This is a genomic window from Aerococcus agrisoli (assembly GCF_003797145.1).
In the GTDB taxonomy this organism is placed as follows: Bacteria; Bacillota; Bacilli; order Lactobacillales; family Aerococcaceae; genus Aerococcus; species Aerococcus agrisoli.
The window spans coordinates 1-57,671 of record NZ_RKMG01000005.1 but is presented as its reverse complement, the minus strand read 5'-3'; the positions used below and the strand labels follow the sequence as shown (position 1 = coordinate 57,671).

The 57,671-nt window shown below is 39.5% G+C and carries 49 protein-coding genes and 1 riboswitch; of the genes, 45 read left to right on the top strand and 4 right to left on the bottom strand.

Features of this window, described 5'->3' with window-relative positions:
* The first annotated feature begins 268 nt into the window (after nucleotides 1-268).
* The 28 genes from mutS (at nucleotide 269) to hbs (ending at nucleotide 33,697) form a co-directional block, all read left to right on the top strand.
* A complete protein-coding gene (gene mutS / locus EF384_RS02610; protein WP_123779436.1) occupies nucleotides 269-2,875 on the top strand; it encodes a DNA mismatch repair protein MutS in 2,607 nt (868 codons plus the stop codon).
* A 12-nt stretch (nucleotides 2,876-2,887) separates the two neighbouring features.
* Nucleotides 2,888-4,921: a DNA mismatch repair endonuclease MutL gene (gene mutL, locus EF384_RS02605; RefSeq protein ID WP_123779435.1), complete on the top strand. Its 2,034-nt coding sequence runs from the start codon at nucleotides 2,888-2,890 to the stop codon at nucleotides 4,919-4,921.
* 116 nt (nucleotides 4,922-5,037) lie between these two features.
* Entirely contained in the window at nucleotides 5,038-5,475 is a 438-nt protein-coding gene (msrB, locus tag EF384_RS02600) for a peptide-methionine (R)-S-oxide reductase MsrB (RefSeq protein ID WP_123779434.1), read from the top strand.
* A gap of 16 nt (nucleotides 5,476-5,491) precedes the next feature.
* A complete protein-coding gene (gene ruvA, locus EF384_RS02595) occupies nucleotides 5,492-6,109 on the top strand; it encodes a Holliday junction branch migration protein RuvA (RefSeq protein WP_233570014.1) in 618 nt (205 codons plus the stop codon).
* Between the two features lie 72 nt (nucleotides 6,110-6,181).
* Complete coding sequence (gene ruvB, locus EF384_RS02590; RefSeq protein ID WP_439647005.1) at nucleotides 6,182-7,198, top strand: Holliday junction branch migration DNA helicase RuvB; 1,017 nt, start codon at nucleotides 6,182-6,184, stop codon at nucleotides 7,196-7,198.
* Entirely contained in the window at nucleotides 7,199-8,320 is a 1,122-nt protein-coding gene (gene queA / locus EF384_RS02585) for a tRNA preQ1(34) S-adenosylmethionine ribosyltransferase-isomerase QueA (RefSeq protein WP_123779432.1), read from the top strand.
* Nucleotides 8,321-8,579: 259 nt separating this feature from the next.
* Complete coding sequence (dnaE, locus tag EF384_RS02580) at nucleotides 8,580-12,041, top strand: DNA polymerase III subunit alpha (protein WP_123779431.1); 3,462 nt, start codon at nucleotides 8,580-8,582, stop codon at nucleotides 12,039-12,041.
* 103 nt (nucleotides 12,042-12,144) lie between these two features.
* Nucleotides 12,145-13,116 carry a 6-phosphofructokinase gene (gene pfkA, locus EF384_RS02575; RefSeq protein WP_123779430.1) on the top strand — a complete coding sequence of 324 codons (972 nt, stop codon included), beginning with the start codon at nucleotides 12,145-12,147 and terminating at the stop codon, nucleotides 13,114-13,116.
* A gap of 35 nt (nucleotides 13,117-13,151) precedes the next feature.
* Nucleotides 13,152-14,915, top strand: coding sequence for a pyruvate kinase (gene pyk, locus EF384_RS02570; RefSeq protein WP_123779429.1), 1,764 nt, complete (start codon nucleotides 13,152-13,154; stop codon nucleotides 14,913-14,915).
* Nucleotides 14,916-15,103: 188 nt separating this feature from the next.
* On the top strand, nucleotides 15,104-16,300 hold the full coding sequence (aroC, locus tag EF384_RS02565; protein ID WP_123779428.1) for a chorismate synthase: 1,197 nt from the start codon (nucleotides 15,104-15,106) through the stop codon (nucleotides 16,298-16,300).
* Nucleotides 16,301-16,306: 6 nt separating this feature from the next.
* Nucleotides 16,307-17,590 (top strand): 3-phosphoshikimate 1-carboxyvinyltransferase, encoded by a 1,284-nt coding sequence (gene aroA / locus EF384_RS02560; RefSeq protein ID WP_123779427.1) that lies wholly within the window; start codon nucleotides 16,307-16,309, stop codon nucleotides 17,588-17,590.
* Nucleotides 17,591-17,620: 30 nt separating this feature from the next.
* Complete coding sequence (locus EF384_RS02555) at nucleotides 17,621-18,136, top strand: shikimate kinase (protein ID WP_123779426.1); 516 nt, start codon at nucleotides 17,621-17,623, stop codon at nucleotides 18,134-18,136.
* 173 nt (nucleotides 18,137-18,309) lie between these two features.
* Nucleotides 18,310-19,170, top strand: coding sequence for a CvfB family protein (locus EF384_RS02550; protein ID WP_123779425.1), 861 nt, complete (start codon nucleotides 18,310-18,312; stop codon nucleotides 19,168-19,170).
* A gap of 31 nt (nucleotides 19,171-19,201) precedes the next feature.
* Nucleotides 19,202-20,101, top strand: coding sequence for a site-specific tyrosine recombinase XerD (xerD, locus tag EF384_RS02545; RefSeq protein ID WP_123779424.1), 900 nt, complete (start codon nucleotides 19,202-19,204; stop codon nucleotides 20,099-20,101).
* Nucleotides 20,102-20,266: 165 nt separating this feature from the next.
* Nucleotides 20,267-21,178 (top strand): ABC transporter ATP-binding protein, encoded by a 912-nt coding sequence (locus EF384_RS02540; RefSeq protein ID WP_123779423.1) that lies wholly within the window; start codon nucleotides 20,267-20,269, stop codon nucleotides 21,176-21,178.
* Nucleotides 21,168-22,475, top strand: coding sequence for an ABC transporter permease (locus EF384_RS02535; protein ID WP_123779422.1), 1,308 nt, complete (start codon nucleotides 21,168-21,170; stop codon nucleotides 22,473-22,475). The genes EF384_RS02540 and EF384_RS02535 overlap by 11 nt, the downstream gene beginning before the upstream one ends.
* Before the next feature lie 196 nt (nucleotides 22,476-22,671).
* Nucleotides 22,672-23,067: a reductase gene (locus tag EF384_RS02530; protein WP_123779421.1), complete on the top strand. Its 396-nt coding sequence runs from the start codon at nucleotides 22,672-22,674 to the stop codon at nucleotides 23,065-23,067.
* Nucleotides 23,068-23,082: 15 nt separating this feature from the next.
* On the top strand, nucleotides 23,083-23,841 hold the full coding sequence (locus tag EF384_RS02525) for a segregation/condensation protein A (protein WP_123779420.1): 759 nt from the start codon (nucleotides 23,083-23,085) through the stop codon (nucleotides 23,839-23,841).
* A complete protein-coding gene (gene scpB, locus EF384_RS02520) occupies nucleotides 23,838-24,491 on the top strand; it encodes an SMC-Scp complex subunit ScpB (RefSeq protein ID WP_123779419.1) in 654 nt (217 codons plus the stop codon). Before EF384_RS02525 ends, scpB begins: the two co-directional genes overlap by 4 nt.
* 30 nt (nucleotides 24,492-24,521) lie before the next feature.
* A complete protein-coding gene (locus tag EF384_RS02515) occupies nucleotides 24,522-25,244 on the top strand; it encodes a pseudouridine synthase (RefSeq protein WP_123779418.1) in 723 nt (240 codons plus the stop codon).
* 83 nt (nucleotides 25,245-25,327) lie between these two features.
* Nucleotides 25,328-25,445, top strand: a riboswitch (FMN riboswitch).
* A 106-nt stretch (nucleotides 25,446-25,551) separates the two neighbouring features.
* On the top strand, nucleotides 25,552-26,172 hold the full coding sequence (locus EF384_RS02510; protein WP_123779417.1) for an ECF transporter S component: 621 nt from the start codon (nucleotides 25,552-25,554) through the stop codon (nucleotides 26,170-26,172).
* Between the two features lie 87 nt (nucleotides 26,173-26,259).
* Entirely contained in the window at nucleotides 26,260-27,333 is a 1,074-nt protein-coding gene (locus EF384_RS02505; protein WP_123779416.1) for a hypothetical protein, read from the top strand.
* Nucleotides 27,312-28,793, top strand: coding sequence for a RecQ family ATP-dependent DNA helicase (locus tag EF384_RS02500; RefSeq protein ID WP_123779415.1), 1,482 nt, complete (start codon nucleotides 27,312-27,314; stop codon nucleotides 28,791-28,793). The genes EF384_RS02505 and EF384_RS02500 overlap by 22 nt, the downstream gene beginning before the upstream one ends.
* Nucleotides 28,794-28,889: 96 nt before the next feature.
* The gene (locus EF384_RS02495) at nucleotides 28,890-29,675 is read left to right on the top strand and encodes a LysM peptidoglycan-binding domain-containing protein (RefSeq protein WP_123779414.1); all 786 of its coding nucleotides are present in this window, start codon (nucleotides 28,890-28,892) and stop codon (nucleotides 29,673-29,675) included.
* A gap of 30 nt (nucleotides 29,676-29,705) precedes the next feature.
* Entirely contained in the window at nucleotides 29,706-30,392 is a 687-nt protein-coding gene (gene cmk, locus EF384_RS02490; protein WP_123779413.1) for a (d)CMP kinase, read from the top strand.
* Between the two features lie 171 nt (nucleotides 30,393-30,563).
* Complete coding sequence (gene rpsA / locus EF384_RS02485) at nucleotides 30,564-31,850, top strand: 30S ribosomal protein S1 (protein WP_123779412.1); 1,287 nt, start codon at nucleotides 30,564-30,566, stop codon at nucleotides 31,848-31,850.
* Between the two features lie 99 nt (nucleotides 31,851-31,949).
* Nucleotides 31,950-33,260 carry a ribosome biogenesis GTPase Der gene (der, locus tag EF384_RS02480; protein WP_123779411.1) on the top strand — a complete coding sequence of 437 codons (1,311 nt, stop codon included), beginning with the start codon at nucleotides 31,950-31,952 and terminating at the stop codon, nucleotides 33,258-33,260.
* A gap of 161 nt (nucleotides 33,261-33,421) precedes the next feature.
* Nucleotides 33,422-33,697: a non-specific DNA-binding protein Hbs gene (gene hbs / locus EF384_RS02475; RefSeq protein ID WP_094518335.1), complete on the top strand. Its 276-nt coding sequence runs from the start codon at nucleotides 33,422-33,424 to the stop codon at nucleotides 33,695-33,697.
* A 655-nt stretch (nucleotides 33,698-34,352) separates the two neighbouring features.
* Here the strand turns inward: hbs and EF384_RS02470 are convergent.
* Complete coding sequence (locus EF384_RS02470; protein ID WP_123779410.1) at nucleotides 34,353-35,342, bottom strand: LacI family DNA-binding transcriptional regulator; 990 nt, start codon at nucleotides 35,340-35,342, stop codon at nucleotides 34,353-34,355.
* 23 nt (nucleotides 35,343-35,365) lie between these two features.
* The gene (locus EF384_RS02465; RefSeq protein ID WP_123779409.1) at nucleotides 35,366-36,829 is read right to left on the bottom strand and encodes a sucrose-6-phosphate hydrolase; all 1,464 of its coding nucleotides are present in this window, start codon (nucleotides 36,827-36,829) and stop codon (nucleotides 35,366-35,368) included.
* A 293-nt stretch (nucleotides 36,830-37,122) separates the two neighbouring features.
* Between EF384_RS02465 and EF384_RS02460 the strand changes: the two genes are divergently transcribed.
* The 14 genes from EF384_RS02460 to EF384_RS02395 all read left to right on the top strand — a co-directional run bounded on the left by EF384_RS02460 (nucleotide 37,123) and on the right by EF384_RS02395 (nucleotide 53,506).
* Nucleotides 37,123-39,120, top strand: coding sequence for a sucrose-specific PTS transporter subunit IIBC (locus EF384_RS02460; RefSeq protein WP_123779408.1), 1,998 nt, complete (start codon nucleotides 37,123-37,125; stop codon nucleotides 39,118-39,120).
* A 166-nt stretch (nucleotides 39,121-39,286) separates the two neighbouring features.
* Nucleotides 39,287-40,582 carry a tetratricopeptide repeat protein gene (locus EF384_RS02455; protein WP_123779407.1) on the top strand — a complete coding sequence of 432 codons (1,296 nt, stop codon included), beginning with the start codon at nucleotides 39,287-39,289 and terminating at the stop codon, nucleotides 40,580-40,582.
* Nucleotides 40,583-40,616: 34 nt separating this feature from the next.
* Entirely contained in the window at nucleotides 40,617-41,405 is a 789-nt protein-coding gene (gene dapB, locus EF384_RS02450; protein WP_123779406.1) for a 4-hydroxy-tetrahydrodipicolinate reductase, read from the top strand.
* On the top strand, nucleotides 41,398-42,669 hold the full coding sequence (locus EF384_RS02445; protein WP_123779405.1) for a CCA tRNA nucleotidyltransferase: 1,272 nt from the start codon (nucleotides 41,398-41,400) through the stop codon (nucleotides 42,667-42,669). The genes dapB and EF384_RS02445 overlap by 8 nt, the downstream gene beginning before the upstream one ends.
* 42 nt (nucleotides 42,670-42,711) lie before the next feature.
* Nucleotides 42,712-45,576 (top strand): exonuclease domain-containing protein, encoded by a 2,865-nt coding sequence (locus EF384_RS02440; RefSeq protein ID WP_123779464.1) that lies wholly within the window; start codon nucleotides 42,712-42,714, stop codon nucleotides 45,574-45,576.
* Nucleotides 45,577-45,620: 44 nt separating this feature from the next.
* Nucleotides 45,621-46,094, top strand: a complete 474-nt coding sequence (locus tag EF384_RS02435; protein ID WP_123779404.1) for a cell wall elongation regulator TseB-like domain-containing protein — start codon at nucleotides 45,621-45,623, stop codon at nucleotides 46,092-46,094.
* Nucleotides 46,095-46,106: 12 nt separating this feature from the next.
* Nucleotides 46,107-47,300 carry a pyridoxal phosphate-dependent aminotransferase gene (locus EF384_RS02430; protein WP_123779403.1) on the top strand — a complete coding sequence of 398 codons (1,194 nt, stop codon included), beginning with the start codon at nucleotides 46,107-46,109 and terminating at the stop codon, nucleotides 47,298-47,300.
* Between the two features lie 402 nt (nucleotides 47,301-47,702).
* Nucleotides 47,703-48,359, top strand: a complete 657-nt coding sequence (locus EF384_RS02425; protein ID WP_123779402.1) for a DnaD domain protein — start codon at nucleotides 47,703-47,705, stop codon at nucleotides 48,357-48,359.
* A gap of 29 nt (nucleotides 48,360-48,388) precedes the next feature.
* Entirely contained in the window at nucleotides 48,389-49,042 is a 654-nt protein-coding gene (nth, locus tag EF384_RS02420; protein WP_255421234.1) for an endonuclease III, read from the top strand.
* A gap of 97 nt (nucleotides 49,043-49,139) precedes the next feature.
* Nucleotides 49,140-49,607: a MarR family winged helix-turn-helix transcriptional regulator gene (locus tag EF384_RS02415; RefSeq protein ID WP_123779401.1), complete on the top strand. Its 468-nt coding sequence runs from the start codon at nucleotides 49,140-49,142 to the stop codon at nucleotides 49,605-49,607.
* A 219-nt stretch (nucleotides 49,608-49,826) separates the two neighbouring features.
* Complete coding sequence (locus tag EF384_RS02410) at nucleotides 49,827-51,278, top strand: bifunctional metallophosphatase/5'-nucleotidase (protein ID WP_123779400.1); 1,452 nt, start codon at nucleotides 49,827-49,829, stop codon at nucleotides 51,276-51,278.
* Nucleotides 51,279-51,294: 16 nt separating this feature from the next.
* Complete coding sequence (locus EF384_RS02405) at nucleotides 51,295-52,011, top strand: YutD family protein (RefSeq protein WP_123779399.1); 717 nt, start codon at nucleotides 51,295-51,297, stop codon at nucleotides 52,009-52,011.
* A gap of 6 nt (nucleotides 52,012-52,017) precedes the next feature.
* A complete protein-coding gene (locus EF384_RS02400) occupies nucleotides 52,018-52,833 on the top strand; it encodes an HAD-IIA family hydrolase (RefSeq protein WP_123779398.1) in 816 nt (271 codons plus the stop codon).
* Nucleotides 52,805-53,506 (top strand): TIGR01906 family membrane protein, encoded by a 702-nt coding sequence (locus EF384_RS02395; protein ID WP_123779397.1) that lies wholly within the window; start codon nucleotides 52,805-52,807, stop codon nucleotides 53,504-53,506. The genes EF384_RS02400 and EF384_RS02395 overlap by 29 nt, the downstream gene beginning before the upstream one ends.
* A 19-nt stretch (nucleotides 53,507-53,525) precedes the next feature.
* Here the strand turns inward: EF384_RS02395 and EF384_RS02390 are convergent, their stop codons facing one another.
* Nucleotides 53,526-54,524, bottom strand: coding sequence for an NAD(P)/FAD-dependent oxidoreductase (locus tag EF384_RS02390; protein ID WP_123779396.1), 999 nt, complete (start codon nucleotides 54,522-54,524; stop codon nucleotides 53,526-53,528).
* A gap of 20 nt (nucleotides 54,525-54,544) precedes the next feature.
* Nucleotides 54,545-55,054, bottom strand: a complete 510-nt coding sequence (locus tag EF384_RS02385) for a divergent PAP2 family protein (RefSeq protein WP_123779395.1) — start codon at nucleotides 55,052-55,054, stop codon at nucleotides 54,545-54,547.
* Nucleotides 55,055-55,236: 182 nt separating this feature from the next.
* Between EF384_RS02385 and EF384_RS02380 the strand changes: the two genes are divergently transcribed.
* Genes EF384_RS02380 through EF384_RS02370 form a run of 3 tightly spaced genes read left to right on the top strand, consistent with a single transcriptional unit; the run spans nucleotide 55,237 to nucleotide 57,607 of the window.
* Nucleotides 55,237-55,830 (top strand): peptidylprolyl isomerase, encoded by a 594-nt coding sequence (locus tag EF384_RS02380; protein WP_123779394.1) that lies wholly within the window; start codon nucleotides 55,237-55,239, stop codon nucleotides 55,828-55,830.
* Nucleotides 55,831-55,851: 21 nt separating this feature from the next.
* Complete coding sequence (locus EF384_RS02375; RefSeq protein WP_123779393.1) at nucleotides 55,852-56,238, top strand: CvfD/Ygs/GSP13 family RNA-binding post-transcriptional regulator; 387 nt, start codon at nucleotides 55,852-55,854, stop codon at nucleotides 56,236-56,238.
* Between the two features lie 25 nt (nucleotides 56,239-56,263).
* Nucleotides 56,264-57,607 (top strand): glucose-6-phosphate isomerase, encoded by a 1,344-nt coding sequence (locus tag EF384_RS02370; protein WP_123779392.1) that lies wholly within the window; start codon nucleotides 56,264-56,266, stop codon nucleotides 57,605-57,607.
* Nucleotides 57,608-57,671: the final 64 nt, after the last annotated feature.

Below are 57,671 nucleotides of genomic sequence, written 5' to 3'. Positions count from 1 at the left end.
TTGTGTTTCAATTGTTTTATTCTTCGTAACCAATCATACGCTTCTAAAAGGTGTGTGTAAACAATAAAATAAGGCTAACCTAAACTTTATAAAAATGAACACCAAAACAGTGCAGTCTTTTTTGCCCGCGAGAAGGGGCATCTAGGACGAGACCATAAGTGGGGGATTCATACTTGTGGGTGGATTTATGGTAAAATAATAAAGATGAACCATATTTACAAGTAGTGTAAAAATATACAGAAATTATAATTAAAGTGAGTTGAAAATCATGCCACAAAAAACCAAAGAGACACCAATGATGGTGCAATACAATGAAATGAAATCCCAACATCCGGATGCCTTTTTATTTTTCCGCTTGGGCGACTTCTACGAGATGTTTAATGAGGATGCTTTAAAGGCGGCACAAATTTTAGAAATTACCTTAACCAGCCGTAATAAAAATGCGGATGATCCCATTCCAATGTGCGGGATTCCTTATCACTCCGCAAGTGAATATATTAAAACACTTGTTAGCCAAGGTTATAAAGTAGCTATCGCAGAGCAATTAGAAGACCCTAAATTGACCAAGGGCATGGTGAAACGTGGCATTGTCAAAGTCATTACGCCAGGTACCTATCTAAATGAAAGTATCGGGATCAATGAAAACAACTATTTAGCCGCTTTGACTATGGCGAATAACCAATATATTTTGGCCTTTTCTGATGTGGGAACTGGTGAGTTAAAAGTAACAACGCTGGACGATTTCAATGCTGTGTTAACAGAATTTGCCCAATTGCAATCAAAAGAATTGGTCGTTTCTGAGGATATTAGCGCTGAAAACCTGGAACAATTACAGCACCTACAAAACTTCACTTTGTCACACTTCAGTTTAACTGCTAGTGACAAGGATGACACCTTAGCACGTTACCAACATGTTGTTGCAGAGGTAACCGATGCTGCTGAGCTACAAGGTTTATTAACGTTACTTGCCTATATTAATTCCATGTCTCACCAAGCTATCGACCATTGGCAAACTGCGACCCACTATGAAGTCGCACATTATTTGCATATGGACTACTATGCCAAGTCAAACTTGGAATTAACGGAATCAGTACGGACCAAAAAACGTCAAGGATCTCTATTAGCCTTTTTAAACAAAACTGAAACGGCTATGGGTTTCCGTCTACTTAAGCAATGGCTTGATCGCCCACTGATTTCTTTAAATGCTATCGAACAACGCCAAAATCAGGTAGAAGACTTAATTGAACACTACTTTGAACGCCTAGAAATCAAAGAATTATTGCATGGGGTTTATGACCTTGAACGTTTGGTTGCCAAAGTTGCTATGGGGAATGTAAATCCTAAGGAACTATTGCAATTAAACCAATCCTTATCCCGGGTTCCGGGCATTATTGCTACCCTAGATCATATCGTAGCGGACAACGAAGATACCGATGTTTGGGCGCAAATTAGGGGTAACATTACCGATTTGCCAGAACTAACCGATATGATTCAATCGGCTATCAAAGAAGATGCACCGGCAACCTTAAAAGATGGGAATGTCATCGCGGATGGATTTGATCCTCAATTAGACGAATACCGCGATGCCATGCGCAATGGCCAACAATGGATTGCACAATTACAAGCGGATGAACGTGCGAAAACAGGTATCAAGTCACTAAAAGTTGGTTACAACAAGGTCTTTGGTTACTATATCGAAGTCACAAAAGCCAATCTTCATCTACTTGAGGAAGGCCGTTATGACCGTAAGCAAACCCTAACCAATGCAGAACGTTTCATTACGCCAGAACTAAAAGAAATGGAAGCTAAGATTTTAGAGGCAGAAGAGCAATCACAAATTCTAGAGCATCGTTTATTCCAAGAAGTGCGTGAAGCAGTCAAACAACATCAAGTGGTCTTACAAAGTATCGCGCAAACAGTGGCAACGATTGATGTATTACAATCACTTGCTGAAATTTCTGAAAGTCACCAATATGTAAAACCAATCTTTACGACCGACAAACGTGACTTATATCTAAAAGATTCACGTCACCCGGTTGTAGAAGGCGTGATTGGCCAAGATAAATTCGTACCAAATGACATTATCATGAATCCAGAAACGAGCATTTTGATGATTACTGGGCCAAACATGTCTGGTAAATCAACCTACATGCGTCAATTGGGTCTGATTGTAATTTTGGCGCAAATGGGTTGTTTCGTGCCAGCAACAGAAGCGCGCTTACCAATTTTCGATAAAATCTTTACCCGCATTGGTGCGGCTGATGACCTATTAGCTGGTCAATCTACCTTTATGGTGGAAATGATGGAGGCTAACCAAGCCTTGCAACATGCAACCGATGCATCGCTATTGTTATTCGATGAATTGGGACGCGGTACATCAACCTATGATGGGATTGCCCTAGCCCAAGCCATCTTGATTTATATACACGATCATTTCGATGCAAAAGTTTTATTCTCGACGCATTACCATGAGTTGACGGCGCTAGAGGAAACCTTACCTCACCTCCGCAACATCCATGTAGGTGCAACTGAGGAAGATGGTGAATTGGTCTTTTTACATAAAGTATTTGATGGTGCAACGGACAAATCATACGGCATCCATGTTGCTGAGTTAGCCGGTATGCCAGATTCACTATTGAAAAATGCCCAGGCTGTCTTGAAGGACTTAGAAGCCAATAATTTGAACGAAGTGAATAAGGACCAACAATTATCCTTGTTTAGCCTAGCTGAGGACGATGCAAGTGCCAATAATCAAGGCCTTGTGGTATCACAAGATGAAGCCGATGTGTTAGACCAATTGAAACAAGAAGATATTTACAATTTAACGCCAATCCAAGCCTTAAATCTATTAGTTGACCTAAAGAACAAGTTATAAAGGATGATGTATATGGCCATTCAAGAATTACCAATTCAAGTAGCCAACCAAATTGCAGCCGGGGAAGTGGTGGAACGACCAGCCTCAGTTGTCAAAGAACTCGTTGAAAATGCCATTGACGCAGAAGCAAGTGAAATTTCAATCATCATTAAAGAGGCGGGCTTGCGGTCGATTCAAGTGATTGATAATGGGAAAGGGATTCCTGCTGACCAAGTCAATTTAGCCTTTAAACGACACGCAACATCGAAAATATTTACCTCAAATGACCTCTTCCGAATTCGGTCATTGGGTTTTCGAGGCGAAGCATTACCGTCGATTGCATCTGTTTCTGAAGTCACCATGAACACGTCAGATGGCGATTCGTCGACTGAAATTTATCTAAAAGATGGGGAAATCGTTGATCAAAAAGCCTCTGCACTAAGACGAGGGACATCGGTTTTAGTGGAAAATCTTTTTTACAACACACCAGCCCGTTTGAAATACTTAAAGGCCTTATCAACCGAATTGTCACACATTACCGATATCATTAACCGCGAAGCCCTGGGCCATCCAGATATCCAATTCCGTTATGTTCATGACGGCAAAACCTTGCTGACAACAAATGGGAAAGGGCGCGTAAACGAAGTCTTAGCAGCAATTTATGGCTTCCGACAAGCCAAAGATATGGTCGCAATTGAAAACGACAATTTAGATTTCCGCGTATCAGGCTACGTATCGATGCCGACCTTAACGCGCGCATCTAAGTCCTATTTGTCGCTGTTTGTAAACGGCCGTTACATCAAAAACTACAAATTAAACCAAGCCATTATCAAGGGCTATGGTTCCAAATTAATGGTCGGTCGTTATCCAATCGCCGTGATTTATATCGAGCTCGATCCGCAACTAATCGATGTGAACGTACACCCAACCAAGCAAGAAGTCCGGATTTCTAAGGAAGACTTGCTGTACGACATGATTCGTGACGCCATCATGGCCGCCTTGCAACCCGTACAACGGATTCCGGATGTCTTCGAAGACGAAAACCGTGGGGATGATGAGACCTATATTTATCCAGACGAGCGAGATGCCGATGATTATAGTGAAAAAAATACTTACCCAACCTTTGATACAGCATCAGATTATATCGGAGAACAGGCTAGTTTAGATTTCACTAGTCCCGCCAATGGCCAAGGAACGCCGGATGCGACCACGACATTTGACCAAGAAGAGGACGATACGGAAGGGCATATCCATCCTGTCCCATCTTATCTACAAGATTTGGTCCAAGTGGCTGAACTAGATGAAACAGATGTTGCCAACACTGGACACGAAGCAATTGAAGCAGTCCCTTATTTGGACACAGAAGCTGAAGTAGCTGCTCCTGCTAATCACGACAAACCAGTATGGCAAACCGTGAATAATGTCATTACGGCCGATAAGGAAATGCAAGACCGCAATTTGTCCTTCCCTGAATTGACCTATATTGGCCAAATGCAAGGGACCTATCTGATTGCGGAAAACGAAACCGGCATGTACCTGATTGACCAACATGCAGCCCAAGAACGGATCAAATATGAATACTACCGTGACATCATTGTCGAATTTGGTACAGCCATGCAGACGCTCTTGTTGCCGATTGTATTTGATTTTTCGTTAGCGCAAGCACAACAAATTCAAGGCGTTTTACCAAAACTCTTGGAAATGGGTGTGGATTTAGAGCCATTTGGCCCAACGTCCTTCCAATTGCAACAGCACCCGCTTTGGATGGGGAAAAAGAATATCCAAAAAATTGTAGAAGATTTAATCGATTTGGTCTTAGAAGACCCTAAAGCTACAGTGGCAGATTACCGTGAAGCAACGGCAATCATGATGTCTTGTAAACGATCCATCAAGGCCAATCATTATCTAAATGAACTACAAGCTAAACAATTGCTACATGACTTGGCTTATACCAAGAATCCGTATAACTGTCCACACGGTCGTCCTGTTTTAGTGCATTTTTCAAATTATGAAATTGAACGCATGTTTAAACGAATTCAAGATCCACACCAATCACCGCAAATTTAAGCTTCAGCAGTCGGAATTGTCGTCTATGACCCATGGGTGTGATAGAATATGAAGTAATCACAGTGGTCCTACTATAAATGATAGTATCGAAACCGCAATTTGAAAGGAAGTTTCACATGACAGAATTTAACAAAGAAGCACGCTTAAAAGAATTAACAGAGTTAGAATACGAAGTAACACAAAATGCTGCCACAGAACGTCCATTCACAGGTCAATACGACGATTTCTATGAACAAGGTATTTACGTTGATATCGTGAGTGGTAAACCATTATTCACATCAAGCGATAAATACGATGCAGGTTGTGGTTGGCCTTCATTCTCTAAACCAATTGCAGACGACGAAATCGAAGAATTAGAAGACAACACATACGGCATGCGTCGTATCGAAGTGCGTTCTAAAGATGCTGACTCACATTTAGGTCACGTATTCAACGATGGTCCTGCTGAATTAGGTGGCTTACGTTACTGCATCAACTCTGCATCATTACGCTTCGTCCCATTAGCAGATATGGACAAAGAAGGCTACGGCGAATTAAAAGGCCTAGTGAAATAAGAATATGTACGAGTTTATGATAGGTCGGGTTGATAGTGTATACCCAGATGCTCTTGTACTCGAAACGAATGGGATTGGCTATTATATTTATATGGCCAATCCTTATCGTTTTACAGACAAAATTGGCCAAGATACGCCAAGTAAAATCTGGTTATATCAATCCGTTTCAGAAAATGATATCCGTTTATATGGTTTTAAAAGTCAGGTAGAAAAAATCATCTTCCTTCAATTAATCTCCGTTTCAGGTATTGGACCCAAATCGGCCTTGTCGATTCTGTCTTTAGACGACAACACTGGACTAGTCCGTGCAATTGAAGCTGAAGATGCGACATTCCTAATGAAATTCCCAGGCGTCGGGAAGAAAACAGCCGGTCAAATCATCTTGGATTTAAAAGGGAAACTTGTCAAAGTACTTGCCCTCACAACTGATAATGGTGCTTTAACCGAAATGGCCACAAAAACCGAGCCTGCAGCGCAAGAAAATCTACCTTTCATGCAAGAATTGGAAGATGCCATGGCTTCATTAGGCTACTCACAAAGAGAAATTGCCCGCGTTGTGAAGAATGCTGATTTTACATCAGTTACCACAACCGCAGATGCAATCCGTATTGCCTTGAAGTTTATCACTCGCTAAAATGAAATCAGAAAGGGGGAACTAGCCGTGACACTTTATGAAGAAGACGAATGGCAAGATGACGAAATCGACATAGAGATTGTTCATAATGGGCAAGTCCACAACGGTCAAGCGCATGCTGACGAAGATAGTGAATTATCCCTTCGTCCGCAATTTTTGCGTGAATATATTGGTCAAACAGAATTAAAAGAAGAACTAGCCATCTATATTCAAGCAGCCGAAAACCGTGAAGAAGCCCTTGATCATGTCCTGTTATATGGCCCACCAGGTTTAGGTAAAACAACCCTGGCCAATATTATTGCCAACGAAATGGGTGTTAAAATCCAAACCACATCCGGACCAGCCATCGAAAAAACAGGGGACTTACTGGTTCTCTTAAATGAACTGGGACCAGGCGACGTACTCTTTATCGATGAAATCCATCGCCTGCCGCGTGTTGTAGAGGAAATGCTTTACTCAGCTATGGAAGACTATCAAGTCGATATTATTATCGGCCAAGATGAAGGTGCCCATCCTGTCCATTTCCCACTACCACCATTTACCCTAATTGGGGCAACAACCCGCCCAGGTTCACTGTCTGCACCTTTGCGCCACCGGTTCGGCATCGTGCAACATTTGCGCTATTACAATGTGGATGAATTAGCAACGATTGTGAAAAGAACGGCCCGCTTATTCGACGTGCCGATTGAAGACCAAGCAGCCATCGAAATCGGTATGCGGTCACGGGGCACACCACGTATTGCGAACCGTTTATTAAAACGTGTCCGCGATTTTGCTCAGGTTTACCATGAAAATGGCCTAATCGATAATGCCATTACAGACCAGGCCTTGCGCATCCTAAAAGTGGATGACGCCGGTTTGGATGAAACCGACCGTAAAATTTTAGATGTGATTATTCGCTACTATGGTGGGGGTCCGGTTGGTTTATCTACCATAGCCGCAAATATATCAGAAGAAACAACAACGATAGAAGATATGTATGAACCTTATTTGATTCAAAATGGTTTCTTGCAACGAACACCACGAGGCCGGATGGCAACACCCAAGGCCTATGATCATCTAGGCATAGCATATACGGAGGAAATTTAAGTGACTTTAACAACAAATGACTTTGATTTCGATTTACCAGAAGAACTCATTGCCCAAGTGCCAATTGAGGATCGTCTGGCAAGTCGCTTACTCAAATTAGATGCCCCAACAGGTGAATTTACAGATGGGCATTTTCCAGATGTTGCCAGTGAATTAAACGCCGGTGACGTCTTAGTATTAAACAATACCCGTGTCCTACCAGCTCGTTTACATGGGGTGAGACCAGATACAGGCGGACATGTTGAGGTACTATTACTTAACAACATTTCTGGTGACAAATGGGAAACCTTAGTTAAACCAGCGCGCCGTATTTATGTAGGTACGGAAATCGTCTTCGGTGATGGCCAATTAAAAGCAGTTGTCACAGAAGTCTTGGAACACGGCGGCCGAATTGTCGAATTCCATTATGATGGTATTTTCTTAGAAGTCTTGGAAGCCTTAGGCGAAATGCCATTGCCACCATACATCAAAGAAAAATTGGACGATCCAGACCGTTATCAAACAGTCTATGCCAAAGAAAATGGTTCAGCAGCTGCTCCTACAGCTGGCTTGCACTTTACCCAAGAATTTATGGCAGAATTAGCGGAAAAAGGGGTAGAAATCGCCTACTTAACGCTGCATGTTGGTTTAGGTACCTTCCGTCCCGTTTCAGTGAATGATATCGATGAACACAAAATGCACTCAGAATTTTATCGCCTTGATGAAGAAAATGCAGCGAAAATCCGCACTGCCAAAGCAAATGGCAACAAAATAGTAGCTGTAGGGACAACATCGATTCGTACCCTTGAAACAATCGGTACAAAATTCAAAGGTGACATCCAATCCGATTCAGGTTGGACAGATATCTTTATCGCACCTGGTTATACATTTACCGTAGTCGATGCATTTATCACCAACTTCCATTTGCCAAAATCAACACTAATCATGTTGGTATCTGCTTTTGCTGGTCGTGACCACGTATTAGCCGCTTACCAACACGCAGTAGAAGAAAAATATCGCTTCTTCTCATTTGGGGATGCCATGTTCTTACGCGGCCCTCAATTTAATGATCCAACCCTAACTGACGAAGACATTGCAGCAGCCAAACATCGCAACCGTCAATTTTTCCCAGAAGAAGGCTAGGATATCTTCCTTTATATAAAAAAGGGGGATACTTTGACGAAAAATATGATAATAATTACGGACTGAAAGTGACGGTCCTTAGCCGTGAAAAAGCATGAAATCGAGACTTTGGCTCGATTTCAAACCGGGAGACCGTGGCTCCTGGTGGTGCCACGGCACTCAAGGAACGTTAGCTGTAAGGACGAAAGTCCACAAGTTTATATTTTTGTTTCAAAGTATATACGGGTTTATACAAAAGATTTGAAAAGGAGGGTGCCTAATGTTTGTACCATTACATGTAAATTCCGCCTATTCCTTATTAACAAGTCCAATGTCTGTAGAGGCCTATGTCACTGCAGGTAAACAAATGGGCTATACCCATCTAGGGCTAGCGGATGTCAACGTAATGTCAGGCGCGCTTGCCTTCATTCGTGCCTGTCAAAAACAGGATATCCAACCCTTAGTTGGGTTAACCGTTCAAATTCAAGTAGACCATATGACGGAAGAAATGGTCATTTTTGCAAAAAACTACCAAGGCTATCAAGATTTGATGGCCCTTTCGTCGTATCTAAAATTAACCGAGGATCCAAGTAAACAGGCAGTCTACGAACAAATCGTAGCCCATGCGAATGATTGGATCCTCGTTTTTGCTGCAGTCAATGGCATGCACATGCGCTATTTGAAAATGGACAATGGTAGTATTGATAACCGCCAACTGCTTTCTGACTTGGCTTGGTGGCGTGCTCAGATTGGACAAGGACAACTATATCTAGGACTATCGGCCATCGAAAATGAGCGATTCCACGAAAAAGCTGTGCTCGATTTGGCAAAAACAGCAGACATACCTGTGTTGGCCATGCCACAGATTCAATATTTACATGCAGATGATTTTTTCACCCAAAAAGTTTTAGGGGCTATTGCTGAAAACCAACAGTTAACAGAAATCGCTAGCCTACAACAAATGCGGGGACAACATTATCTGCGGACCAATGATGCTTGGGCGACTTTATACCAAGAAACTACCTTACAAGCGGCTTGGCAGAATCTGGATAAAGTGGTGACGGACATTGATTTTCATATGCCAGAAGCGACCACTTTGCTACCTAAATTTGTGATTCCTGAAGATTTTCCAGATACGCAATCTTATTTAAAATCACTGGCACAAGCAGGACTTGAAGCAAGGGTAGCCAATTTTGGTCCAAACTATCAAGAACGTTTGGATTACGAATTAGGTGTCATCCATGATATGGGCTTCGATGACTATTTCCTAATTGTTTGGGACGTGATGAATTACGCGCACCAACATGGGATTCAAACTGGTCCAGGTCGTGGGTCAGCGGCAGGGGCTTTAGTAGCCTATGTCCTAAAAATTACGGATGTTGATCCTATTGCTAATGACTTGCTATTTGAACGTTTTTTAAATCCAGAACGTCAGAACATGCCCGATATCGATTTGGATTTTCCGGACGATAAGCGCCAAGATGTATTAAATTATGTCTACCGTAAATATGGGGCGAATCACGTGGCACAAATTGCGACTTTTGGTACGTTTGGTGCCCGACAAGCTTTGAGAAATGTGGGTTCTGTCTTTGGTAAGGCACAGGTCACACTGTCAGAATGGGCCAATACCGTTGGGAATAATCCCAATATTCCATCTGAAAATCTGGCCGAAGTGTATGACAAATCGCCAAAATTAAAAGAATTAATTGCAAATGAAGATAAAGGTCAATTATGGTTTGATACTGCACGCAAGTTAGAGGGGTTACCACGTCATGTGTCAACCCATGCGGCGGGAGTGGTCATTTCAGACCAACCTTTAACCCTACATACGCCCCTGCAAACATCATCAACGCATATTCCAAACACCCAATATACAATGGGGGATGTGGAAGCTGTCGGTTTGTTAAAAGTCGATTTCTTGAGTTTATCCAACTTAACTATTTTGCATGATGCGCTTCAAGCAATTCATAAACTAACTGGCCAAAAACTGGATGCCTTAAATATTCCACTTGATGATGACAAAACCTATGCCTTATTCCGTAAAGCGGATACTAATGGGGTCTTCCAATTTGAATCAGATGGGATTAAAAATGTGTTGAAGCAAGTGGCTCCGACTACAATCGATGATATCGTAGCGGTCAATGCGCTCTTTAGACCAGGTCCCGTCCAACAAATTCCACATTTCGTGGCACGGAAGCACGGGCGCGAACCAATCGTATACCCGCATCCTGATTTAGCCAGTATTTTGGCACCTACATACGGCATCATGGTATACCAGGAACAAGTTATGCAGGTAACCCAAAAAATTGCTGGATTTAGTTTGGGTGAAGCCGATATTTTACGGCGGGCCATTGGGAAAAAGAAACGTGAAACGATTGATACCATGCGTCAAGAGTTCGTCCAAGGGGCTGTGGCGCAAGGGTATCAAGAGGCTGTAGCGATTCAAATTTATGATTATATCGAAGCTTTTGCCAATTATGGTTTCAACAAATCGCATTCATTTGCCTATTCTTACCTGGCTTATCAGTTAGCATGGATTAAGGCCAATTATCCAGTTGCATTTTACTTTGGTAACTTAAAACATACACGGATCTATGATAAGAAAGGGAAGAATTTAATCCTTGAAGCGAAGAGCCATGGCGTAACGGTCATCAATCCAGATATTCAGACTTCCTACTATGGTTTGAGTGTGGTGGATGCTCACCAGTTACGGTTGGGTTTAGGCGATATACGAGGGATTCCAAAACGAGCGATTGAAGAAATTATTGAAAGCCGCGAAATTGATGGTCCGTTTAAAGATTTTAATGATTTTATTCAGCGTTTAGGCAAGTTATCTTTGAAAGAGGATATCTTAATTAAATTAGCCCAAGCTGGCGCCTTAGACTCTTTTGGATACAATCGCCGCACCTTGGAACTTGAAGCAATACCCAAAATGATTACGCATGAACAGCTCTTTCATAAAGACCAACAATTACAAACGTCCTTGTTGGGTGATGATGATTTATCGACGATGTTTGCACCAAAAATTGACAAAATCGATGAATTTGACCAACACACGCTGATTGAAAATGAAATGGCTACCTTAGGCCAAGCATTATCAATCAATCTTTTTGAAGATTTTGAGCAATTTTATCAATCAGGGACGATTGAATATATTGAGAATTTAAAGGCCAATGAGAAAATCTATTTTATTGGCGAGGTGGTGTCGGTTAAACGTATTACGACCAAGAAAAATCAGCCCATGGCCTTTGTCACAATCGAAGACCAAACAGGGCAGGTTTCTGTAACAGCCTTTCCTGAGCCTTATATTGCTTATGCGAAGCATTTGAATCAAGGACATACCTTGTTAGTGTTTGGCCAAACTCAAATGCGTAATGAGGAACTGCAAGTTGTGTTGACCAAGGCATGGCCTTTGGATGAACAAACGCAAGCATATTTAACGAAATTAGCGCAGCAAACGACACCGAAACAAGCAAGTGGGGTTGCAAATCACCCAGATTCGACAGCAGCGGCAAGCAAAACTTGCTATATTCGTGTCAAGGATAAACAAAAAGCAAGTGACTTGAAGGGCGAACTATTGTCTGTGATCAGTCACCATCCTGGCCATGTACGCATGCATTTTACCATCCAAGACAGCCAGGAAAACTACTGGCTAGCGCCAAAGTACGCGATTGATGGTAGCAAGGAGGCGATTGACTACCTTGTGAGGGTCTATGGACCTGAAAATGTGGTGGTCAAATAATGGGTCAGGACATGTACAATATTGCACAAAATAAGAAAACGTAAGACATTAGGCGCGAATAATGGTAGAATAACACTGTAAATAAATTAATTGAGGTGGAAATATGGGAAAACGTATAGGAGTTTTAACTAGTGGTGGAGACGCTCCTGGTATGAACGCTGCTATTAGAGCGGTTGTCCGTAAAGCAATTCATGATGGAGACGAAGTATTTGGTATTCGTTATGGTTACCGTGGCTTAGCCGAAGGTGATATCTTCCAAATGGAAGAACGCGATGTAAGTGATTTAACTGCTCGTGGTGGTACGATGCTGTATACAGCTCGTTATCCTGAATTCAAGGATGCTGAGGGTCGCCAACCTGCAATTGATCAATTGAAAAAACACGGTATCGACTCATTAGTTGTTATCGGTGGAGACGGTTCTTACCGTGGTGCTGCTGCATTAGCTGCAGAAGGTATTCAAACAGTTGGTATTCCAGGTACTATTGATAATGATATCCCTGGTACTGAATATACAATTGGTTTCGACACTGCATGTAATACTGCCCTAGAAGCAATCGATAAAATTCGTGATACAGCGACAAGTCACTTACGTACTTTCATCATTGAAGTAATGGGACGTAATGCTGGTGATATCGCAGTTTGGACTGGTATCGGTTCAGGTGCGGAACAAATCATCATCCCAGAAGCTGATTTCAATATGGACGAAATTGTTGCCAACATTGAAAACGGCCGTAAACGCGGTAAAAAACATTCTATCATCGTTTTAGCTGAAGGTGTAATGGAAGGGCATGAATTTGCTGATAAATTATACGAATATGACGACTATCATGCACGTGTTACTGTTTTAGGTCACGTACAACGTGGTGGTGCGCCAACAGCTCGTGACCGTGTTTTAGCAGCATTATTTGGTTACAAAGCAGTTGAATTAATTCACGAAGGCGCTGCCGGCGTATGCGTTGGTATGATGGGTGAAAAAATCGTTGCTACAGATATCAATGAAGCCCTAGAATCAAAAGGTCATTCTCATGACAACCAAGTTAAGCTATATAACATTAACACTGAAATTTCATTTTAATTTTTTCTAAGACAAGAAAGGATGCATTAATCATTATGGAAAAAAACACCAAGATTGTATGTACCATCGGACCAGCATCAGAATCAGTAGAAACATTGGTAAAACTTATTGAGTCAGGTATGAACGTAGCACGTTTAAACTTCTCTCATGGTGACCATGAAGAACATTTAGCACGAATCAAAAACATTCGTGAAGCTTCAAAAATTACAGGACGTCGCGTAGCTATCTTATTAGATACAAAAGGTCCTGAAATTCGTACAAACAACATGAAAGATCATAAAGCTGTAACTTTAGAAAAAGGTTCTGAAGTTCGCGTAGCTATGCATGAAGTTGAAGGGGATGCATCAAAATTCTCTATCACTTACACTGAATTAATCAATGATGTTGCTGAAGGTTCTCATATCTTGATCGATGATGGTTTGGTTGATTTATTAGTAACTGCTATTGATACTGAAAATAACGAAATCGTTACTGAAGTTCAAAACACAGGGATCATCAAAGACAAAAAAGGTGTTAACGTTCCAGGTGTATCAATCCAATTACCTGGTATCACTGAAAAAGATGCAAACGACATCCGTTTCGGTCTAGAAAATGATATCGACTACATCGCAGCTTCATTTGTTCGTAAAGCTAGCGACGTTTTAGAAATTCGTGAAATTTTAGAAGAAACTGGTAACGAAAGCGTACAAATCATCCCTAAAATCGAAAGCCAAGAAGGTGTAGATAACTTAGCTGAAATTTTATCTGTATCTGACGGTTTAATGGTTGCTCGTGGTGACTTAGGGGTAGAAATCCCAGCTGAACAAGTACCAATCGTTCAAAAAGACATGATTCGTCAATGTAATCTAGCTGGTAAACCAGTTATTACTGCGACTCAAATGTTAGACTCTATGCAACGTAACCCACGTCCAACACGTGCAGAAGCATCTGACGTTGCCAATGCTATCATCGATGGTACTGACGCAATCATGCTTTCTGGTGAAACTGCTGCCGGTGACTACCCAGTAGAAGCAGTTCAAACAATGAACCGTATCGCTTTAGTAACTGAAGCACAAGCTTTATCAAAAACTAAAATTGGCGACCTTAAACGTGACGACACTGATATGGCAGAAGCAATCAGCCAATCTGTAGCTTATACTGCTCGTAGCTTACAAGTTTCTACAATCGTAGCTGCAACTGAATCAGGTCACACTGCTAAAATGATTTCTAAATACCGTCCAGATGCTAAAATTATCGCCTTAACTTTCTCTGAAAGCCAAGCACGTAAATTAGTATTAGCATGGGGTGTTGAACCATTTGTTGTTGAAAAACCAGCTTCAACAGATGAAATGATGTCATTAGCAGGTACTGTTGCCAAAGATTCAGGTTACGCTAAAGATGGTGACTTAATCATTATCTCAGCTGGTGTACCAGTTGGTGAAAAAGGTACTACAAACTTAATGAAGATCCAAGTAATTGGTGAAAAATTAGTTTCTGGTACTGGTATCGGTGAAAAATCTGTTGTTGGACATGCAGTAATCGCTACTGATGCAGCAACTGCTAACGCTAACGTAAAACCTAACTCAGTATTAGTTGTAAACAATACTGATAATGACTACAACGACGCAATTAAAACTGCTGCCGCTGTTATCGTTGAAAAAGGTGGTTTAACTAGCCATGCAGCTGTATTAGGTATCGAAAATGGTGTACCAGTTATCGTTGGTGCAACTGACGCTACTTCAACAATTAAAGATGGTCAATTAGTAACAGTTGATGCTCGTCGTGGTATTGTTTACGCTGGCGCAACAACAACTATCTAATTTGCCTTGCTTCATCGACACAATTTGAATATTCAGACATTTGAGAAAAGGTGGTTGGACCGATGCGTCCAATCACCTTTTTTATGTTTTTTTCATTATTTTCTAATTATTTTGTAAATATAATTGCCCCATTCACAATTTAAGGATAAAATGATACAGAGACTAAAGAAATTAGGGGGAAACAGTACATGTTACGTTTCATTACTGCTGGAGAATCACATGGTCCATTAGAGACTGCAATCATTGAGGGTGTCCCAGCCAACTTACCAATTGATATTGAAAAAATTAACGAGAACCTTGCACGTCGTCAAATGGGTTATGGTGCAGGTAACCGAATGAAAATTGAACGTGACGAGGTGCGCATCACATCGGGTGTCCGTCATGGTAAAACATTAGGTTCACCAATCACTTTAATCGTAGAAAACCGCGACTTTAAAAAGTGGACGGAAATCATGAATGCTGAAGACGTTGAAGATGGTATCAAAAAACGTCGTACGGTTCATCATCCACGTCCAGGTCACGCCGACTTAGTTGGTGGGATTAAATACCATTTCAAAGACTTACGTAACGTGCTTGAACGTTCATCTGCACGTGAAACAACCATGCGTGTAGCTGTAGGTTCAATTGCTGAACAATTATTAGAAGGTCTTGGAATCAAAGTTATTGCTTACGTGAAAGCCTTAGGTGGCGTTGAAGGTAAAGTTGAAGGCTTAGATTTACCATATGATGAATTACGTCAAAAAACGGATGAATCTGAATTGAAAATGATTGATCCTTCAATTGATGAAGAAATCAAAGCTAAAATTGACCAAGCGAAAAAAGATGGTACTACACTTGGTGGGGTTATCGAAGTTATCGCTAAAAATGTGCCGGCTGGTTTAGGCTCATATACACACTGGGATAAAAAATTGGATGCTAAATTAGTAGGTGCTATGGTTTCTATTAATGCCTTCAAAGCAGCTGAAATTGGTGATGGTGTGGAAGTGGCTCGTCGTTTTGGTAACGAATTAATGGATGAGATTGCATACTCTGAAGCTGATGGTTTCTACCGTCTAAGCAACCATATGGGTGGTTTAGAAGGTGGTATGACGACAGGTATGCCAATTATCGTTCGTGGATACAAAAAACCAATTCCAACGCAATACCATCCATTACAATCAGTTGATATTTACAGCAAAGAACCATATAAAGCATCAATTGAACGTTCAGATATCACGGCTGTACCACGTGCAGCAATCATCGGTGAAACAGTTATTGCAATGGAATTAGCGCAAGCAATTCTTGAAAAATTCCCACATGATGACTACAACGAATTAATTAAAGCAGTGGATGCTTACCGTGAATACGCGAAAAACCCTGATATGTGGCAAACAGAAGGAGAGTAATTATCCATGAAAGAACTATTAACGAATGCCAATCGCATTCAAGGCGAAATTGTGATTCCGGGAGATAAATCAATTTCTCACCGTTCAATCATGTTCGCTGCGATTGCACATGGTACAAGTAAGATTACTGGTTTCTTGCATGCAGAAGATTGTATCTCAACCATGAATATTTTCCGTGCTTTAGGTGTACAAATTGATGAACTAGAAGACGGTTCAGTGATTGTGCATGGTAAAGGAATTGAAGGATTACAAGCACCAAGCGAAGCGTTAGATGCAGGTAACTCTGGTACAACGATGCGATTATTAGCAGGTTTGTTCTCAGGCTTTCCATTTAAATTGAAGATGATTGGTGATGCATCATTGTCTAAACGACCAATGAACCGTGTCATGATTCCATTGCGCCAAATGGGTGCGTCTATTTCTGGATCTGAAGGTAGCGAGTTTGCACCTTTATATATTCAACCAGTAGATCACTTAAATGCCATTGAATATGATATGCCTGTTGCTTCAGCTCAAGTAAAATCATCTATCTTATTAGCTGGGTTAACAGCTAAAGGGACCACAATTATTCATGAAAAAGAAAAATCTAGAGACCACACTGAACGTATGTTACGTCAATTTGGCGTAAATATTGAAGTAGATGATAAAGATATTTCACTTGAAGGTGGTCAAACACTAACTGCCAGCGATGTGAAAGTACCAGCTGATATTTCTTCAGCCGCATTCTTTATCGTGGCAGCCTTATTGGTGAAAGACAGTCAATTACGTATGCCGAATGTGGGCTTAAATCCAACACGTGCTGGTATCATTGAAGTCCTAAAAAATATGGGTGCATTCATTGAAACTGAATACAATGAAACTGGTCTAAGTGCAGACTTAACCGTTCAATCAAGTGATTTAAAAGGAACTGAATTTGGTGGGGATATTATCCCAACATTAATCGATGAGATTCCAATTATCGCTTTAGCGGCAACACAAGCCGAAGGCACAACGATTATTCGTGATGCACAAGAATTGAAGGTTAAAGAAACAGACCGTATTCAAGTAACAGCGCAAGAATTAAATAAAATGGGTGCCAATATCATTGAAACAGAAGACGGTATGATTATCACTGGGCCGACACCGCTACACGCTGCGGATGTGGACAGTCACGGTGACCACCGTATTGGTATGATGTTGCAAATTGCAGCCTTGCTAGTTGAAGAAGGTACTGTGAATTTAGCAGATGCAGAAGCTGTAAACATTTCATTCCCAAGCTTCTTTGATGATTTAGCAAGTATTGTAGATTAGTAAGGTGTTTCATAGGGAGGTTTTGAGAAAATGCCAATTATTTTAACAGGCTTTATGGGTGTTGGAAAAACCACCGTTGGACGTACCTTGGCTGAAGATTTAGCTGTACCTTTTGTGGATATGGATACTTATATTGAAGAACAAGAGGGCAAATCTATTTCAGATATATTTGCCGAAGGTGGGGAAAGTCTTTTTCGCCAAATCGAATTAGGTGTTTTGAAGAAATTACTGCAAAATCCAGAATTGGAAAATGCAGTCATTTCTACTGGTGGTGGTGTCGTTGAAACAGCCGAATGCCGTCAATTGTTAAAAGATCAAGATCAAGTATTTTATATGCAAGATGTGTTTGAAACTTCTTGGCGTCGTATTAGTCGTCACAATCCGGCCAAAGCGCAACGTCCTTTAGTAAAAGTGAATACACGCAAGGACATGCTAGCCAAATATAACCGACGCATTCCTTTATATTTAGAATCAGCTACCCACACGTTAGACGTGCAACAATCAAATGCATATCAAACAGCAAAAACGATACAAAGATATCTGTAAAATCAGAAAGTTAATCGCATTAGGACATGTGCCTGGTGGGGTTAACTTTCTTTTTGTTTACCTTTAGCTTGAAATAACGTATAATCAATTGTTTATGACGTATAAGCTGCGGCCAAGTATTCATTAAATATGATACAATAACAAAAGAAACAAAGCCTTAAAGGAGATAGAATATGAGCGTAGAACTAGGAACTGTGACAAGTGCATTGGTGATTGACCAAAATGATAAATATTATTCAGTTCAAAAAGAAGGTATTACATACCAATTAGACAAAACGGAAGGTGAGCATGAAATCGGTGATGCTGTCCTTGGTTTTATTTATGAAAACATGAAACATAATAAAATGATGACGACCAAATTACCGGATGTACGTCAAGGGCGTTATGGTTGGTCAACAGTGACTATGGTTCGTAAAGACCTAGGTGTGTTTGTTGATATCGGTTTGCCGGATAAAGAAATCGTTATTTCATTGGATGATCTACCAAGTGAAAAACACTTGTGGCCTAAGAAAGACGACCGTTTATTGATTCGTCTAGAAGTAGATGCAAAAGATCGTGTTTGGGGTAAATTAGCGGATGACTCAATCTTCCAACAAATTACCAATAAACTATCACCACAATCTAAATCTTGGACCAACCAAGAAGTGAAGGGTACTGTTTACCACGCTAAAATCGTTGGTACCTATGTCATTACAGATGACTACTTCTTAGCTTTCATTCATGAAAGTGAACGTTTGGAAGAACCACGTTTAGGTCAAGAAGTTACAGGTCGTGTCATCGGTATCGGTCAAAATGGTAACTTGAATATTTCATTAAAACCATTAGCATATACAGTGATTTCTGAAGATGCGCAAATGATTTTAGCCTTATTGGAACGTCAAGATAATCATTTCTTGCCATACCATGACAAATCAAATCCGGACGATATTCGTAGCTATTTTGGTATCTCAAAAGCGCAATTCAAACGTGCAGTGGGTAACTTGTTAAAAAACAAACAAATCGAACAAGTTGATGGCGGCATCAAACTGAAATAAAACGAACCTAAAGATTAAAGAAGGGGTAAGTATGAAGCTAGCAGTAGCGATTGAAGATTTCTTAAATACCATGCGCGTGGAAGAGGGTTTGGCCGAAAACTCAATTATTTCCTATAAACAAGAACTGCAACGCATGTCCGTTTATCTGGAACGCCAAAACATTGAGAACATCCAACAAATCAACCAGGATAGTATTTTAGAACATCTCAAATGGATGCATGAAGAGAACCTAGCCACATCGACTAGATCGCATTACGTGTCCACCTTACGCCATTTCTTCCGTTATCTAAAACTCGATGGGGAAATTAAGGATAATCCTATGGAAAAAATATCCTTGCCGAAAAAGACACAGCACTTGCCATCTGTCTTAACCCTTGAAGAAGTCGACCGTCTACTGTCAACGCCTGATATCGCTAAGCCACTTGGCTTGCGTGATCGAACCTTGCTGGAAACCTTATATTCAACCGGCATGCGTGTATCCGAAATCATTCATATCCAATTAACGGATATTCATTTAGATATGGGCTTTATCCAAACCATTGGTAAAGGGAATAAGGAACGCATCGTCCCAATAGGGGAAGTAGCCGAAGAATGGATACAACGATATATCCAAGAAGGTCGACCAAAATTAGTCAAAGATGAAGTAGCAACCCAAAATTTTCTATTCGTGAATAATCACGGCAAACCTTTGTCGAGACAGGGTGTATGGAAGAATTTGAAGAAGCTGGTTATGCTGGCCAATATCAATAAAGATATTAGTCCCCATACCTTGCGCCACTCATTTGCCACCCATTTACTGGAAAATGGCGCAGACTTACGTGTAGTTCAAGAATTACTTGGTCATTCAGACATTTCTACAACCCAAATTTATACGCACATTCATGCACAGCATATGAAAGATATTTATTCTAAGGCACATCCACGTGCATAGCCAAAAAGGCTTCCTGAACAAAAACAGGAAGTCCTTTTTTGTATTGACTATATAACTTTATGTATATAATTTCTATACTTTTAAATGCAGTTATGTTACATTGGTCTTGAAAACGATGTCATCAAGTATTTCACCTAAATACTTAGGTTTATGGGAGGGACGCACATGCTACAAGTAGAACATCTACGCAAGACCTTTGGCAACAAAGTAGCTGTAGACGATGTAAGCTTTGAAATTCAGCCAGGTACCATTTTAGGTATTGTGGGGCAAAATGGTTCAGGTAAGACGACCATTTTTCGAATGATCCTGAATTTTTTAACACCTGAAAATAATGGGCGCGTAATGTGGCAAAATGAGCCAATGCATATGAAAACTGTCTATAACACAGTAGGCTATTTACCTGAAGAGCGTGGTTTATATGAAAAGATGACCATTGAGCAACAAATTATGTATTTTGCTCGTTTACGTGGGATGAAAAAGGCCGATGTAAATGCCAAAATCGATGAATGGATGGACAAATTCAATGTAAAAGGGAATCGAAAAGATAAGATTAAAACCTTATCCAAAGGGAACCAACAAAAGGTGCAATTGATAGCAACCTTAATTCATGAACCAGTCTTAGTGATTTTGGATGAGCCATTCTCTGGGTTGGACCCGGTGAACGCAGAATATTTAATGCAAGGCATTTTGGAGCTTCGAGACAAAGGGTCATGTATTATTTTCTCAAGTCATAATATGTCTAACGTTCAATCTATTTGCGACACGGTCATCATGATTGATAATGGGCAGCAAAAATTATATGGCACCATCGAGGATGTCCGTAATTCCTATGGTAAAACGCGCTTATTTGTGAAGGCCGATGGTTGGGACGCAGATAAACTTGTTGCCCTAGAAGGTGTAGATGCCGTAACAGAAGTGACAGCTGGCGAATATAAATTGATTTTAGCCGATGAGTCATTTGGTAAAAATTTATTCAACACCATTTCCCAAGGTCAATATATTCAAGAATTTAGCCAACAACCGCCAACGTTAGATGAAATCTTTAAAATGGAAGCAGGTGGCAAACATGAACAATAGTCATATTGGGATTATTATAGAAGAAGTTTACAAAAAGAATGTGAAATCATGGTCCTTTATTATTTTGCTATTGAGTCCGATTATTCTAGGTGTTGTCGTCATTGCAATATCCGCGATTATCGGTTCAGCGACAGCGTCTGAAAGTATTGGTAAAGTGGCTATTGTTGGTGCGAACGAACAAACGGTCCAAACAATTGAAAGCTACAATCAGGATGCCAACGAATTAACCTATGTAGCGGATGAAAGTCAGGCAGAAGATGCACTGACGAATGGTGAAATTGATGGCTACTTAGCAATTGATGAGAGTGATCCAAGCAACATTCAAGCAACATTTTTCCGTGATGCCAGTGGGAAAAATGTATCAATCACTCCCTTTCAAGACGCTTTAAAAGCTGTTCAAACAACCAACCGAGCAGCTGATATGGGCTTAACTGAAGAACAAGCACAGTCCTTGGTTACGTCGACAGTAGCCATCGAAACGACCGCACTCAACTTTGAAAAAGGGACGAGTGAAAGTAGCCAAGATATTAATGCCCTTGTTCGTCAAGGCGCAGCTTATATCACGTCCTTTGTTGTCTTTATGTTCGTAGCCAACTATATTTCAATCATTTCCCAAGAAATTGCGGTCGAAAAAGGGTCTCGTATTATGGAGATTATCCTTTCTTCTATATCAGCAACGGAACATTTTATGGGTAAAATGATAGGGATTTTCTTAGTCCTATTTACGCAGGTGGCATTCTACGCACTTTTAGTCTTGGGCGCTTACCTATATCTAGTCAATGTTGACTTGCCGGCTGATATTCAAGTTTTCTTAGGTGACGAAACGGTGAACAGTTTAATCATGACGTCGATGCCTGTAATTCTTTGGTCATTATTATTTGCCTTCTTGGGTATCGTGACCTATTCGGTATTAGCAGCATTCCTAGGATCACTTGTATCGAATGTGCAAGATGTGAATAAGATGGTCACACCAATTATGATGTTGAGTTTAGCAGGTTTCTATATTGGTATGTTCGGGATGGCATTCTCAAACAATGCCTTTGTAAAAATTTCATCGCATATCCCATTCTTCACACCTTTTGTCATGCCATTCAGAATTTCTGCAGAAACAGTGTCAACGGGCGAATTATGGATAGCAGTAGTTATTTCACTGATTTTCTCTATCCTTTGCCTATGGATTTCGGCGAAATTCTACAAAACAAATGTGCTCACATACTCAGATAAAGGCTTGTTTGGTACCTTGAAACAATCATGGCGCTTGCAACAAAGTGAACGAACAAGTGGCGATGCAAAATAGTTTAGATGATTGTTCTCGTTGAAAGGAGTTAGGTTTCATAAACCTAGCTTCTTTTTTTACAAAAAATGATTCAAATTGATAACTTTAATTTATGAATTCTTTGTGAAAACTTTAGAAAAAATTGCCATGCTTGTCGATGTATGCTAATGTACTGTTACGAATACTTTGTTATTGCAGTAATTGAAGGAGGCAAAACATGCTAGTGCCTTACATAGGAAAATACGAGAAAGTCGTAATGGGCCTGCTATCCTATATTCCTGAATTTAAGGAATTTTCTGAATTAAAAGCAGAAATGGATAGAATACATAAACAAGAACGAAAAATTTATTTATGGAAAGACGCAGAAAGCGACAATGTAATTGGTTTAGTGGGTTTTGACCAACATGACGATACAGATACAATTGTAGTCCGTTATTTATCCATTAATCCCTCATTCCGTGAAGAAGGACGCACCTACGATATATTGACGGCTCTGAAAAAAGAGTATCCTGTATATACGTTGACAGGCGTTATTAGCTTATCTGGATTGCTTTCTAAATGGGCCAAACATCGCCAAGAGCAAACAGTGAAAGATTCAATTTCCGGTGAATAGGGAGATAGGCCAATCATGATAGAGAAAACAAGTGAATTAACGTTAGATCTAGCGGCCTTTGAAGGGCCGCTAGATTTACTATTACACCTAATTAAAGACTTGAAAGTGGATATTTTTGATATTCCAATTAATATAGTCACTGACCAATATCTGGCATATATTCATACTTATGAAAACTTATCTTTAGATATTGCGTCAGAATATTTGGTGATGGCAGCAACACTCTTGGAAATCAAAACCCAAATGATGTTGCCAAAAACACCCAAAATGAGTGATGAAGAAGAGGATGAAGATCCCCGTGATGCTTTGGTTGAACAGCTATTGGCTTTTCAACAGTATCAAGAAATTTCACATATTTTGGCGGACAAACAAGCTGAACGTTCATTGGAGTATACCAAACAACCATCAGACTTATCAGCCTATCAAGATAAAATTCCAATGACAGGTCGTCAATTAACACCTGATGATTTATATCGTGCTTTGCAAAAAATGGCTTTCCGCTTGAAAAACCAACAACCCATTCAAACGACCATTGCGAATGATGGTTATTCGGTGAATATGGCTATGTCGGATATTCGCCAAGCATTTGTGGATGCGGACAAGCAAATCTTGATGTTTCAAGAAACGGTCTTTGCCGGTAAAGTACCTTCAAGGGGCTATTTCGTAACCTTATTTTTGGCTATTTTGGAATTAGTGAAGGCAAATGAGTTATACTTGTATCAGGAAACAATTTCAGATGATATTCAATTAATTAGACGGGAGGAAAGTGAATGAGTGCTGTAGGCGCGATTGAGAGTTTACTTTTCGTAGCAGGTGAAGATGGCATTGCCATCGATGAACTAGCAAACTTGCTAGAGATGCGACAAGAGTGGGCTTTTTACTACGTCATGGTTTTGGGGCAAAAGTTAAAAAATGATGATCAAGCAGGTTTACGGTTAACGGTCATCAATGAACGGGTGCAATTAGTCACAAAAAGTGAATACGGTCAAATTGTTAAAAATTATGCTGTGTCACCTTTTGCAACGAAACTTTCCCAAGCTGCCCTTGAAACTTTAGCAATCATTGCTTACCAACAACCAATTACGCGAATGGCCATCGATGATATTCGAGGTGTGCAATCGTCGAATATGATTCATAAATTGTTGGAGCGTGATTTAATTATGGAACAGGGTCGTCAGAATTCACCAGGGCGTCCCATAATTTATGGCGTGACAAACTATTTTTACCAATATTTTGGTCTAGAATCATTGGAAGACTTGCCAGATATCAACAACTTGGTATTAGATGGATCAGTTAACGAAGAGACCCTATTTAAGATTGATGAAAATGGGGAGCCGGAACAGAAAGATTTTTCAACTAAAGTAGCAACAAGTAAAGAGGAAACAATTAGCGAAGATGCAGACGATGCATCAGCAGACGCTTAAGTTCTTCTAAAAATAGGAGTTAAGAAAAAAATGGAACGATTACAAAAAGTAATGGCGCACGCGGGTGTGGCATCGAGACGTGAATCAGAAAAATTAATTGAAGCTGGTCGCGTGAAAGTGAATGGTCAAGTAGTGCGAGAACTTGGTTTCAAAGTATCTCACCAAGACCGTATTGAAGTGGATGAAGTCCCAATCTATAAAGAAGAACCAGTATACTACTTGTTCTATAAACCACTAGGGGTTATTTCAGCTGTTAAAGATGACAAAGGACGTAAAGTCGTTACGGATTATTTCCCAGATGTGCAACAACGTATTTATCCTGTTGGTCGTTTGGACTACAATACATCGGGCTTGTTATTACTAACCAATGATGGTGAATTTGCCAATACTTTAATGCATCCACGTTATGAAATTGATAAAGTGTATGTAGCCAAAGTAGAGGGTGTCATCAAAGGGGAAGAACGAAAAGCACTTGAACGTGGTGTAGAAATTGATGGTGTGATGACTGCACCTGCGAAAGCACAAATTCTATCTGTGGACCGCGATAAAGATAGTACGATTATTGAAGTAACCATTCATGAAGGTCGTAATCGCCAAGTACGTAAGATGTTAGAAGCAATTGGTCATCCTGTGACCAAATTGAAACGGGAACAATACGGCTTCTTGAATTTATACGGTTTGCGTCCAGGTGATGCACGCACTTTATTGAAACATGAAGTGCAAGAATTAATGGATAATGCTAAAAAGAAATAATTTAAAAAAATGAAGCAACTTACTTGAAATAAGTAAAAATGATGCTATAATAATCTTGTAATTAAATTTAAATTTAAATTTTAAGCAATCTTCAGGGCAGGGTGTAATTCCCGATCGGCGGTAAAGTCCGCGACTCCCATTTGGGACTGATCTAGTGAAATTCTAGAACCGACTGTAAAGTCAGGATGGAAGAAGATGGGCGAACTATGCTTGTTTGCTCGTACTCTTTTTACCTTGAAGGTGGAAAGAGTTTTTTTATTTCCACCTTTAAGTGCCAACCCCATGAAGTAGAAAAGGAGAAAGTAACATGGGAAAAAGTAACACGCAACAAATCGTTTTGGTCGCAATCGTAGGAGCTATATCATTTATACTAATGTTTGTTGGTTTTCCAGTAATTCCAGCATTACCATTTTTAAAGGTTGATTTTTCAATCGTTCCATTATTACTGATTGCATTTGTATATGGTCCTAAAGGTGCAATTGGTGCAAGTTTTATTGCCAACTTCCTCCACTACATGTATACAGGTGGGGAAATGGGTATTCCAATTGGTGATACAACAGCATTTATCGCAACAATTGCTTATATCTTACCAATCTACTACATTCTAAAAGACCAAATGCTTGCAGCATATACCAATGTTGGTAGCGATGTTAATATTAGTCACGGCAAAACAATTACAGCATATGTGATTTCAATCTTGTCTTTAACAATTGTGATGACTATCTTGAACTACTTCGTAATCACACCATTCTACATGCAAGTAATGAACTTTGATGTTGGCAACATGCAAACATATCTTTTAGCTGGTATCGTACCGTTCAACTTAGTAAAAGGTGTATTGGTATCATTATTAGCACACTTTGTATTAGTACAAACTCTACCAACAATGATTCGTCGTTTTGGTAGCCCTCAATTATCTCGTCAATAGAGATGCGTTTTCGTTTCATATTTGTTATAGTAAAGCTATCGAGTATTGAACGAGTAAAAATAAACAACGTTATTTGGAGGGATTTTCTTGGACACTTTATTAATGGCTATCGCATATAAAGCCCAAGAACTCCCTGCAAATTCGGTATATCAAGTGTTGATTGGCAAGCGAACCGCCACAACACTTTTTTTTGCGTTTTCAAACCATATGATTAGTCATATTGGTTTATATCCTAAGCTTACAAAAGAAACATGGGCAGCCTATTTAAAAGAGGCGACCAATTATCCGTCTATTTCAGCTATCTATCGTCACCATGCACAAGCTGAGTTCCTTGAGATGTTAGTGGAGGATATCCTTCCGTTACGAGATGGCTTGATTATCTCTAGTAGTCGTCAAGTTTACCGTCAATCTTTACAATTGATGATGCAGGTTGTGTCCTATGCCAACGTACACGAACACACCTATATTCCAATTATTCAAGATATTCATGCGCAGTTTTTGGTGAAAATGTGGGTAACCCGCGTGAAAACAACATTCAATTATCAGTTGGCTGACGTCGCTAACTTGATAAAATCTCAGTTGTTGACCGACTTGAGTCGTTATCCGGATGAAGCAGCCATGGTATTTTTACAACAATTTGAAGGGGCGCATATATCTGCCGTCACACTAGACCAAGTCGCCGAAATTCATGAGGCAAGCAAACGAGAAATGCTCATCGTGCAACAAGCTTTGACGGATGATTTGTGGGCGCGATGGTTGAATGCAAAAACAATGGATCCCGGCCAAGTTTTACTCACGGACTTTGTTCAAGTCGTAGATTCATTTTTCAAAAAGTGGAATGATTCAACGAACAAAACGGCCATCATGATGAAAAATACCACCACACCAGTGGCAGAAATGGCCAATAAACGTTACTTAAAACCATCGACGATTACCGAGCATTTTGTGGAAATTGCCTTCAGTCAGCCAGAGTTGTTGGTGGAACGCGTAAAGGCGTCTTTAAAACTTGCCGATATCCAGGTCTTATTAGATCATGAGCCGGATGCAACTTTTGATGCCTTTAAAGACCGATTTGGCGAACAAGATTATTGGTTATATCGTTATTGGAAAATTATTTATCAGAAGGGACAGGATGGCTTATGGTATGGCAAACAAAATTAAAGCAAATGACCGGTTACGATCATTTTAAGCCTGGCCAAGCAGAGACATTAGCGGTTTTAGAAAAAGGTCAGAATGCCTTAGCCATTTTGCCAACAGGTGGCGGTAAATCATTGATTTATCAACTATATCAATACCAAGCACCGGGCATCACTGTGATTGTGTCACCCTTGATTTCGCTCATGCAAGACCAAGTTGGACAACTTCAAACAATGGGGCTGGGACCTGGTATTGCGCTAAATTCAACCTACGAAAAGAAACAACAAGCCTATATTTTACATCACTTGGACCGTTACAAATTCGTATTTATATCACCTGAAATGCTGCTAAAACAAGAAGTTCGGTCAAAACTAAAAACAATGCCTATTCATTTGCTAGTGGTTGATGAAGCACACTGTATTTCACAGTGGGGCTTTGATTTTAGACCAGAATACACGGAATTAAAGGCCGTTCGTCAATTTCTGGGTAATCCACTGACCCTTGCTTTATCGGCAACTGCATCTAGTGAAACCTTGCAAGATATTCAGACCTATTTATTTGAGCCTGAAGAACAAGCGGTACTGATAAAGGAATCTGTTGACCGTCCAAATATTTTTTATGTTTTTGAAGAATTAGGGCACACAAATGAACGCGAAACAAAGCTATTAGAGTGGCTAGCAGAATTACCTAAACCAGGCATTGTCTATGTACATCATAAGAGTGAGTTAGAGGCCCTAACTAAATTTGTCAAAGCACAAACTGAGTTTCAGGTGGCATCTTATCATGGGGACCGTACATTAGCAGATCGACACATTATTCAAAACCAATTTATAAATGGACGATTAGATGTTGTTTTTGCAACTTCAGCCTTCGGTATGGGGATTAACCATCCTAACATCCGGTTTGTCCTGCACTATCATTTACCCAAAAATATCGCTGACTTTGTTCAAGAAATTGGACGAGCTGGTCGGGACCAAGACCAAGCGGTTGCTGTCGTTTTATATGATCAAAGTGAACGCGCACGTCTTCAACAGATTCGCCGTGTGTATGAAGAAGAGGCCGACTTGTTAGAAAGTTTATTGGGACCATTATTTGATGGGCGGTTGACTGTAGAAATGTTGGATCGCTACTCAGATTCAATTGCAGCCATGTTGAGATTTTATAAACATCATTTTCGCAACTTAACTGAAGCTAAAGCACATGCGCAAAAACTGCGCCAAACCAAGATGCAACAAATTTACCAAATGCTTGATTTGATGAATCATGACGGTTGTTACCGAGAGCTATTACTGCATCACGCCGACGAGACCCTGGAAAAGAAACCAGATTTGTGCTGTACGCACTGTAATTCTGATTTTAGAACCCATGCTAGCTGGCTTGAATTCATGCACTTACCCAAAGTATTGCAATTTTTACAGGAACATGCACCCAATGAAACGAACAAGTTCGCCTGGCGGACACGTTTAGATGAATTATTTAGCTAGCAAAAGGGGATAAACTTTTGTTAAACTACTCAATGTGTTACTGACATTAAATGGGTTACATGGTACAATTCTTAATGATAAGAAAGGGGTAGCAGGATGAAGTTCTGGGATAAATTAACCAAAAAAGATCAAAAAAATTCAGAGGATAGCTTTGATCAAGTGCAAGATGATTCAGTTGAAACTGACCAAGTCCCCCCTACTAGCGATGATTTTCAAAATCAAGGCTTTGGTGAGTTTGAAAACTTAAAGAATCAAAAATATACACGAACTGCACGCAATAAGAAGAATAATAATGACACTATTTCGACCACTTCGAAAGTATTAGCCTTCTTGTTATTTGTGATGATTGTTGTGCCAATTTTAGTATTCGCTTATATGAATAATGAAAGTCGTGTACCTGAACCTGAATCTACGGAGCAAGTGATGGTATCTAAGACCCAAAATATTGAGTCGATGTCTAAAGCTAGCGAATCAGCTTCAGAATCAGCATCAATCTCTGTATCTGAATCTATTGCTGCCTCAGAAAGTGCTGTAGCTGCATCTGAGTCAGAATCTAAACGTTTGGCGTCAGAGCAAGAATCTTCAAGCATTGCAGCTAGTGAAGCAGCCGAATCAGCAGCAATTGTCGCAGCGCAAGCAGCTTCAGCAAGTGCAGCCGAATCAGCATCGATCGCTGCATCTCAATCACAAGCAGCTGAATCAGCATCAGTCGCTTCAGAAAGCGAATCATCATCTACAGGTACCTACACTGTTCAAGCAGGGGATAACTTATACCGTATTGCGGTAAACAATGGGATGACTTTAGATGAACTTTTAGAGTTAAACGGTCTATCAGCAGGTTCTAGTATTGGACCAGGGACTGTATTACGTGTAACAGAATAACAAAGCAAAATTGAAAGAGTGGTGGACAGATTGTCTAAAGCGATTCAAATCGCCATCGATGGTCCTGCATCGTCAGGAAAAAGTACCATCGCCAAAAAATTGGCTAAACGATTAGCCTATGTATATTTAGATACAGGTGCAATGTATCGAAGCATTACCTTACTTGCATTAGAACAAGGTATTGAAGCAAGTGATAATCAAGCACTACGCGCCTTAGCAGAAGCAAGTGAAATTGTCTTCAAGGTGAACGCAGATGGGCAAAGTGTCTGGGTGAATGGCAAAGATGTTACAGATGAAATCAGAACTGATCAAGTATCACAAGCAGTTTCTGCATATTCCGCTGTATCTGATGTCCGTGAAGTCTTAGTGGAAAAACAACGTGATTACACCAAGGGTGGTCAAGGCATTATCATGGACGGCCGTGATATTGGTACAGTTGTTTTACCAGCAGCAGAGTTAAAGATTTTTCTAACAGCATCAGCTGAAGAACGCGGCCAACGTCGCTTTCTAGAAAATCAAGCTAAAGGGTATTCAGAAATGAACCTGGAAGAATTGATAGCTGATATTAAGCGCCGTGATCTTTATGATTCAACTCGGGAAGATAGTCCACTGAAACCTGCCGATGATGCCATTATTTTGGATTCATCAGATATGGATTTGGATCAAGTGGAAGAAGCCATTTTTGCATATGTAAACAAAGTATTATCACAAAATTAAACTATGGACCAGAGAGAATACATAAAAGAACGCTAAATTCAATAGAAATTAGGGTTCTTTTATGCTGTTTTAAGTTTTATTGGTTGAATATAGTTGAAATAAGTGATATAATGATAATTGATCATTGGCTTAGTGCGAATGAGGTAGTACATTTAGGAGAGGATTTAGAGTATGTCAAACGAATTTAATCAAAATCAAAATAACGAAGAAATTCCATCAATGGAAGAGATTCTTGCTGAATCAGTAGAAGTAAAAATTGGTGATACAGTAACAGGTGAAGTATTATCAATCGACGATAACCAAGTAATTGTTGGTATCGAAGGCGCAGGTGTTGAAGGGGTTATTCCTTTCAAAGAATTATCTGCTACACCAATCGACTCAATTACTGATGTCGTAAACATCGGTGACACTTTAGAATTAGTAGTCATCAAACAAATCAAAGAAAAAGAAAATGGTTCATTCTTACTTTCTCGTCGTCGTATCGAAGCGAAAAAAGTATGGGCTGAATTAGAAGCTAAAGCTGAAAACGGTGAAGTAATCACAGTTCCAGTTAAGAGCGTAGTAAAAGGTGGATTAGTTGTTGACGCGGGTGTACGTGGTTTCATCCCAGCTTCAATGGTTGAAGACTTTTTCGTAGACGATTTCTCTCCTTACAAAGGCCAAGAGTTAGAAGTTAAAATCGTTGAAATCGAACCAAGCGAAAACCGCTTAATTCTTTCACACAAAGAAATCGCTGCTGAAAAACGCAAAGCGGAACGTGCTGAAAAATTAGGTTCATTCAACGAAGGCGACAAAGTTACAGGTACTGTAGCTCGCTTGGCAAACTTCGGTGCATTCATCGACTTAGGTGGCATCGACGGTTTAGTACATATCTCACAAATCGCTCAAGCACACGTTAACCATCCTTCAGATATCTTAAGCGAAGGTCAAGAAGTTGAAGCTTTAGTTCTTGCAGTTGATGAAGAACGCGGACGTATTTCATTGTCTATCAAAGCTTTACAACCAGGACCTTGGGAAAATATCGAAGAAAAAGCGCCTAAAGGTGCTGAATTAGAAGGTACTGTACGTCGTTTAGTAGACTTCGGTGCGTTTGTTGAAGTATTCCCAGGCGTTGAAGGTTTAGTTCATATTTCTCAAATTTCACATGAACATATCGCAACTCCTGCTGACAAACTTACAGAAGGTCAAACAATTCAAGTGAAAGTTTTAGATGTTGATCCTGAAAACGAACGTTTATCATTATCAATCAAAGCTTTAGAAGAAGCACCAGAAGTTGATGCATCTGCAGCACAAAGTGCTCCACGTGAAGAACGTCGTCAAAACAAACCTCGTAAACAAAACAACAATCGTCGTAACACTACATCAAACACAACTTCAGATGAAGAATCTGGATTCACATTTGGTGATTTACTAGGCGATCAATTAAAAGACTTCGATTTCGGTGACGATAACGAATAATTTTTATTAATAAACCATAATTTGGTTTGATGGTAGGTTGGGGAAACTCACCTACCTTTTTTATTGAAATAGATAAAGATGTCGAGAGGAGGCAAATACATGTCAAATTTAACAATAGCTATTGTAGGACGACCAAACGTTGGTAAGTCTACAATTTTCAACCGTGTTGTTGGGGACCGTATTTCAATTGTACAAGATGAACCCGGTGTAACACGTGACCGAATCTATGCACAAGGTGAATGGTTAGGAAAACAACTAAACGTGATTGATACTGGTGGTATCGAATTTAACGACCAAGATTTCATGACACAAATTCGTTTGCAAGCTGAAATCGCAATGGAAGAAGCTGATGTCATTATTATGATGACAAACGTACGTGATGGTGTAACCAAAACGGATTCGCAAATTGCCAGCATGTTACGTAAAACTGACAAACCTGTCGTTTTAGCAGTCAACAAAGTGGATAACCCTGAACAACGTGCAGAAATTTATGATTTCTATTCATTAGGTCTAGGTGACCCATTCCCAATCTCAGGTTCTCACGGTTTAGGTATCGGGGATATTCTGGAAGAGGTATTCAAGCTAGCACCAGACGATATTTCAAATGAAGAAGATGATGATACTATTTCATTCGCTTTAATTGGACGTCCAAACGTAGGGAAATCCTCTATGGTTAATGCGATTCTAGGTGAAAACCGTGTGATCGTTTCAAACGTAGCAGGTACAACCCGTGACGCCATTGATACAAGTTTCGAAGAAGACGGTCAAGTCTTTAAAATTATCGATACAGCCGGAATCCGTAAACGTGGTAAAGTCTATGAAGCGACTGAAAAATACTCAGTGATGCGTGCTATGCGTGCCATTGAACGTGCACAAGTATGTTTGGTCGTATTAAATGCTGAAGAAGGTATTCGTGATCAAGATAAAACAATCGCGGGTTATGCGCATGAAGCTGGCCGTGGTATTATCATCGTCGTGAATAAATGGGATACACTTGAAAAAGATAATCATACAATGAAGAAATTCACTGATGATATTCGTCGTGAATTCCAATTTATCGAGTATGCACCAATCTTGTTTGTATCTGCAGAAACTAAACAACGTTTAACGCAATTACCAGAGATTATTGCCCATGTTCATGGTAACTTTAACCGTCGTATTCAATCATCATTATTGAATGAAGTATTGGTTGAAGCGATTCGTGTGAACCCTGCACCATCTGATAAAGGTAGAAAACTTCGAATTTACTATTTAACACAAGTGAAGACAGCACCACCAACATTTGTGGCATTTGTAAATGATGAAGAATTAATGCATTTCTCATATGAGCGTTTTCTTTCAAATCAAATCCGAAAATCATTTGATTTCTTAGGCACACCTATACAAATCATTACAAGAAATCGGAAATAGCCGAAAAATTGTAAATTTATCGTGAAATTTGACTAAAAACGTTGTTATATAGCGGTTTGTATGGTATCCTAAAAAAGGATTATCTGAGAAGTATTTCGATTATCCTGATATTTATCTTAAGATAAATATTTCCGAGAATATTCGGAGGAGGTGAAATTAGAATGGCAAATAAAGCAGAATTAGTACAAAACGTTGCAAATGCAGTAGGTGATTCTAAAAAGAACGTCGCTCCAGTTGTTGATGCAGTTTTCGAACAAATCGAAGCATTTTTAGCTGAAGGTGAAAAAGTTCAATTAATCGGTTTCGGTAGCTTTGAAGTACGTGACCGTGCGGCTCGTAAAGGTCGTAACCCTCAAACTGGTGATGAAATCGAAATTCCTGCAAGCAAAGTACCAGCTTTCAAACCTGGTAAAGCGCTTAAAGACGCAGTTAAATAATGATTTTAGAAACGTCGTCGATGTCCTAGACATCGGCGGCTTTTTTTATTGGTTTTTGTCTCAGTAAGGTCATTATGATGATGTTGAATCCTTTTCAAACTAAACTTAATAGAAAAATGAAAAAGAGGGCTGCTTGGCCCTCTTTTCATATTGATTTTTAGAAGTGATTCGGTGGAATTCATACTGATAGTTTAGGATTTTATTAGGCTTGTTAGGGATTGTATTTATTGAAATTAAAATAGCCGCTATTTGAACACTTCAGGGCGCTGAAGTGTTCAAAATGAGAAAATTCGCGTCACACAGAGGGCTGTGTGATTTCCTTTTTTGAAGCCGAATCACACAGGCAGTTTTGTGAACCTTTTTTTCTCATAAATGTTCACACAAGCCCTTGAAGTGATCAATATCCGCTTTTATCCATTTTGATAAATAAAAAATTGTATTTTTTATATTATCCCTGTTAACCTTATGGGAAATCGTACAACTTAGATTCCAAGGTTTCGATTTTATGATCTTCCACGGTCAAGGCACTATACTTCCTAACTTCATAACTTGTATGAATTACATATTTTAACAAAACAAAAGCAGAGAACGTTTCTTTTAAAGAACTGTTCTCTGCTTTTTGTCGGCTGTTGTTTCAGCCGCTTTTTTGATGTATTTAAATGGTTTTGCCCGGGATTAATCTGACTGGCAAGACGAAATGTTTGTCTGCATCTTGTTTGACGTTCTTTTCGTTTTTAATTTGTTGTAACAGTACATCCACCAATAAATCGGCTAATTCTTCGATAGGTTGACCAATCGTTGTCAGATGTGGCATATAGGTCTGAATAAATTGTGTACCATCGTAACCAACGATTTTAATGTCTTCAGGAATACGCATGCCCAGTTCTTTGGCCATATTCATCACTAGAATTGCCGTCAAGTCATCGGAACAGAAGATGGCATCCGGTTTTTCATCAGCCAAAAATTGTTTAATCAGCATTTGCTTGCGTAGGTGAGAATAGTCACGCGATAAAGATTTCACTTGGCCTTTTAGTCCGGCAGCTTTTGTGACATCCATGAAGGCTTGGTAACGTAAAAATGTTGGCGAATTAGGATCGTTTGAACCAGTAATCATCCATAAATTTTTAGGCTCTTGACGAAGCAAGGTTTCTGTCGCCAATTGTCCACCTTGGTAGTTATCACCTGAAACGATGGGAATATTCTTCCCAATATAGCGGTCGAATGACACAACGGGTGCATTGATGCGTTCATAGTCGTCATAGTTAAGGTTATGTGCACCAGCGATAATCCCGTCAACCTGATTAGACTGTAACATTTGCAAGTAATCCTGCTCTTTTTCGGCATCGCGTTCAGAGTTACAGATAATTGCTTTATAGCCTTTTTTGAAAAGAATTTGTTCTAAATGATTCACTAGCTCTGCATAGAAAATCGTCGATAAATTGGGAAAAATAAGGCCCACGAATTTCGTCGATTTTCCTTGTAAACTGCGGGCTAAGGAATTGGGGAAATAATTCAATTCCTTCATGGCTGCTTCTACTTTTTGAATAGTTGCTTCTGATAGGTAGCCCTTATGATTAATGACTCTGGAAACCGTGGTCACACTCACGCCTGCCAGGGCAGCGACGTCTTGCAATTTTGCTTTCATGATTGAATTGCACTCACTTTCTATTACATGGATAGTGGCCAAACTTGGTTTTGACGTGTACCACTAGCAATGATATTTGTTTGATCCTTGTCTCCAGGGAAAATGCGTGAAGACAGGACGTAGGCACCATGGTTAACGAAAATTTCAAGTACTGAACTGTCGGCGAAAATATTTACGGTCACAGGTTCACCAGGAGTTAGGTCTAGCTGACGACTCGTACCGAAATCTGTCGCAAATGTTGTACCCATGTTGCTACGATCAAGGATAAGTGTACCATTTTTCGTATCAATCGATAAGGTAACTGCTTTAGATTTGTCGACATTCGCAAATAATGCAATTTCAGCTGTTTGATTTGCATCCACGGTGAAGGCATATTCATAATGGTTGTGGCCTAAGTCAATTTGTGTACCAAAAGTCTGTTCTTCACCGCGTAATTGTAAGGTTTCAGCTACTGGATATTGGAAGAGTTGATCATTTTGAATGCGGTACTCTTTGACTAACGATAGGGCACCTTGGTAGCCGTAGTCATCGCTCGGATAATCAACTTCAGGTAATCCAAGCCAAGAAACGCCAAGTACGCGACCATCTGGGCTGTTGATTAATTGACTGGCGTAAGCATCAAAACCGTAGTCTAAATTCTGTAATGTGCCGGCTCCTGTCAATGTGCCATCTTCAGTAAACGCATCGGCGATAAAATAGGCATTTGGATAGATATTTTTGCTGTCGAGTTGGTCTGAGGAGATACCTTGTGGACAGAAAGTCACAAAGGCTTTGCCGTCTACGAAATTAATATTGGGACATTCAAACATATAAGCTGTGTCTGCTTGAGGGACGGTCAACTCACTATGGAATGTCCATTTAGTTAAATCATTGTCCGTGGCTTTATATAGATATAAAGCCGCTTTTAAATCAGACTTGCGTTGACCACCAATCACAATCCATGATTCGCCATTTTGACTGAAATACATAGGATCTCTAAAATGATCAGTCGCTAGGTCAAGTGGTGGTATAATGGTCATTTTTTCAGATGCCAGCTGGTTGTCGCTATCCATGGTCACGGTATTTTGAAGAGGGATACGTGTCCAATCTTCATCACGGACATTACCTGTGTAAAAAAGACGTAGCACATCACCATCAGCAATCGCTGTACCTGAGTATGCACCATGTGAATCTAGGGCACTATCTGCTTCTAAACCAAGACCTAGCGCTTGCCAGTGGATGAGATCCTCACTCACTAAATGGTTCCAACTCTTTAAACCATGAACTGGTCCAAATGGATAGTATTGATAGAAGAGATGCCATTGACCGTTAAAATAAGAAAAACCATTGGGGTCATTTAGCAAACCGGTTTTGGGTTCGATATGAAATTGATTACGCCAAGGTGATTGGTCAGCTAGGGCATTTAGTTCAGCAAGATAACTTGGGGACCAGTCGGCGTATGCACGATAACGTGCTTGCTGGTCAAATTGATATAAAGAAAATGTCATAATAGGCCTCCTAAAATCTTGTGGGACGGGGGAATTTGTATATAAATGTCCGATGTCGTCAAATACTATGCATGTTTATTTTAAACATCCTTGCATAAAAAGGCAAACGTTTTCACTGTTTAAAGCCTATTAAAATAACTTTTTAAAAAAATCTAAAATAATTTATGTTAAACGTTTGACATAATTTCCCATACTTGGTATTATTTGTTTGTAGGAATGAAAACGCTTTATTTAAAAGTAAGCAATTATTTGTATTTGTTAGTAAGTATTTATCAATAGAAAGAGGTATGAAGATGGATCATAAAGAGGTAGCAAAACGTATTGATGCAGCTTTGGGACAAGACAATGTCGTAACAGCAGCACACTGTGCCACACGTTTACGTTTAGTCGTAAAAGATGTAGGAGCAATTGACCAAGAAGCTTTAGACAACGACCCAGATTTGAAAGGGACTTTCCAAGCCAACGGTCAATATCAAATTATCGTTGGACCCGGTGATGTAAACAAGGTATATGACGAATATACTGCGATTGCTGGTATCAAACAGGCATCAACTGAAGAAGTAAAACAAGCTGCGAAAGATCAAGGAAAAACAAATCCATTCATGCAAGTCATCAAAGTCTTGTCTGACATCTTTGTACCATTGATTCCAGCTTTGACTGCTGGTGGTTTGATCATGGCTATCAACAACGTCTTAACAAGTCCTAACTTGTTCGGACCTTTGCCATTAATCGAAATGTATCCAGCATGGGCTGACTTTGCTGACATGATTAACATGTTTGCTTCAGCAGCATTTGCCTTTTTACCAGTATTAATTGCCTTTTCAGCAACCAAACGTTTTGGTGGGAATCCTTACCTAGGTGCTGTTATGGGGTTAATCATGGTAATGCCACAATTGGTCAATGGTTATAACGTAGCTGCAGCCGTAGAATCTGGTGAAATGCCATACTGGAATATTTTCGGCTTACAAATTGCCCAAGCTGGTTACCAAGGACAAGTATTACCAGTTATTGGGGTAGCGTGGATCCTAGCTAAATTAGAAAACTTCTTCCATAAGATTCTAAAAGATGCAGTCGACTTTACCTTTACCCCAATGTTGACAATTATTATCACTGGTTTCATTACGTTTACTGTAGTAGGACCTGTATTACGTACAGCATCTGATTTCCTATTAAACGGTTTAGTAGGTATTATCTCAGCAACTGGCGCTATCGGTTACGGTATCTTTGGTCTATTCTACTCAGCAATCGTGTTAACTGGTTTACACCAATCATTCCCAGCAATTGAAACAGCATTGATTGCGGACGTTGCTAAAACAGGTGGGGACTTCATCTTCCCAATCGCTTCAGTAGCCAACGTAGCACAAGGTGCAGCAGCATTAGCAATCTACTTCGTTACCAAAAATGAAAAAACAAAAGGTTTAGCAACATCATCATCACTTTCAGCAATGTTAGGTATCACAGAACCAGCAATGTTTGGGGTTAACTTGAAAGCCCGTTACCCATTCTTTATCGCTTTAGGTTCATCAGGGATTGCATCATTACTACTAGGTTGGTTTAATGTTCGTAGTCAATCATTAGGGCCAGCAGGTGTAATTGGTTTCATTGCCATTATTCCAGAATTCATCCCTGTATTCATGATTGCTATCGTCATCTCAATCGTATTAGCCTTCACCGGTACATTCATTTACGGAAAATCTGTTATGAAAAAAGAAGCAGCAGTTGAAGCTGCAGCCAAAGCCGAAGAAGCACGCGTCGTAAAAGAACACCAACAAGCAGCTCCTGTAACGCCTGTAGCCGCTGATAAACAAACAACAACTACAACACCAGTAGCACATGCCGTTTTCGCACCAGTTGCTGGTACAACAAAAGCACTTGCAGACGTGAGTGACCCAGTCTTCTCACAAGGAATGATGGGTAAAGGAATTGCCATTGTGCCAAATACTGAAGGTAAAATCGTTGCACCAATTTCAGGTCAAGTAACGATTGCTTCTGAAACAGGACATGCATACGGCATTACTGGAACAGATGGTTTGGAAATCTTAATCCATGTAGGTATCGATACTGTTCAATTAGATGGTCATGGCTTCACGACAAACGTGAAACAAGGTGACACGATTACACAAGGACAAATCTTAGGTTCATTTGACCTAGCAGTGATTCAAGAAGCGGGTTATGCTAGCGATGTAATGATCATCGTAACGAACTCAGGAGACTATGCAGATGTAACAGGTAAAGCTGGACTTGAAGTAGCCACTGGCGATATCATCTTAAATGTTGATGAAAAAGCATAAGGTTTATCCACTAAAATAGATAAATGACTTGTATAAAAATGGTTGGGACTTTCGGGTTCCGACCATTTTTTGCATTCCCAGTGAAATTCCCTATCTTTTAGTCGCCTTGCAAGATTTTAAGGGGTGAAATATGCTAAAATAGGCTAGGTATAGGAGGTTGAAGACTTTGGATAACTTAGTAAATGAATTTATTTCATACATACAACAAAATCAACCAGCAAAAGCGAATGAAACATTCGAAAAATTATTAGATCAATTAGCAACCGCATCCTCAGAAGAGATTGCACATACCGGCTATCAACTTGCTCAACTAGGCTTTGTCGATTATGCCAATGAAATTTATACCTTAGGTGAAGAACGATTCCAGACAGAAGATTCTTGGGTCCTATTAAAAGGGGAACTAGCCCTGGATAATGGCCAAGTAGAAGAAGCTATCGATGAATTGTTGAAAATCATGCCTGAGAGTGACTTATATGTAGATGCATTATTATTACAAGCAGATGCATATCAAATGTACAACTTGCCAGAAGTAGCTTTAGTGAAATTGAACGAAGCCCGTCAATTAGCACCAAACCAACCGGTAATCTTGTACGGTATTGCTGAATTGCAATTCCAACAAGGTGAATTCCAACAAGCCTTACCATTATATGAACGCTTGTTAGGTTCTGAAGAAACACCGGAAGAATTGCTAGATATTATTGAAGAACATTTTACTTATGCGAAAGCAGCAACCGGTGATTTCGAAGAAGCCATTGAGTTAATCGAAGCTACACCAGAAGCTGACCGTACAGTTGGCCAACGTGAACAATTGGCCTTTTACTATGTTGAAACAGAAAACTTTGAGAAGGCGAATACCATTCTTGAAGCCTTGCATGAAGATGGTAAATTGTCAGAAAACTTGCTAGCCCTTTTTGCGACTGTAAAAAATAGCTTCCATGACCATGACGGTGCCTTAGAAATGATTGACCAAGCCATTCAAGTCAATCCATATGATGCCCGTTTATACTTCCAAAAAGCGCAATTTGCCCAACAAATTGGGAACTTGGAAACAGCTGAAGAAGCCTTAGAGTTAGCCATCGATATTGATCCAGAATACGGACAAGCCTTAGAGTTGTTGTTACAACTATTTATTGATGAAGAAAACTATGGTACAGCCAGAGCCTTGATTCAAGATATGGACGAACAAGGAATCGAATTTGACCGTTATGTTTGGATGAAAGCAAAAGTCTTCCAAGAATTAGAGGAATTTGAGTATGCAGCGCAAGCTTACCAAGATGCCTATAAAGAATTAAAAGAAGACCATTCTTTCTTACAAGATTACTTTATCTTCCTTCGTGAAGCAGGTAATTGGGGACAAATTAAAGCAGCGTTCGATGCGCAACCAAGCCTAGCGCAAGTTCCAGAATTCCAAAACACCTACGAACGTTTGCAAGAATGGTTAGCTGAACGCGGCGAATATTAAGACACATAGTTTTGCGGTAAAAGGAGAGACGAGAATGAGAGTTTTAGTGACAGGATTTTTAGGTCGTATGGGATCAACATCAGCCAAAATGGTTGTCGATCATGAAGGTTTTGAATTAGTAGCCCTTGTAAATACAGATTTAGATCAACATGTAGATGCGGTTACCGCTTGGTCTAAAGAAGCACCCGTATTTGCTAGTATTGAAGAAGCCATTGAACAAGTGGATATCGATGTTGCCATTGATTTCACTGTACCAGCAGCGGCTTTTGCTAATACCAAATACTACATCGACCACAATATTCATCCGGTAATTGGGACAACTGGTTTTACCGATGAAGAAATCGACCAGTTAACACAATTATCAGCAGCGAAAAAATTAGGTGGTTTAATCGCACCAAACTTTGCTATCGGTTCAGTTTTAATGCAAATTTTTTCAGCTAAGGCAGCTAAATATCTGCCAGACGTTGAAATTACTGAAATCCACCACAATCAAAAACTAGATGCACCAAGTGGTACCGCTGAAAAAACAGCAAAACTGATTTATGAAGCACGTGGTGAGCATGTTTCTGGTCATCCAGACGAAAAAGAAACCATGCCAGGTGCTCGTGGCGCTGATTTCCACGGTATCCGTATCCACTCATTACGTTTACCAGGTTACAACTCACACCAAATTGTACAATTCGGTGGGGTCGGCGAAGCCTTAACCATTCGCCAAGATTCATTCGACCGTAGTTCATATATGCCTGGCGTAGCATTGGCAGTTGAAAAAGTAGCGAATTTACAAGGTCTAGTGTATGGTTTGGAGCATCTTTTAGATGACTAATGCACGTGAATTTGAACAAGCTGCACCCATTTTAGCAATCCTACATGATGCTGGCTACGAGGCATATTTTGTAGGTGGGGCAGTGCGCGACTATCTATTAGATTTACCCATTCACGATGTTGACATCGCGACATCAGCATATCCAGCCGAAGTCCAAGCCCTATTCCCACGACATTTCGATGTAGGAATTGAGCACGGCACGATCATGGTTTGGTTTGAAGGGGAAACCTATGAAATCACCACTTTTCGTACCGAGTCAACCTATCAAGACTTCCGAAGACCGGATAAGGTAACCTTCGTCCAAAATCTGGAAGAAGACCTGTTGCGCCGTGACTTTACCATCAACGCCTTGGCCATGACAGACCAAATGACCATCGTTGACTATTTTGACGGTAAAACCGACTTGAAGGAAGAAATCATTCGTGCAGTTGGTGTACCTCATGACCGATTCCATGAAGATGGCTTACGCATGATGCGTGGTGTTCGTTTTGCCAGCCAATTAGACTTTGATATTGAAGACAAAACACTTCTAGCAATCGAAGAAAACGCAGCTATCCTAGAGCACATCGCAGTCGAACGTATCACAGTTGAAATGAACAAACTGTGGATTGGTAAGAATTGGCAAAAAGGCCTCGCTTACTTTTTGAAGAGTGGCCTTTATTTGCACGTGCCTGTGCTGAGTGACTATGCCACAAGTCTTCAACTACTGCTTGACGAAACAGAAGGAGAACAAGCTCTGGCTAATGCTGAATTCGCTTGGTCGCTCATGTTCTGGCGTCATTTTGTCCAATCAGGAGCCAGTGACTTACAAGACAGCCACAAAGCTATTCGCCAACTAGGCAAGGCTTGGAAGATGTCTAACCAAGCAGTCGATGACATTACGGCTTATTTTGATATATGGCATTTACGTACAAGTAAAGCCTCATGGGATTTGGCGGATTATTACGGCAAAGACCCAGAAAAACTATTGGCTGTTGAAGGCTATATGCAAGACCAAGTAGCCTCAGGTAAAAGCCTGTTCGCTGATTTGGCTAGTTCAGCAGATCCAATGAAAGTACAAACTGAAATTGACCGGTTGCCGATTCATTCTCTGAAAGAGCTAGCGGTTAACGGGCGTGTGATTATTGCTCAAATCAATCCTGATAACAAGCGTGAAATTGGCTTGATGCTTAGCTTTTTAGAGGCGGCTGTGCTTGATTTGAAGGTAGTCAATGAGGAAGCCGCGCTTTTAACATATTTAAGAGAACATTACCAAGCCAATTAAATTTGGGCTTGAGATGAAATTACATGTAGGAAGGTGTTTAAAGTGACAACCACTTATGCGGTTCTGGATTTAGAAACAACAGGATCTACATATGATAATGGTGACCGCATCATTCAAATTGGGGTGGCCTTTGTTCGTGATGGACAAATTGTCGACCGATTTGCTACGGATATCTTCCCTTATCAAGACATTCCAAGAGAAATAACGAAATTAACAGGTATTACCAATGACCAAGTGAAGTTAGCACCGCCGTTTGAGGATATTGCGGCAGAATTATGGGATATGTTGGCGGATACGGTGATTGTGGCGCACAACATTGGTTTTGACTATAAATTCTTAGACAAGAGTTTTCAAGCGCAAGGTTTTCCTGCCATGACCCACGACCGGGTGGATACGGTTGAAATGATTCGTACCCTATATCCGACGGCTGAATCCTATAAATTATCTGAATTTTGCCAACATCACGGCATTGTATTGGAAAATGCCCATACAGCTGTGGACGATGCCATGGCTACGGCAGAAGTGTTGTTGATGTCTATGCACAAAATCCAACAAATGCCACGTGAATTATTCGACCAATTGCGTCCGTTTGCCCATTATTTTATTGGCCAAACGGGTGCATACATGGCCAAATGGTTTGATGAAAGCACAGACCATCGTCAGGATTTCGAATATATTGCACCATTTGTGGTGAGCGAACATCAAGCCAATTTCCAAATTTTTCCAGACAAATTTGGTGATAAAAAAGCGGTCCGCATGCATCTAGCCAATACCAAAGCAGATGATAGTGACCAAGCGAGTATTGTCACCAGTAATAATGGGGTGACTTTATCAACCTTGCAACAGTCGATGGTTGATGAGGTTGGACCATTTTTCCATGCCACAGGAGATCCGAGTGTACACCCGGATACCAATAAATTTGCTTTCCTAACGGCAAATGCAGGTGTTGGAAAATCACTAGCCTACATGATGTCGGCTTTATCGGCAGTGGAGGCAGAAAAGACCAAGCAAATTCAGGATGGTCGTGTGATTGTATCCACGTCTACTGTGATTTTGCAACATCAATTTTTGGATAAAACCGTGAACCTGGCGACGACATTATTGGGTAAACCCCTAAAAGTAGTTGTTTTAAAGGGGCAAAGTCATTTTATCCAATTAACCAGATTTCAAAAATTCCTAGCCTATTTAAAGAGTCATCCGGAAATTGCCTTGAAAAGGGATGTATTAATTTCCGTGGCTGTTTTGGTATGGTTGGGTGAGACACAAACGGGTGATTTACACGAATTGAATAGTGGGTTAAATAATGAAGTCTACTGGCAAAATATGAATCGTTTTTCAACGGAAAGTCACAATGATGAAATTCAACGTTGGGGCGATTATGCGTTCTATGAACGTCATGTACGTGAAGCGAAAGATGCCGATGTTGTGGTTTTAAATCATGCCTACTTGGTATATCATTACCACGATTTGGTTGCAGAAGGCATCATGACCGAACATAGCAAGGTGATTATTGATGAATGCCATCAATTACCGGAAACTGTTCACCAACAAGCAACTCGTACCGTCCAAACTAAAGATGTGGAAGAAGCCTTAACGACAATTGAACGTTTGATTCACCGCATCATGGATAAGGTAGTCACCAATAATGTGAAGGTACATGCAGTCGATCAACTATTCCAAGTAGAAAAAAACTTGCAAGCGGCATGGGCAGGATTGGATAAATTCATTGATTGCTTAGCGGATGAGTACCAAACAAAATCCTATTACCAGCAAAAAGCCCAAGCAAATGCCTATTATATTTCGCATGAGTATTACATGATTGCCAAATGGCGTGAAGCATTACGGAAGTCGCTGAAGGCGATGGAGAAAATGGTGCATCCATTAAAAGTCATTGTGGGTCAGTTATACCACATGGACCTTTATACCAAACGCATCTACCAACAATTGCTCAACCAAATTTATCAATTTGATTATCAATTGAAGACTTGGTTAGTTGCTTCGGAAGCTAATCCAGATTATTATGCTGAACTAGATGTCCATTTTGGCAAGCAAAATACGACAGCAACCATTCAACGGAAACTGTATTCAAGTAAAGACCACCTAGCAAGGATTTTCAATGCTATTCCTAGTCAAACCTTGCTTGTTTCAGCTTCAATCGAAATTGTTGGGGCAAAACATATTATCAGTAATTTATTTGGTATCGATCATTTCCAATGGTTCTCCTTTATGGAGGCGTCTTATCAGCAACAACTAGCGCTTAGCCAACCAAATCAAATCAAGGGATACTATATTAAAGATTACCTGTCGATTGATAAATACAATGAGCATCAAGCTGCAACGATGATTGCAGATGTGATTGAAGAAGTATGGGCGAATAAAGCAAAGATTCATAAAATCCAAGTCTTCTTTCAGTCACGTGCTTTATTACAGGCAGTACAACATGAATTAAAACGACGCTTTAGTCGCATGGTCTATGGACAAGTGATTGTACAAAATCATCAACGGAATTTAGACCGTTTGGCCCGTCAATTCGAACAAAGTCAGCGTGCTATTTTATTGGCCTTGGCAAGTTTCCAAGAGGGGATTCATTTGAATACCAAGACGGATGCCTTCATTATGACGCGGTTGCCTTTTTCCGCGCCAGATACACCGGATGAATTGGCCAAACAAGATTATCTGAAATCTATTGGCGACCAATACTTTGATGATGTTGCCTTGCCAAATATGTTGATGAATTTAACACAAATATTTGGTAGAATGGCCGCAACAGTCAATGAAGCATCCATTTTTATTTCCTTAGATCATCGTTTAGAAAAAGCATCATATGCAGATCAAATTCAAGCAATTATGCCTGAAGCCTTAACAATGGATTGGATTGACTTAAAGGATTTAAGGCATTTAGATTAACATTGTGATAGAATGTAGGATATAAAAAAAGGGGCAATGAAACCATGAAACGCAAATTATTTTCAATTTTGATGGCCATCATGGTGATTTACTTGGTGGGCACATCATATGTATATTTCAGCTCACAACAACCAGTTGCCGAAGCTGAATCAGAGACCACAAAAATGGCCAAAGAAGCGGGTATTACGAATATCCAAAATTTTTATGTATTTAATAAAGATGAAACCTATTATTCTGTTTTAGGCGAAAATGCCGAAGGCCGTGAAGTTTATTTTGCTTATCAACCAGATACTGATTACACGAAATCAGGTTTTGTTGATGAAATGGTAAACGAAGAAAATGCCTTGGCCTTAACCCTATATGAAATGCCTGACGTTGAAGTGCGGAATGCCAACCTTGGTATCGAAAATGATACTTTTGTGTGGGAAGTTTCTTTCACAGATGCAGATGGTAATTTAGGCTATCACTATATTAATGCAACAACGGGCGAATGGTATGAGACCGTTAATGACCTTTAGGAGGACGATGGAATGGATTTAGCAAAAAGAATGGATAAGATGCAAGCCTCGCAAACGGCAGCAGCGGCGGCAAAAGCACGTGAATTAAAAGCCAAGGGTATTGACGTTATTTCCCTAGCAGTTGGAGAACCAGATTTCAATACACCAGAATACATCTTAGACCAAGTAAAAGAAGATATGTATGCTGGACGCGGTCACCATTATACAGACGGTACAGGGATTGTTGAATTAAAACAAGCTATTATTGATTACCATGCTGCCTACGATAATGTGCACTATAGTCTAGATGAAGTTTTCATTGCTGATGGTGCAAAAATGATTTTGTACTATACGTTCCAAGCCCTATTAAATGAAGGCGACGAAGTATTAATTCCTTCGCCATATTGGGTAAGCTATATTGAACAAGTAAATATGGCTGACGGTGTACCTGTTATTGTTGAAACAGATGCCAAAGACCAATTCCGTGTAACCCCAGAATTACTAGATCAATATGTAACTGAAAAAACAAAATTACTTGTTTTGAACAGTCCATCAAATCCGACAGGGGCAATCTTAAGCGAAGAGGACTTACGCGCGGTTGCTGAATACTGTCTTGAACACAATATCTTGATTATTGCCGATGAAATTTACTATCGTTTAGTCTATAACGGACACGAAGCACACTCAATCGCTGGTTTATCTCAAGCCATCAAAGAAAATACAATTGTAATCAATGGTTTTTCTAAGGCTTATGCCATGACTGGTTGGCGTTTAGGCTATGCTTTAGCTGAAAATAAATATATTAAAGCCTACGGTAAATTAGCGAGCCAAATCAACTCAAACCCATCTGGTCTTAGTCAATACGCTGGTTTAGCTGCCTTAAAAGGTTCAGATAGTCATCGTGAAGATATGCGTTTGGCCTTTGAAAAACGTTTAAATGCAGCTTACGATGAATTGTTGACAATTCCAGGTTTTGTCTTAGATTTCAAACCACAAGGTGCTTTCTATCTATTCCCAGATTGTTCCGAAGCAGCACGTAATTGTGGTTATGATTCAGTGACTGATTTTGCCGATGCAATTATTGAAGAAGCGCATGTAGTCGGTGTAGCTGGGGTAGCCTTTGGTAAAGCTGACCATATTCGTTTCTCATATGCGACCAACGAAGAAACATTTGCTGAAGCGATGAAACGTATCCGTGAATTCGTCATCAGTAAAAGCCAAGCATAAAATATCATTATTTAAATGAATGAATGCAAGGACAAAAGGCCTTAATAAAGGCGCGAACAATTCTTTCAAAGAGTTATTCGCGTCTTTTGCTTTAGATAAATTTTTTTCGTTTTTATGGAAAAATTTGAGGACGGGAAGTGTAGTTCCTAAGCCGTGAAGTAGGATGAAATCGAGACCTTGGCTCCAGAGGGTCCCACGGCTCTTTAGGAACGTACACTTTAAGGACGAAAATCGAAGATTTTATACTTTTATCTCAACCTCTTTTCACATCTAAGGCAAGCGCGTATTTCAAAATCCAGATTCAAATCCAGGCGCCTTTTACCATACTTTGATATATACTATAAGAGAAGCACTTTTAGATGCACATGATAAATAAATAAGAACAGAAAAAGAGGCATAAAAATGAACCGAGAATATTACACAGTGATGCGCAATAAGGTTTTAGAATCTTATCATCGGTTAAATATTTCTAACGAAGAAATGATGTTATTAATTCATTTCTTGAGTTTCCAACAAGCAGGGGAGGAGTTTCCTGCAATTTCCGCTATCGGACAACGGATGAACTTACCGGAAACGACACTTTTCGACATGATTCAATCGTTGATTGAAAAAGGCTTTTTAAGTATTCCGTCTTATAAAAATGCAGAAGGGAAATCTGTAGAATTTTATTCCTTAGATCCGCTATACCAAAAAATTGAAAGTCTTGATCAAGTTGATAAAACAAGTAGATTTCAGGAAGCGCAGGCTACTAAGGAAGGCGAAGTGTTTGAAATGATTCAAACAGAATTTGGCCGTCAATTGTCGCCAATTGAATACCAACAAATAGCTGAATGGTTTTCGAAAGATCATTATGAACCTGAAGTCGTGAAAGAGGCCTTGAAAGAGGCAATCTTGAATCAAGTATACTCACTGAAATATATTGACCGTATTTTATTGAATTGGGCAAAGCAAAAGAAAACCAAGGCCAATGACACACGCCGCTCAAATCATTACAACCAACAAAATACCAATAAGCAAGAATTACCACCAGTGCCGATGAAAAAATGGCTAAACAAATAAATAAGCTAGCAATGAAGGGAGGCTAAAAGGTGGCAGACTTAATTTCTGATGCTGAAGTCATCAATATTTTAGATCATTTAGACCAAATGTATCCTAATCCAAAGACCATGCTCTATCATGAAAGTCCATTTCAATTGGTGATTGCCGTGTTAATGTCAGCACAAACAACGGATGTTGGTGTGAACAAAGTGACACCAGCATTATTTGCTGCTTATCCGGATGCCAATGCAATGGCTGAAGCAGACGTTGCAGACTTAGAAGATAAAATCAAAACAATCGGTTTATATCGTAATAAAGCAAAAAACATGAAGAAAACGGCCATTATGATTCGAGATGAATTTGGTGGTCAAGTACCCAACACACGCGAAGAACTTGAGAAATTACCTGGTGTAGGGCGAAAAACAGCAAATGTGGTCTTGAGTGAGGCCTTTGGGGTACCAACAATTGCCGTGGATACACATGTTGAACGTGTAACCAAACGAATGGGGATTGTCCCACCGAATGCTAGTGTTCGTGAGACGGAGGAAATCTTGATGGCGCGTATCCCAGAAAATCGTTGGCGCGATGCACATCATCAATTTATCTATTTTGGACGTGAATACTGTACGGCTAGAAATCCCAAATGTAGAAAAGACCCAAGAATTGATTTTTGTGAATGCCGCGTATTACCACAATACGGCTAGATTTGGCGTGGTAATTGTATTTTAACAGCCGATTACTTGAAAATTATTTCGAAATTGTGTATATTTAAAGTAATAGATTAAAAGAGGAGGTGCACATATGTCTGAAAAGCAAATTGATAAAAAAGAAGCAGAAAGTTTACACGCCTTACGCGTCCACATGAAAGCCAATTTGTATATCCTTGAAGAGTTAAAACGCGATATGCGTAAAAAAGGATTAAGTGAGAACGAGTTTACCGTATTGGAATTGTTATATAATCGCGGTCAACAGCCCATTCAACAAATCGGTAAGCGCATTTTAATACCTTCTTCAAGTTTAACTTATGTCATCGACCGTTTAGAGGATAAAGGTTTTGTAGAAAGAACCAACAACCCTGAAGATCGTAGGGTTATTTATGCAAAAATAACAGATGAAGGTAATAAGAAAATGGCTGAGGTTTTCCCAGGTCATAGTCAAATTATCGCGCAAATGTTTGATAACCTATCGTTAGAAGAAATTGATACCTTTATTCGTTTAACGAAAAAAATTGGTTTACAAGCACAAGAAATTTTAGAAGAAAATAACTAATGAGCAACCCATATAGCGCATAGGCTAACTACTTTGCTAAATTTGGGCATTCAGAAAGGCTGGGACATAAGCTGTCCTGGCCTTTTTTCACAACAAGTTAGCATGATGTAAGAAATGTAGTGAACATTTTGAAGGAAATTTATCACCAATTTGTAAGGTTTGAGATTCTGCTAATCATGACAATATGATATGATTAGAGCGAACGAATGGGGTGCAGATATGAAAGAAATAATTCATTTTTATCATACAAATGATTGGCATTCACACTTAGAAAATTGGCCAAAATTTTTGAGATATTATCAAAATCAATCGGATAAACATAATCAAGAAGGTGAAGCCCATTTTCTCTTTGATATTGGTGATGCTGTAGATAGACAACATCCACTAACAGAAGCGACGCAAGGTCAAATCATGGTGGATTTAATGAATGAAATGGGCGTGGATGTGGCGACAATTGGGAACAATGAGGGAATTGGTAGCCATCATGATGTCTTAAATAGCTTATACAAAGACGCACAATTTCCTGTTGTATTAGGTAATATTTTTGACAAAAAAGATAGTACACGGCCAAATCATACGCAGGATTATGAGATGATTCAAACTGACAAGGGTAGTCGTTTTGCCGTGTTTGGTATGACTGCACCATTTGAAATTTCTTATGATATTGTAGGGTGGCAACCTTTGGATCCCATTGCATCCATCAAAAGAGTCATTCAAGATATTAAGACTAAGGAATCCTTTGACGGTATTATTTTATTAAGTCATTTAGGTTTACCAACGGATCGAATCATTGCAAAAATGTTTCCAGAAATTCTGATGATATTTGGCGCGCATACCCATCACGTGTTACCAGAGGGAGAATGGGTTGGACACACTTTACTGACAGGTGGAGGAAAATATGGTCAATTTATGGGGCATTTGACTGCTGAATTTGAAAAACCAATCAACAAAGATTACCTTTATGAAGCTGGTTCGTCAGATGTGACAGTGAATGAGACGATTATTGACTATAAACGTTATTTCAAATTAACAGAAGAACTCGTCGCGAGTGATCGTATTTCTAACTATCCAGAAGATGAAATGCAAGTAAGTCAATGGGTAGCACAAGGACAAGAAATCTTAAAGGGCAATATCGTTGGTCGCTTACCTTTTGCATTACCCGCTCATGAAATCGAGTATTCGCCACTACAACATTACACTTTGCTAGCAATGAAAGCTCAGAGTGGCGCAGATATAGCCATCATCAATGCAGGAATGTTTTTACAAGGCTTACCAGCATGTGAGGTGACGCATTTTGACTTACATAATGCCTTACCACATCCAATTCGCCTCATGATGGTAGAAACAAGACTAGCGGATTATAAACAAGTGATTAAACCGCAAGTGGCATCCTTAGGTGAAGAACTCAAATACACACCAATCAAAGGTTCTGGTTTTAGAGGGAATATTTTTGGCCAATTAGTGACAATTGCAGATCAAAATATCTATGATTTAGACGATTCAGCAATTGTTAAAATTGTGACCATTGATCATTTGTTATATCTACCATTCTTTACAAGCTTAGTTGCCCAAAAACATTATTTATGGGGACAACCATTTATACGAGAATTATTAGCGGATACAATTCATAAAAATTCAATAGATGGTGAACTAGACCAACCATCTGAATAAGAGAGGAGTTGCAATTATGTTAAGTCGTAAACGACAAGAAGAGTTAAAAGAAAAACGTGCGGAATTAAACTATCCAAAAGCGGAAGTTACACGTGTAAGCCCTGAGCAACTTTCCATCAATGGGCAAATATTTACGATTCAAGAAAATTTTAACGAAGCGATTAATATCGAAGCCATTGCGGATCGTTATATGGATATTTTAGATACCTATGATTATGTTGTAGGAGACTGGTCTTATGAACAGTTGCGTTTAAAAGGTTTCTATGCAGATGACGCCAAAATCGGCACACTTGAACAAAAAATTAAGCATCTACCTGATTACTTAATTGAATATGCCAGCTTTGGTGCAGCATATTTTGTTTTAGCACATGAACGAACAACAGCCGAAATTCAAGCGCGCAATGAATTGTTCTGGGAAAACCAACGTAAAGAAAATGCTGGCGGAAGACCGCGAAATAATAAAGCAACGTCAAATAGACCAGCTCAAAAGAAAAAACAAGCTAACCGCAAACCGGACAATAAACCAGCGGCAAATACTGGGGATAACAAAACAAAACGCAATAAAAATCCACACTTTAGTAAGAAAAAGACAAATAATCGCGGAAAAGCGTTTAATATTGTCGAGGTAAAAGATACGAATACAAATACGAATCAACAAACTAGTCGACCGGCCAAGAAAAAAACTACCGTGAACCGACCACATTCATTTAGTATTCGTGAGAAGGGGGAATAATAGACATTGAATTTTGAGGATAAAGTATTCTTAATTGACCTAGATGGTACCATGTATCGTGGCGAGGAACCTATTGCGGGCGCAAAGGAATTTGTGGAACAACTGCAAAATAAAGGGATTCCATATTTATTTGTCACCAATAATGCCATGCGTAATCCGGCCCATGCTGCTGCAAATCTTAACCAAATTACGGGTTTATCAGTAACGGCTGAACATTTCTATACCTCAGTAGAAACCTTGAAATATATCCTAGAAGCAGATAAACCAGCGGGACATATTCCATCTGATGGCTCAGGTATAGCTTACGTAATCGGTACAAATTATGTTCATGATGCAGTGACGGATGCTGGTTTTTCAATTACTACTGACGTCGATAACAATGAAATTGCGATAGTAGTAGTTGGTCTAGATCAATCTGTTACGTACCAACAATTGATGGATGCATCGATTGCAGTGCAAAATGGGGCACGCTTCTATTTAACAAATCCGGATGTTCAATTCCCGTCAGTTCGAGGCTATGTCCCAGGTGCGGGTGCTTTGGGTAAAGTAATTACGGCTGCAACTAGGGTAGAACCTATTGTGTGTGGGAAACCAAATGCGTTGATCATTGAAGGTGCTTTGGCAAAATTAGGTGCAAATAAAGCACAAGCAGTATTCCTAGGCGACAACCTAATGACGGATATATCAGCTGCAGTAAATGCTGGTATTGATTCCATTATGATTGAAACGGGTGTACATAACAGGACAGATTTTAAAATTTATGGCGTAGAGCCAACAATGGTGGTTGAAGATTATGAAACACTCTTATCAACCTGGCAATAAGCTGGGTAATGAATTTTTATTATGGATTGGCATTTTAGCGATACTTATTTTTTTACTAACTTTCTCGATTACAATCACCATCATTAATATTCCCTTATTCATGGTATCCTTGTGGTTTTCTCGAGCATATGAATTAGTTGGTTTAACTTTTTCAACAGTAATGGACAACTATTTAATTTTAATGGCGTATTTAAATTTTCCATGGATTGAAACTTTAAATATGCCAGATTTTCCTACATCGGTAAATGCCGCAATTCATTTCATGGAAGTGAAACACTTATTCTTCCTTAATTATGGGGCTATGGTTCTTTCTGCATTAATCGCAGCATATAGTTTATGGAAATTGAAGGCATCACGTAATGTGTGGCGTTTATATTGGCCTTTTAAACAACTTCGTTGGCTACCAATTATTATTATTGTCATATTAATTTTCAATTTTAATGCAATTTTTGTAGGTTTTCACGAGCTAGTTTTCCAAAATGACTATTGGCTATTTAACCCAGCAACGGATCCAATTATTCTTGTACTAGATGAATCATTCTTCTTATTATGTTTCGTTTCTGTTTTTCTGATCATACAAATTGGGATTGAGTTAGTATATCGAGCAGGTAAAAAAGATTTTGAAGAACGTATTTTAGGCAATTATACAAAAACACCTCGAAAACGCATTTAGCGTCTTCAAGGTGTTTTTTTTAATTATCAAACATGCTTGTTGAATGTAAGGGTTCCACACGGCGGTCTGGGTATAAGTAGTGGGCAACTTGATTCACTACATGTGGTGCTTCACCGAAACCAACAGCAATTAATTTTGTTTTATAAGGATAAGTGACAATATCACCAATTGCGAAAATTCCATCGATATTTGTTTGAAGGTTGTGATTCACAACTACAGATTCATTCTCAATTTGAAGATGCCAATTTTTAATATCTTCAAGTGATGAAACAAAGCCATACGTCATAAAAACATGGTCAACTGGCAAATCTAAAATATCTTCGCTACGCGCTTTGTTTAATTGAATACTCGTTAATCTTGAACCATCACCAATAAAGGCTTTAGGTACATACGGCGTCAAGATTTCAATTTTTTCATTTGCTTGTGCTTGCGCAACAGCATATTCGTGTGCTCTAAATCGATCACGACGATGGATTAAGTAGACTTTGTCTGCATATTCAGCCAAGTCATTGGCTGCGTCAAAGGCTGAATCACCACCACCAAGGACAGCAACGTTTTTCCCAACAAAGCGATTTAAATTCGCAACATGATAGGAAACATGATTTGCTTCATAGGTTTCTAAACCATCTACTTGAATTTTACGTGGCTTGAATGATCCATTCCCTGCCGCAATGATAATTGCTCCGGCTTGATATTGTGCTTTCGAAGTTTGTACATCGAAGCCTGTATCTGTTTTTTGGACATCAATGACTTTTTCATCAAGATGGAGGAAAGTTGTTTCAGCGAATCTTTGTAATTGTGCCATTAGCGCGTTGGTTAATTCAGCACCTGTAACTTTTGCAAATCCAGGAACATCATAAATTTTCTTATCAGGGTAAAGTGCCTTAGGTTGTCCGCCAGGTTCTGGTAGGGAATCAATGACACGTACACTCAAATTACGCATACCTGCGTAAAAAGCGGCGAAGAGGCCAACTGGTCCAGCGCCCACAATTAATATATCTGTTTTATCTTCTGTCATTTGAATCCACTTTCTAATTTTTATAAAGGTATATTTAGTAAGTTATAGATAAATCTTAAGATTAAGGTAACCAAAACACCAGTAGTCATTCCACCGATAACTTCGGAAGGCTTATGACCAAGGTAGTCATTAATTACCATTTTATCCTCATCCAAAGTATTTAATTGTTTTAATAACTCTGTATCATTCGTTTCGCGTGCTTTTTGTTTTAAGATTTTCATTAATGAATAAATTAGTACACCTTGTTCGCCATCTTGACGGCGAACACCCATTGCATCAAACATTACAATCATACCGAAACAGACTGCAATAGCGACATATGGGGAAAAGAATCCATACTGAAGAATCAAAGCTGTAATCAAAGAAGTCACAGCGGCTGAATGCGAACTCGGCATACCACCAGTCGCATGAATGATTGAAATATTAGCGCGTGGCTTATTGAATAGAACCGCAATCGGATATTTCACAATTTGTGCAACAGTAATAGCTACAAATGTAACGATTAAAGGAAAATTGGTTGTTGGATTCATGTTTTCCTCCTTAGAATGTTTTAGCCTAATAATATCATGAAAAAGAAGGATTCGGAAAATGTTTCGCTATAAATGATATAAAATAGGATAATTTTTAAAGTTTGCTTTGTTTCGGTGATTAAGTGAAGAATTTTTCCTTAGTATTTGTTACAATAATCATAGAAATAAATAGGAGGCAGAAAATGACTTATCCACAATTAGATATTAAAGATACACAGTTAAAAGCAACAATCGAAACGAATAAAGGTTCGTTCCAAGTAGCTTTATTCCCTGAATTAGCGCCGAAAACTGTAGAAAACTTCGTAACCCTTGGTAAACAAGGCTATTATAATGGGGTAATATTCCACCGTGTAATTCCTGATTTCATGATTCAAGGTGGAGATCCATCTGGAACTGGTATGGGCGGTACAAGCATTTATGGTGAAAAATTTGAAGATGAATTTAACTTAGAATTATTCAACATCAATGGTGCGTTATCAATGGCTAATGCTGGTCCAAACACAAATGGTTCTCAATTCTTCGTTGTTACTGCAAAACAAGTTCCAGCTCAAATGTTAGGACAATTAAAAGCAGGTGGCTGGCCAGAAGAAATCATCGAAGCTTACAGCGAAAATGGTGGAACACCATGGTTAGATCAAAAACATACTGTATTTGGACAAGTAGTTTCAGGAATGGAAGTTGTTTATGATATTGAAAACCAACCACGTAATGCATCTGATAAACCATTAGAAGAAGTAGTTATCACAAACATTACTTTTGAAAACGATCAAGATTAGTTAGCGAGAGGACGAACCTTCATGACAACAAAGGATTTTCCTTACCACATCGGTGACGTAGTTGAAGGTCAAGTAACTGGTTTGCAGCCCTATGGTGTATTTGTTCAACTTGATGAAGACCACCAAGGACTAGTTCACATATCTGAAATTAATCATGGTTATGTTAATAATGTAGAAGATAAATTTAACATTGGCGATACGCTGACTGTTAAAATCATCGATATTGACGAATATACAAGCAAGATGAGTTTATCTATTCGTGCTTTGAAGAAACTCGCCATATCAAATAAACCAGCTAAAAATGCATGGCCTAAAAAAAGGCATGCACCCAAAATTGGTTTTTCCTCTATAGAGGAAAAAATGCCAATGTGGATTGAGGAAGCATTATCAAAAATGGCAACAAAATAATTTTAGAATAAAAAGGGGTAGTAAAATGGCACATATCAAATTTGACTATAGTAAAACTAACCAATTTATTGCAGAACACGAATTAACACAAATGCAACCGTTAGTTACAGCAGCAGATACAATCTTAAGAGAAGGTACTGGAGCGGGTAGCGATTTTACAGGTTGGGTTAATTTACCACGTGACTACGATAAAGAAGAGTATGCGCGAATTAAAAAAGCTGCAGAAAAAATTCAATCTGATTCTGACGTATTAGTCGTATTAGGTATTGGTGGATCTTACTTAGGTGCTAAAGCTGCAATTGATTTCTTATCTCATACATTCTCTAATCTTCAAACAAAAGAAGAACGTAAAACACCACAAATTTTCTTTGCGGGTAATAGCTTAAGCTCAACTTACTTAGCAGAATTAATTGAAGCAATTGGTGACCGTGACTTCTCAGTTAACGTTATTTCTAAATCAGGTACTACAACTGAAACTGCAGTAGCATTCCGTATTTTCAAAAAATTATTGGAAGAAAAATATGGTGAAGAAGCGAAAAACCGTATCTACGCTACGACAGATAAAGCAAATGGTGCCTTAAAATCTGAAGCAGACGCACAAGGATACGAATCATTTGTTATTCCGGATGCAGTAGGTGGACGCTTTACTGTATTAACTCCAGTAGGTTTACTTCCTATCGCTGTTTCTGGTGCTGATATCGATGCTTTAATGCAAGGTGCAGCAGACGCAATGGAAGAATACTCAGATGCAGATCTAACAAAAAATGAAGCATACCAATATGCAGCATTACGTAATGTCTTATACCGTAAAGGTAAAGTAACAGAATTATTAATCAACTACGAACCAAGAATGCAATACTTCTCTGAATGGTGGAAACAATTATTCGGTGAATCTGAAGGTAAAGATGGTAAAGGAATTTACCCATCAAGTGCAAACTTCACAACTGACTTACATTCATTGGGTCAATATATCCAAGAAGGTCAACGTAACTTGTTTGAAACGGTTGTAAAAGTGGACAAACCTCTTAAATCAATCGAAATTCCAGCATTTGATGAAGATTTAGATGGATTAGGCTACCTAGAAGGTAAAGATGTTGACTTTGTTAACACTAAAGCTTTCCAAGGTACTGTATTGGCTCATACTGATGGTGATGTACCTAACTTCGTATTAACAATTCCTGAAATGGATGCATATTCATTAGGTTACATGATTTATTTCTTTGAAATTGCCGTAGCTATCTCTGGTTACTTGAATGGTATTAATCCATTTAACCAACCAGGTGTAGAAGCTTACAAGAAAAATATGTTTGCTTTATTAGGTAAACCAGGATTTGAAGAACTAGCTGAAGAATTAAATAAACGTTTATAATTTAACGATTCATTTATCATAAGCACAAAAAGTCGGAGTAAATTGTAGAGGCCCCCAAAAGTTA

What these genes read in the sequence shown, in the direction of transcription:
- mutS (WP_123779436.1), top strand. Translation starts at nt 269, where the DNA reads ATGCCACAAAAAACCAAAGAGACACCAATGATGGTGCAATACAATGAA.
- mutL (WP_123779435.1), top strand. Translation starts at nt 2,888, where the DNA reads ATGGCCATTCAAGAATTACCAATTCAAGTAGCCAACCAAATTGCAGCC.
- msrB (WP_123779434.1), top strand. Translation starts at nt 5,038, where the DNA reads ATGACAGAATTTAACAAAGAAGCACGCTTAAAAGAATTAACAGAGTTA.
- ruvA (WP_233570014.1), top strand. Translation starts at nt 5,492, where the DNA reads ATGATAGGTCGGGTTGATAGTGTATACCCAGATGCTCTTGTACTCGAA.
- dnaE (WP_123779431.1), top strand. Translation starts at nt 8,580, where the DNA reads ATGTTTGTACCATTACATGTAAATTCCGCCTATTCCTTATTAACAAGT.
- pfkA (WP_123779430.1), top strand. Translation starts at nt 12,145, where the DNA reads ATGGGAAAACGTATAGGAGTTTTAACTAGTGGTGGAGACGCTCCTGGT.
- pyk (WP_123779429.1), top strand. Translation starts at nt 13,152, where the DNA reads ATGGAAAAAAACACCAAGATTGTATGTACCATCGGACCAGCATCAGAA.
- aroC (WP_123779428.1), top strand. Translation starts at nt 15,104, where the DNA reads ATGTTACGTTTCATTACTGCTGGAGAATCACATGGTCCATTAGAGACT.
- aroA (WP_123779427.1), top strand. Translation starts at nt 16,307, where the DNA reads ATGAAAGAACTATTAACGAATGCCAATCGCATTCAAGGCGAAATTGTG.
- EF384_RS02555 (WP_123779426.1), top strand. Translation starts at nt 17,621, where the DNA reads ATGCCAATTATTTTAACAGGCTTTATGGGTGTTGGAAAAACCACCGTT.
- EF384_RS02550 (WP_123779425.1), top strand. Translation starts at nt 18,310, where the DNA reads ATGAGCGTAGAACTAGGAACTGTGACAAGTGCATTGGTGATTGACCAA.
- xerD (WP_123779424.1), top strand. Translation starts at nt 19,202, where the DNA reads ATGAAGCTAGCAGTAGCGATTGAAGATTTCTTAAATACCATGCGCGTG.
- EF384_RS02540 (WP_123779423.1), top strand. Translation starts at nt 20,267, where the DNA reads ATGCTACAAGTAGAACATCTACGCAAGACCTTTGGCAACAAAGTAGCT.
- EF384_RS02535 (WP_123779422.1), top strand. Translation starts at nt 21,168, where the DNA reads ATGAACAATAGTCATATTGGGATTATTATAGAAGAAGTTTACAAAAAG.
- EF384_RS02530 (WP_123779421.1), top strand. Translation starts at nt 22,672, where the DNA reads ATGCTAGTGCCTTACATAGGAAAATACGAGAAAGTCGTAATGGGCCTG.
- EF384_RS02525 (WP_123779420.1), top strand. Translation starts at nt 23,083, where the DNA reads ATGATAGAGAAAACAAGTGAATTAACGTTAGATCTAGCGGCCTTTGAA.
- scpB (WP_123779419.1), top strand. Translation starts at nt 23,838, where the DNA reads ATGAGTGCTGTAGGCGCGATTGAGAGTTTACTTTTCGTAGCAGGTGAA.
- EF384_RS02515 (WP_123779418.1), top strand. Translation starts at nt 24,522, where the DNA reads ATGGAACGATTACAAAAAGTAATGGCGCACGCGGGTGTGGCATCGAGA.
- EF384_RS02510 (WP_123779417.1), top strand. Translation starts at nt 25,552, where the DNA reads ATGGGAAAAAGTAACACGCAACAAATCGTTTTGGTCGCAATCGTAGGA.
- EF384_RS02500 (WP_123779415.1), top strand. Translation starts at nt 27,312, where the DNA reads ATGGTATGGCAAACAAAATTAAAGCAAATGACCGGTTACGATCATTTT.
- EF384_RS02495 (WP_123779414.1), top strand. Translation starts at nt 28,890, where the DNA reads ATGAAGTTCTGGGATAAATTAACCAAAAAAGATCAAAAAAATTCAGAG.
- rpsA (WP_123779412.1), top strand. Translation starts at nt 30,564, where the DNA reads ATGTCAAACGAATTTAATCAAAATCAAAATAACGAAGAAATTCCATCA.
- der (WP_123779411.1), top strand. Translation starts at nt 31,950, where the DNA reads ATGTCAAATTTAACAATAGCTATTGTAGGACGACCAAACGTTGGTAAG.
- hbs (WP_094518335.1), top strand. Translation starts at nt 33,422, where the DNA reads ATGGCAAATAAAGCAGAATTAGTACAAAACGTTGCAAATGCAGTAGGT.
- EF384_RS02470 (WP_123779410.1), bottom strand. Translation starts at nt 35,342, where the DNA reads ATGAAAGCAAAATTGCAAGACGTCGCTGCCCTGGCAGGCGTGAGTGTG.
- EF384_RS02465 (WP_123779409.1), bottom strand. Translation starts at nt 36,829, where the DNA reads ATGACATTTTCTTTATATCAATTTGACCAGCAAGCACGTTATCGTGCA.
- EF384_RS02460 (WP_123779408.1), top strand. Translation starts at nt 37,123, where the DNA reads ATGGATCATAAAGAGGTAGCAAAACGTATTGATGCAGCTTTGGGACAA.
- dapB (WP_123779406.1), top strand. Translation starts at nt 40,617, where the DNA reads ATGAGAGTTTTAGTGACAGGATTTTTAGGTCGTATGGGATCAACATCA.
- EF384_RS02445 (WP_123779405.1), top strand. Translation starts at nt 41,398, where the DNA reads ATGACTAATGCACGTGAATTTGAACAAGCTGCACCCATTTTAGCAATC.
- EF384_RS02435 (WP_123779404.1), top strand. Translation starts at nt 45,621, where the DNA reads ATGAAACGCAAATTATTTTCAATTTTGATGGCCATCATGGTGATTTAC.
- EF384_RS02430 (WP_123779403.1), top strand. Translation starts at nt 46,107, where the DNA reads ATGGATTTAGCAAAAAGAATGGATAAGATGCAAGCCTCGCAAACGGCA.
- EF384_RS02425 (WP_123779402.1), top strand. Translation starts at nt 47,703, where the DNA reads ATGAACCGAGAATATTACACAGTGATGCGCAATAAGGTTTTAGAATCT.
- EF384_RS02415 (WP_123779401.1), top strand. Translation starts at nt 49,140, where the DNA reads ATGTCTGAAAAGCAAATTGATAAAAAAGAAGCAGAAAGTTTACACGCC.
- EF384_RS02410 (WP_123779400.1), top strand. Translation starts at nt 49,827, where the DNA reads ATGAAAGAAATAATTCATTTTTATCATACAAATGATTGGCATTCACAC.
- EF384_RS02405 (WP_123779399.1), top strand. Translation starts at nt 51,295, where the DNA reads ATGTTAAGTCGTAAACGACAAGAAGAGTTAAAAGAAAAACGTGCGGAA.
- EF384_RS02395 (WP_123779397.1), top strand. Translation starts at nt 52,805, where the DNA reads ATGAAACACTCTTATCAACCTGGCAATAAGCTGGGTAATGAATTTTTA.
- EF384_RS02390 (WP_123779396.1), bottom strand. Translation starts at nt 54,524, where the DNA reads ATGACAGAAGATAAAACAGATATATTAATTGTGGGCGCTGGACCAGTT.
- EF384_RS02385 (WP_123779395.1), bottom strand. Translation starts at nt 55,054, where the DNA reads ATGAATCCAACAACCAATTTTCCTTTAATCGTTACATTTGTAGCTATT.
- EF384_RS02380 (WP_123779394.1), top strand. Translation starts at nt 55,237, where the DNA reads ATGACTTATCCACAATTAGATATTAAAGATACACAGTTAAAAGCAACA.
- EF384_RS02375 (WP_123779393.1), top strand. Translation starts at nt 55,852, where the DNA reads ATGACAACAAAGGATTTTCCTTACCACATCGGTGACGTAGTTGAAGGT.
- EF384_RS02370 (WP_123779392.1), top strand. Translation starts at nt 56,264, where the DNA reads ATGGCACATATCAAATTTGACTATAGTAAAACTAACCAATTTATTGCA.